The sequence below is a fragment of the Bacillus sp. B1-WWTP-T-0.5-Post-4 genome (assembly GCF_009183795.1).
Lineage (GTDB): Bacteria > Bacillota > Bacilli > Bacillales > Bacillaceae_G > Bacillus_A > Bacillus_A cereus.
Map to the genome: position 1 here is coordinate 57,672 of NZ_WEIJ01000008.1, position 57,671 is coordinate 115,342.

The following is a 57,671-nucleotide window of genomic DNA, read 5'->3' on the forward strand; positions in this document are numbered from 1 at the left end:
TTTCATATAGAACATTTGATGATTGTCCAGGTGTAATTGCTGAGATTGGAGGCGGGAATCCAGTTATTGCGATTCGTGCTGATATGGATGCACTTTGGCAAGAAGTAAATGGAGAATTTAAAGCGAACCATTCATGTGGCCATGATGCTCATATGACCATTGTAATGGGACTTATTTTACAATTGAAAAATATGAGATGGAAAAGTGGTACGGTTAGATTTATTTTTCAGCCAGCAGAAGAGAAGGGGAATGGTGCTTTGAAGATGGTGGAGAAAGGTGCTGTAGATGATGCTGATTTCTTATTTGGCGTCCATCTAAGACCAATTGAAGAACTATCTTTGAAACAAGCAGCCCCATCTATTCGTCATGGAGCAGCAGGATTTTTAGAGGGTATGATTCATGGGGAGGATGCACACGGGGCAAGACCACATCAAGGTGTGAATGCAATTGATGTCATTTCCATGATTAATATCGGTTTGAAAAATATTTGGCTGCCACCGCAAAGTTCTTATTCAGTAAAAATGACGAGATGCCAAGCTGGTGGTGATAATTTAAATATTATTCCGGGAAATGGTCATTTCAGTTTAGATGTAAGAGCAGAGAGTAATATACTATTAGAAGAATTAAAGAAAAAGATTGAGCATGTAATAGAATCAGCTGCATCGATGGGATCAAAAACTTCATACGAATGGATGGATCTTGCACCAGGAGCAGAGGTTTCCGAAGAAGCAGAGCGCTTTATGCGTAAAGGTATTCTCGAAGTGTATGGGGAAGAGAGATGCACAGGGCCTCTCTATACGACAGGAAGCGATGATTTCCATTACTATACAGTGAAAAGACCACATTTAAAAGCTGTCATGCTTGGACTAGGAGCAGACCTACAACCTGGATTACACCATCCGTATATGAGTTTTGACCATAGTTGTATTATGGATGGGGTAGAAATATTGAAACAAACTATATTGAAAGTGTTAGAAGACAGGGGCTAGAGAGCTCCTGTTTTTTTGTCGTGAATTGTCGGCAAATCGATATATTTGAAAAACCGTTGATATATTTTGAGTTATGATAGATATATTGAGAAAATCGTTGATATATTTGAAGTTACGATAGATATATTAAGAAAATCGTTAATATAATTTCACGTACCTATTAATTTGATGAAAAATGAGCCTCCAGTACATGGTGTATAATAATAAGTACCATTTTTTAATAGGAGAAAACGAATGAACGAACAATATTACGATGCAGTTTTACATATAAAAACAGTCGGTGAGCAAAAAGGGTTTAACAAGTCTATGCATTATCACCGCTACGAACCGACGCCGTATAGCGGGTTAGATGAGTTATTGAATCAATATGAAATACGAAGTAGCGACCGAATTGTAGACTTTGGGTGCGGAAAAGGGCGATTAAACTTTTATATGCATCATAAATGTGGTGCTTCAGCAGTTGGAATTGAAATGAATGAAGAATTTTATAAAGAAGCGATGGATAATCGAGATCGTTATGCCCGAAAGGCACGAAACAGTAAGGGGAAAATTCAATTCCAATGTTGTTTAGCGCAGGAATATAAGATTGATCCACATGATAATAGGTTTTATTTCTTTAATCCGTTTTCTGTGCAAGTGTTTATGAATGTAGTAAATAACATTTTGCTTTCAGTAGAAAATACGGGGAGAGAAGTGGATATTATTTTATATTATCCTTCTGAGGACTATATTTTCTTCTTAGAAAATCAGACTGCGTTTGAGCTGAAGAAAGAAGTTAGATTGCCAGGTGCTTATGAGAAGAATGGGAATGAGAGGTTTTTAGTGTATAGATTGGAGTGTTAATGTATGGGGGCTTGGGGAGTAGCAATATTATCAGACGATATTGCTGAAGATATTAAGTTACTGTATAAGGATTTGTTAGCAAATGAATATTCAAATGAGGAAGCAAGTAGGACTGTAATTGAGGAATACAAGAATGAATTAGATGATGAAGAGACTATTGTTTTTTGGTTAGTATTTGCTTCCATACAATGGAGGTTAGGGAGACTTCAAGAGAATGTTAAGCAGGAGGCATTGCAAATAATAGAAAGTGGTGCAGATTTAGCCCGCTGGGAAGAAGAACCTAAATTACAGAAGAAACGTGAAGCAGTTTTAAATAAACTAAGAGAGCAGTTACATTCTCGGCAGCCAGAAGCTAAAAAAGTGCCGAAAAGATTTATAGCTAATACTTCTTTAAAAGCAGGTGATGCTGTTAGTTATGAATTAGCATCAGGGAGTTATATTATTCTTAAAGTCATTGAGATTATTGAGGAATGGCACGGAGATCGGTATCCTCTATTTGAAATATGTGACTGGGAAGGCAAAGAAGTTCCTTCAAAGGAACAAATTAACCAATTCGGTTTAAAGAAAAGGATTTATGAAGATGGAAAGCAAGAAATGATGAAACTTGCTATTTATCCTTCAGGAAAAAGAGATAATCCAACTAAGAGAATGCAAGTAGTAGCAGAAAATGTAAAGGTAGTATTGAATGTAGGAACACCTTATACAGTAATGGGTTGGAAGGAACTTGATAACTATTTACATGAAATATAATAAAAAAGACGCGCTACCTATTGGTAGCGCGTCTTTTTTATTAGTTACGGATTAAGTAATCAAATGCACCTAAAGCTGCGTTTGCACCTGAACCCATAGAGATGATGATTTGTTTGTACGGATTATTTGTACAGTCACCTGCAGCAAACACTCCTGGTACGTTTGTAGCGCCGTGCTTGTCTGTTACGATTTCACCGCGAACGCGTTCAACTGTTTCGCCTAACCAGTCTGTGTTTGGCACAAGACCGATTTGTACGAATACACCTTGTAATTCAACGTGATGAACTTCTTCAGTTTCACGATCGATGTAAGAAATACCGTTTACTTTATCAGTACCAGTGATTTCTTTCGTTTGAACGTTTTTCAGAACAGTTACGTTTGGTAAGCTGTTAAGACGCTCTTGTAATACAGCATCAGCTTTTAATTCTGGCATGAATTCAAGAACAGTTACGTGCTTAACGATACCTGCTAAGTCGATAGCTGCTTCAATACCAGAGTTACCTCCGCCGATAACTGCTACGTCTTTTCCAGTGAATAATGGACCGTCACAGTGTGGGCAATATGCTACACCTTTATTTTTGAACTCAGCTTCACCTGGTACGCCAACATTACGCCAGCGAGCACCTGTAGAAACGATTACGCTCTTACTTTTCAGAATAGCGCCGTTTTCAAGTTCCACTTCAATAAGTTCTTTTTTCTCTAAACGTTTCGCACGTTGTAGATTCATTACATCGATGTCGTATTCTTTTACGTGCTCTTCAAGGCTTGCTACTAGCTTAGGACCTTCAGTCTTTTTCACGCTGATGAAGTTCTCAATGCCCATAGTATCCATTACTTGACCACCGAAGCGCTCAGCAACGATACCAGTGCGGATGCCTTTACGTGCTGCGTAAATTGCTGCACTTGCACCAGCAGGGCCGCCACCAACAACAAGAACATCGTATGGATCTTTATCAGAAAGCTCTGATGCATCTGGACCGTTACCCATTTTAGCTAAAATTTCTTCAAGTGTCATACGACCGCTTCCGAAAGATTCGCCGTTTAGGTAAACAGTTGGTACTGCCATGATGTCTTTGCTTTCTACTTCCTCTTTGAATGCAGCGCCATCAATCATAGTATGTGTAATACCAGGGTTAAGAACGCTCATTACGTTAAGAGCTTGTACAACATCAGGACAGTTATGACAACTTAGGCTGATATAAGATTCAAAATGATATTCGCCTTGAATGTTTTTAATTTGATCGATTAATTTTTGTTCAACTTTTGGAGCGCGTCCACTTACTTGTAGTAAAGCTAACACTAATGATGTAAATTCGTGTCCTAATGGAATACCAGCGAATACGACACCAGTGTCTTCACCAGGGCGGTTTACGCTAAAGCTTGGTGTTCTCTCTAATTCAACTTTTTCTACTGTAATCTTAGATGACATAGTAGCTAATTCGTCTACTAGAGCTAACATATCTTTAGATACGTTATCGTCTCCTGCGCTTACCTTAAGTAAAATATCGTTCTCCATTAATTGAAGGTATTGGGATAGTTGTGTTTTTATATCTGCATCTAGTATCATTTTGATCGAACTCCTTAGATTTTGCCTACAAGGTCAAGGCTTGGTTTAAGTGTTGCAGAACCCTCTTGCCATTTAGCTGGGCAAACTTCACCTGGGTTGTTACGTACGTATTGAGCAGCTTTAATTTTGTTAACAAGAATGCTTGCGTCACGGCCGATACCGTCAGCATTGATTTCCATAGATTGGATAACGCCGTCTGGATCGATGATGAATGTACCACGAGCAGCAAGACCTTCTTCTTCCATTAAAACGTTGAAGTTTGTAGTGATTGTGCGAGTTGGGTCACCAATCATGATGTACTCGATTTTGCCGATAGTTTCTGAGCTATCATGCCATGCTTTGTGAGTGAAGTGAGTGTCTGTAGATACAGAATATACTTCAACGCCTAAGTCTTTTAGAGTTGCGTATTGGTTTTGTAAGTCTTCAAGTTCAGTTGGGCAAACGAATGTGAAGTCAGCTGGGTAGAAACAAACTACACTCCATTTTCCTTTTAAACTTTCGTCAGTAACTTGGATAAATTCTCCATTATGGTAAGCATTAGCTTTAAACGGTTTTACTTCTGTGCCGATTAATAACATATTAAAATTCCTCCTAAATGTTGGTTTTGAGCATCAAAAAATAGTGTGCTCATAAAATATATTTTTTAATTAACTATAATAATTCTAATTCGATATTAATTATCATATAGAAGTGGTTATTTTGTCAAGAGAATAAACCAACTTTATACCGATTTAATTAATATTTATTCTCAATTAAGGCTAACAGAGAATGGAAAGGTAACTTTAAGTTTATAAATTTTCAATGATTGTTTGAAAGAGTAGTGTGTATGTTAGAGATATGGTGTAAGTGTAAATTCTTAGGAAGGAAATATTTCTTAGAAGTTATGTATTTGAAAAGGAACTGCTTATTTCTATTTTACAAAGAATTGTGCGATAAATAAAATAAAATGAATCGAAATCTTTTTGAACAATTTTTGTCATCTCGAATATATAATTAGGAAGTATATTACGATGATAGTTAGAAATATTGACTCAAAGTGCTAACGAGATATAATAAAACCTAGATATACCTTTCAAAAAGAAGAATACATATTTATAGGATGAAAAAATTCAACCTATTATTTTTTATAGCTTTTAGAAAACGCTTACAATTGGTGTGGAGGGGAAACCATGTCTAAGTTCACAAAGTATTTTTTAATGGAAGCTAAAGATGTGATTGCATATGTGAAAGAGAAATTATCTAAGTTTGAACATGCAAAGGGGCTAAAGTGTAAAGAAATAGGTGATGGCAATTTAAATTATGTGTTCCGCGTTTGGGATGAAAAAGAGAACATGTCTGTCATCGTAAAGCAAGCTGGGGATACAGCTCGCATTTCAGATGAGTTTAAGTTGTCGACGAATCGTATTCGCATAGAATCAGATGTTTTGCAGTTAGAGGATGAGTTAGCACCTGGACTTGTTCCTAAGGTGTATTTATTTGATAGTGTGATGAACTGTTGCGTAATGGAAGATTTATCGAATCACACAATATTACGTACAGCACTTATAAATCATCAAATATTTCCGCGGCTTGCTGACGACTTAACTACTTTTATGGTAAATACACTTTTATTAACATCGGATGTTGTAATGAATCATAAAGAGAAGAAGGAACTTGTGAAGAATTATATAAATCCTGAATTATGTGAGATTACAGAGGACCTCGTATATTCAGAACCATTTACAAATCATAATAAGCGTAATGAGTTATTTCCTTTAAATGAGGGATGGATTAGGGAGCATATTTATAGTGATAAAGAGCTTCGTATGGAAGTAGCGAAACGTAAATTTTCTTTTATGACGAATGCACAGGCGCTTATTCATGGTGATTTACATACTGGTTCTGTTTTTGTAAGAGATGATTCTACAAAGGTTATTGATCCTGAGTTTGCTTTTTATGGACCTATGGGATATGACGTCGGGAATGTAATGGCGAATTTAATGTTTGCTTGGGTGAATGCAGATGCAACGATGCTACCTGGAGCTGAGAAAGATACGTATATGGATTGGTTACAAACTACGATGGTAGAGGTAATTGATTTATTTAAGAAGAAGTTTTTAGATGCTTGGGATATTCATGTGACCGAGATTATGGCGAAGGAAGAAGGCTTTAACGAAGCCTATTTACAATCTGTATTAGAGGATACAGCTGCAGTGACAGGTCTTGAATTAATCCGCCGTATTGTTGGATTAGCGAAAGTAAAAGATATTACTTGTATTGAGAATGAGGAAGCACGTGCTAGAGCGGAGCGAATTTGTCTTAAAGTAGCGAAGAGTTTTATTTTACGAGCGAATCAATATAGAACGGGTACAAGTTTTGTAGAAACGTTAAAAGAACAGTCAATGCACTACGCGGAGTAAGGGGAGAATATGATGGAAGAGCAATTAATACCAATTCAGTGGAAAGATGATGCCTTAGTTTTGTTAGATCAAACGTTATTACCGAATGAAATTGTTTATGAATCTTTTAAAACAGCTGAAAGTGTGTGGGATGCCATTCAAGTAATGAAAGTACGAGGTGCACCAGCGATTGGTGTTTCAGCAGCTTATGGAGTGTATTTAGGGATAAAGGAATTTGCTGAAGGTACGGAAGAAGGATTTATGGATGAAGTAAGAAAGGTATGTACATACTTGGCGACATCAAGACCGACTGCCGTAAATTTATTTTGGGCACTTGAAAGAATGGAAAGTGTAGCGACAGATAATATTCATTTATCAATCTCACAGCTGAAAAATAGATTACTAGAAGAGGCAAAAGAGATTCATAGAGAAGATGAAGAAATTAACCGTCAAATTGGAGAACATGCATTAACATTATTCCATGATGGAATGGGAGTATTAACACATTGTAATGCTGGTGCGTTAGCGACGACTAAGTATGGTACTGCGACGGCTCCAATGTACTTAGCGAAAGAAAAAGGATGGGACTTAAAAATCTTTTCGGATGAAACACGTCCAAGATTACAAGGGTCAACGTTAACGGCATTAGAACTACAGCGAGCGGGAATTGATGTTACTGTCATTACGGATAATATGGCGGCTATGGTCATGTCACAAGGGAAGATTGACGCTGTAATTGTTGGATGCGACCGTGTGGCAGCGAACGGTGATATAGCAAATAAAATTGGAACATTAGGCGTATCTATTTTAGCGAAATACTACAACATTCCGTTTTATGTAGCGGCACCAACGCCGACAATTGATTTAAAGACATCGACAGGAAAAGAAATTCCGATTGAAGAAAGAGATGCTTCTGAAGTGATTAATCGTTTCGGACAATATTCAGCTCCGACAGAAAGTAAAGTATATAATCCAGCATTTGATGTTACTCCACATGAAAATGTAACAGCGATTATTACAGAAAAAGGGATTGTAAAGGCACCGTTTACGGAGAATTTAAAAAAGCTATTTCAATAAGTAGATAAATGTAAAAGTCAGTCATCATAAGCTTCATACTTAGGGGGATGTATATGTTATTACAAAAAGAAAGAGAAGAAATTGTAGCGTATGGAAAGAAAATGATTTCTAGTGGTTTAACAAAGGGAACGGGCGGTAATATTAGTATCTTTAATCGTGAACAAGGTCTTGTTGCGATTAGCCCAAGTGGTTTAGAGTATTATGAAACAAAGCCTGAAGATGTAGTTATATTAAACCTAGATGGTGAAGTAGTAGAAGGAGAGAGAAAACCATCAAGTGAATTAGATATGCACCTTATTTACTATAGGAAGCGTGAAGATATAAATGCGCTTGTGCATACACATTCTCCTTACGCGAAGACGATTGCGTCATTAGGATGGGAGCTTCCGGCTGTGTCATATTTAATTGCTTTTGCAGGCCCGAATGTCCGCTGTGCGCCGTATGAAACATTTGGTACGAAGCAATTAGCGGATGCTGCTTTTGAAGGCATGATTGATCGCCGAGCTGTGCTACTTGCAAATCACGGTTTAATTGCTGGTGCAAATAATATAAAAATGGCGTTTACTGTTGCAGAAGAGATTGAGTTTTGTGCTCAAATTTATTATCAAACGAAAAGCATTGGGGAACCAAAGCTATTGCCAGAAGATGAGATGGAGAATTTGGCGAAGAAGTTTGAAGGGTATGGGCAGCAGTAGAATGAAACAAAGACACCCTCAAGAAAAGATCTTGAGGGTGTCTTTTACGCTTTTTTAAGCAACAAATACATAAAGTAAGGAGCCCCAATTAAAGCAACGACAATACCTGCTGGAATGCCATTAGGATCAACGATATTTCGTCCGATTGTATCTGCTAATAATAATAGCCATCCGCCGATTAAAAGGGCGATAGGCATGAAAATTTGATGTCTTGGACCTACTAAAGATTTCGCAATATGAGGAGCCATTAATCCGATAAAGCTAATTCCTCCTGTTACGGAAACAGCTGCAGCTGCAAGTGCAACGGCTGCAACTAATAAGTACCTGCGTTCTTTTTCAATTTCAATTCCAACGCCAATTGCGACTGGTTCGTTTAATGCTAAAATGTTTAATCGATTTGCTTTATAGAAAATAAACGGAATGAATACGATTAACCATGGGAGCATTGCTAAAACAAATGTCCAATCATCTCCCCAAATGTTTCCGGCAATCCATTTTGAGATAAAGTCCACTTTCATACGATCAGCGGATGAAATAAGGACAATCATCGTTCCAGATAGTGCAAATGCAAAACCGATACCAGTTAATGTTAATCGCACCGGCTGAAGTCCAGTTGATTTACTATATGAAAATACGTAAATTAGAACAGCTGTCAGAAATGCCCCAATAAATCCAACGACAGGTAGTAAGTAAAGAAATGAACCTACGTCTATTGGAAAGTATAAAAAGAAAATAGCAACAGCAACACCAGCCCCAGAGTTAATACCAAGAATACCAGGTTCAGCTAAATCATTTCGGGTAATTCCTTGCAGAATAGCCCCTGATAAAGCGAGAGCCATACCAGCTAATAATGTAATGACAATTCTAGGTAGTCTTAAAGAGTATAAAACGAACTCCTCTTTAAAAGTCCCTTGCCCCATTAATGTTGGGAGTAGTCGATCATAAGATAAAGATGCTGAACCAAGTCCCATTCCAACTACAATGGTTGTGATGATTACTATAAGTAAAGCGAGTATAATGAGACGCTGTTTTCTTAAAATAGATTGCATCATGAGAATGTTTTTCCTCCTTTACGTACAATGAATAGGAAGAATGGTAACCCTACAATCGCAACAATTGCCGCAACTGGTGTTTCGTATGGAGCGTTAATAGTACGTCCGATTGTATCTGCAAGTAGCATAAAGGAAGCTCCAGCAATTGCTGACATCGGTATAACAAATCGGTAATCTGGACCGACAATTGGGCGTACCATGTGAGGTACCATCAAGCCGATAAATGCCATATTTCCAACAAGCGCTACAGATGCACCTGCAAGTAAGATAATAATGATAAATAAAATAGTTTTAATAACAATAATTTTTTGACCTAGTCCAATAGCCACTTCTTCACTGAAACTAAGAACTGTCAATTTTTTTGCTAGTAAGATAGCGATAAAGATACTAATTGAAATGACTGGAATAATAATTTTTAATTGGCTCCAAGTTGTTCCAATTACGCCCCCAGCAGTCCAAAGTGATACATCTTGTGAAATTTTAAAGTAAATGCCGATTCCTTCTGAAATTGCGAGTAGAAATGCTGAGACTGCAGCGCCTGCTAATACAATTCGAAGAGGAGAAAGGCCGCCTTTTTTCACCATACCAATTCCAAATACCATAATTGCGCCAATTGCCGCACCGATAAAGCAAGCTAATGTTAAGTAAAGATAGCTGATGGAAGGGTTGAAAGCAAGTGTCAGTGCAAGCGCAGCATTTGCTCCACCAGATAGCCCTAATAATCCAGGATCCGCAAGTGGATTTCGTGTTAATCCTTGCATAATTGCCCCAGAAACGGCTAATCCAGCTCCTACAAAAATAGCAGCAACTTCACGTGGTAAACGTATTTCTCGAATAATAGATATTTTGTCTCCTTTAGCGGAGGAAGTGAGTGCTAACCATACATCTTTTATCGAAGTATCTGCAGCACCTAATACCATTGCAACGATAAAAATAAGAAAGAATGCAATTAAGCTTAAAATTAGTTTGTATGTAAAAGCTATAGAACGTGGATTGTCATGATCTTTTGTCATTCGTTTCACATCTTTTCTGTTCATAGAATAAAGGAAGAGGAATTCTTAAATTAAGAATTCCTCATGTTTGTATTATTTACCAAGAAAGCTCTTCTTGAAGAAGTCTAGTTGGAAATCTAATGTAAGTGGATCATTGAAATAGAATTCCATCATGTTTGCTTCATATACGCGATTATTTTTTACTGCTGGGATGTTTTTATATGATTCTGTCTCTTGGAATGAGTTATCAGTATCTTTGTTTTTACTTACGATTAAGTAATCACCAGCAAATTCAGGTAATACCTCAGTAGATAATGCGTAGTAACCTTCTTTTAATGCTTTTTCTTTTACTTTTTCAGGCATTTTTAATTTCATTTCTTGGTACAGGATTTCTGTTCCACGGCCCCAGTTCTCGCCGTATACATAAAGCTGTTTGTTGAAGTTTTCTACAACAGAAACTGTTGCATCTTCACCGATTTTTGCTTTAATTTCTTTACCAGCTTCTTGTGCACGTTTCTTGAAGTCATCAACCCAAGTTTTTGCTTCTTTTTCTTTATTTAATAACTTACCGATTTCTAAATGCTGTGTTAAGTAATCAACTTTTCCGTAAGTGTATGTTACAGTAGGCGCGATTTTCTTTAACTTATCGACATTTTTAACATTTGATAAACCGATGATTAAATCTGGATTTAGTTCAGCGATTTTTTCAACATTTTCATCAGATACTTCAGCAACATCTTTAAGTTTGCTATCAAAACGTGGGTTTTGTTTAGACCATGAATCTACCCCAACAAGATTTACACCTAATGACATTACGTTACCAGCGAATGATGATAATACAACAACGCGTTTTGGATTTGCAGGAACTTCTACTTTACCATTTTCAGATTGGTATGTAATTGTTTCTGATTTACTACCTTTTGCATCGTTCTTTTTGTCTGTAGAGCCATTGCTACAAGCGCTCATAACAAGAACGAAAAGGACTGTTAGTGAAATAAATAACTTTTTCATCGTCTTTCTCCTTTAACATAGATGATATGTGTATACAATAATTTGTTTAACTGCAATCTTTTTGAAAGAGTAGTGGTAAAGCAAAATAATTTATTAAAAATCTTGAATATGAGATTTTATAATATAGTATTAACCATATTAATAAAAGAAGATGTAATCTCAAATTTGCTAATTATTAACAAAATGATAATGATTATCACTATTGATTCTTTAAATAATATAATTTTATATAGGTGTATTGTCAATAGTAATTTTGATTGTAAATTTTGCGGAAACAGGTTATATTTTATTGAGAATGATAATCAATGATTAATAGCTGAGGAGTGAGCACGAATGAATCGAGAAGAATTGTTTGATGTAACCGTGATAGGCGGAGGACCTGCAGGGCTTTATTCAGCTTTTTATAGTGGACTCAGAGAAATGAAAACAAAAATAATAGAATTTCAACCACATTTAGGTGGAAAAATACATGTGTATCCGGAAAAAATGATTTGGGATGTAGGAGGACTATTGCCAGTTACAGGTGATAAGTTAATTGAACAACTTGTACAGCAAGGGTTAACATTTAAGCCAGAAGTTGTATTAGATACAAAAGTAGAATCGATTATTCGTAATCAAGATGGTACTTTTACATTAAAAACAAGTACTGGCGAAGAACACTTTTCAAAAACAGTTATCGTCGCAACAGGAAGTGGTATATTGAAACCGCAAAAGTTATCTATTGAAGGTGCTGAGCGATTTGAAGTATCGAATTTAAATTATACAGTTAAATCTTTAAAGCGTTTCAAAGGTAAAACAGTTATTATTTCCGGTGGAGGCAATTCTGCTGTTGATTGGGCAAATGAATTGGAACCAATTGCGAAAAAAGTGTATGTAACTTATAGAAAAGAAGAATTATCTGGTCATGAAGCACAAGTAAAACAACTTATGAACAGCTCAGCGGAGTGTTTCTTTAATACATCGATTACAAAATTAATTGCTGGTGATAATCATGAAGCAATCGAATATGTAGAATTAACAAATCATGAAACAGGTGAGGTTTCTCATTTACCTATTGATGAAGTTATTATTAATCATGGATATGAACGCGACATTACATTATTAGAAAATAGTGAGTTAGACGTTGCAATTATAGATAATTATTATATTGCAGGTAATGCAAATAGTGAGTCTTCAGTAGATGGATTATATGCTGCTGGAGATATTTTAAAGCACGAAGGGAAACTACACTTAATTGCAGGTGCATTCCAAGATGCGGGAAATGCTGTGAATAAAGCAAAACAATTTATCCAACCAGATGCAAGTGAGTATGGAATGGTTTCTTCTCATAATGAAGTATTTAAGAAGAGAAATCGCGAACTGATTAAGCAGATGATGAAATAATAAGGAACAAGTATACCCCCACGTATTTCTCTATTCAAGTGAATGAGAGATGTACGTGGGGGTTTTCCTGTTTACTATATTTTCTATCATTATAATGACACCGGTTTCATCAGTTCATATGATATGAACATTTTATTGGTAAAGCATCCTAGAAAACAATTTAGCTATGTTTTGCTTACACAGAACATGGCTAAATTACGCTGTCCCTTTAGCGCGTTTATTAGGAAATGGCATATTTAGTATAGAAGCAATATACTGTTTTCCGTGTTTTCGAGCCAATGATTCTAATATTTGACGGATGCGTTTTGTAAGATGACCTTGTTTTTGGATGGCTTCACAATATGCGTCATAGAAGGCATATTTAGCCCAAAGGAAATCATCTTGTTGGAATAAGAAATGATTTTTGTACCATTCACCAATTGTATGATAACAATTGTTTTCATGTATTGCTGTGCTTTGAGAAAGAAAACGATCAGATAAAGATACATTCAAATGAGAAATTGTGTTTTCTGTTTCAACTTGTAGTGTTTTTTCTAACATTGTAATGATGTGACGAGTAGCCATATGTTAACTCTCCTTTGTGTAAATGGGTAATACCATTCTATATTTAAAAAATTCTTACTATATAATACTATACAATATATGGAATGCATCTACCTGCTTTTTGAACTGCATTTACAAAATCTTTTTTATTTGTTTACAAAAATAAAGTAAAGTAAGATACAGTATAGATGAAAAAATAATAAAGGAATGAACGCATTGTATATAACAATAGAAGAGACTGCGGAGTATTTGAATTTACCAAAATCGTATATTGAAGAGTTAATTCAGCAAAAGAAAATTCGTGCGCTATTCGATGGAGAGCAATATTTAGTAAATAAAGAACAATTCAATACGCATTTAGAACAAATGGAGAAATATAAGCAATTAGTGGAAGAAATATTGAACGAACCAATTCCAGAAGATATGGATGTTAAAGACGAAGATTAAACTATGGGAAATCCCTTATGAAGATATGCAGAAATGTATCTTCATAAGGGATTTTTTGTTTGAAGATATCAAAAACATAAGGAGTTCTTAGCCTTTCTTCAAATTTTGATAGGTAGTAGTCTACCATGTTAAAAGCATATTTTTTTCTAGCTAGGACAAACATAGAGAACGTAACCTGTACAGATACATATACTATCAGTGCAAAAGCTTATAAATTAATGGAAGGGGTTTTCTCGTGAGTTTATTTCATTGTGATTTTCTGAAAGACTTAATTGGATCTTTTGTGAGAGTAAACAGGGGTGGTCCAGAATCTCAAAAAGGGACAATAGTCGCTGTATGTTCGGATTACTTTGTATTAAAGAATGAAAAAGGAGAGCTCTATTACTATCAGATTCGTCATCTGAAAAGTATTACAAAAAATGTGAAAGATTGTAAAGCAGATGATTGCAGATGGTTGGAATGTGAATGTGAAGATGACTTTGAAAAGTTACTTCAAAGCTTCAAATATTGCTGGGTGAAAATTAATCGTGGTGGCCCAGAGAAAGTTGAAGGTATTTTACAAGATGTTTCTTGTGAATTTGTGACACTAATTGTAAAAGAAGAAGTTATATTAGTTGCAGTATCTCATATTAAGAGTGTAACAGTACCTTGTAGAGAGAGCGAAGAAAGCGAAAGTGAAAGCGAAAGTGAAAGTAATGATTCAGGTCGAGCTCGCGCACAAAGACAGTCAAGAAGAGGAAGATAATAAGAAAGGAGGATACAAATTTGGAAAGTATATTATGCTGTGAACAAATTAAAGGCTTAGTCGGTGAGACTGTAAAAGTAAATCTTCGTGGACCAGAGAGTCGAGTGGGGGTACTTGTATCGTTAGGAAGAGATTACCTTACATTACAACTTCCTCTTGGTGAATTAGTATATTACCAATTGAAACATGTGAAGAGTCTAGTTAAGAAAGTGAAAGAAAGTAAATGTGGCGATGGCTATGTTTCATGTTTCTGCTCTGATGATGATACTTTCGTCGATGTATTACGTGACTTGAAGTATAAGTGGGTAAAGATTAACCGTGGCGGCCCAGAGTGTGTAGAAGGCCTATTAAGTGAAGTGCATGAAGAATGTATTACGCTAGTAAACGGTGATGAAGTTATTTATATCATTAATTATCATATTAAGAGTGTGAGTCAAGTAGTGAAATGTAAAAAGAATGAAGATGAATAATGTTTAATAAATAAGAGGGGCATTATGAGGGAAAGAGAAGAACAATTTCTTATTTCGATAGTATGAAAAGGAATTACTTACTATTAAGACAGAACATTGCCCTGATTATTTTTTTGAAACGGAAGATAGGAAAGCTGAAATTCATAGGAAGGAGGATATAGATGAATGTGTTAAACAAAAGTATTGGGGAAAATATATATGTTAAATTAATCGGTGAAAAAAGGTTTAAAGGTATATTAATAGACGTAGGAAATGACATTATTGTTCTTTACAATGGACAAGACTATGTATATATATCTTTATATCATGTACAATACTATAAATTTTTAAGACCACATGACGAAGACATACTAAAACCAGATGTTGATTCTGTAATTAAGAGGGAATCCCCTTCAATTTCTTTGAGAAAAGTATTAAGTACTTCTAAAGGGATTTTTACAGAAGTTTATGTAGCAGGAAATGCTCCAATACATGGTTATGTTACAAGTGTGATGAACGACTATATTGTTTTTTATAGTCCGGTTTATAAAACGGTATATATATCTTTAAAGCATTTAAAATGGTTAATTCCGTATAAAGAAAACCAAGTACCGTATGCCCTCAATAAAAATGAACTCCCCGTAAATCCGTTAAATATTACATTAGCTAGAACATTTGAAGAACAGCTTATTAAAATGACTGGGAAAATTATGGTGTTTGATTTAGGTGAGGAGTCCAATAAAATTGGAAAAATGGCGAAAATTGATGAAGGTCATATTGAAATATCAAAAGCACGTGATGCAAAAATGTATGTGAATATTCAACATGTAAAATCCGTCCATTGTCCGTAGATTAGTTGGAAGGGCTGACTTTTTCTTTTATATGCAGAAGAAAAGGTCGAGCCTATTTGTTTTAGTTTAATTTGAAGATGAGGGGAAAATGAATTGAATATAAGCATAGTATAGTGTGATTTTTTAAAAGGTAACTTTGCACTAACTTATAAACATTGTGTACGAGCTATCTTATTATATATTCAATTTATTTTTTGAGGAGGAGCTGCTCAACTAATTTATTAAAGGGGTTTTGTTTGTGGAGCAGTTTCCGAATTCGTTATCAATTACATTGCTTGGTAGTGCTGGTGGAGCAGCAAAAGCAGTTTTAGCAATTTTAAATCAAGCGATAGCAAATGAAAAAGATCCAATTTATGAAGTATTAAAGAATGCTAAATTTCATTTGGTGGATATAAAACAAAAAGATAGGAATTATTACGATGAGTTGTTTTCGAATTTGAAAGATCAATTATATTTATATGAAATAAACCTTCAAAATGTAGTGGAATTTAAAAAACATTTAAAAGAAAAAAGAACGAGTGTTGTGATTGATGTTTCAGGGGCAGATACAATTAGAGTATTAAGCTGCTGTAATGAACTAGGAATTTGTTATATTAATTCAGCCTTGGAAAATGAGGCAGTAGATCAGGACGATAGCTTAATCGGTTTTCAGCTTACGGAAAGATATACAAGGTTTGAGAAGGAGAAAGAGAAATTTACAAATACAAAAGCGATTATAGGTTCAGGTATGAATCCAGGTGTTGTTCAATGGATGGTTGTTGAGCTTATGAAGGAACGACCAAATGAAAGGCCAAGAGCATGTTATATTGTAGAACATGACACATCATTTTTGAATGATACAGCACTTATAAAGCCACATACACTTTATGCTTCATGGGCAGTAGAGCGATTTTTAGATGAAGCGATCTGGAGTTATCCGATGTATATGAGTCATCATCGTCCTCTTTACTTTTATGAAGATGTATATTCTTCAGAGTATAAAGTGAAGTTAGGAGAAAAAGAATTCTATGGTTGTTTAATGCCACATGAGGAAGTATTAATTTTAGGGAAAAACTTCAATATGGAAGTTGGTTTTCTTTATCGAATTAATGAGTATACAACAAATATAATTAGACAGAACTTAGATCAAGTAGAAGATTTATGGAACTGGAATCGTAAAGTGTTTAATCCAGCGGAAGAAGAGGTTGCTGGAGAGGACTTGGTCGGTGTGTTACTCGTTTATGAAAATAGTGAGGCATATATGTATAATGTGATGAATAGTAGCCAAGTTTTTCGTAAATATAAAACGAATGCAACGTATTTTCAGGTAGGGTGCGGGATTTATGCGGGCTTGTCCAGTTTACTTTTAGATCAATTTGAACAAGGTGCTTATTACGTCGAGGAGTTGTTATTAAATACAGAAAGTAAGTACGGTGAGTATTTAAATTTATATATGAAGGATTTTGTAATGGGGCATAATAATTTTACGGATGGATTGTTACATGACAGGGTAAGATGGATGTAAGTTGTTACCAAAAGGAAGGAGAGATCTCCTTCCTTTCAGTATTATAAGGTTAAATATTGCCCTGAAAGCAATTTCATACTTATACTTTAAGGAGATAACAATGAAAGTTTTTTGTATCGATCAAGGGGAGTTTTTATATGAATAAATACAAGAGCTTGATTTATGAAGAAAGAAGAGCCTTAAAGGTATTTATATTATTATTTTATATTATATTCTTTTTATATGACGCTATATATTATTTTGTATATCCTGCTATGAATATTAGTGGAACAGCGGTAGGGTGGCCAGAAGGTGGTCTTGGGGTAGGTGTGCCTATATTTGTAATAGCATTATTTCCTATTTCTATATATCTTCAAAAAAGAGGGTATGTATATTCTGTAAAATATTTATTTTTATTTGGGTACATGTTTATCAATCTTGTGAATAATTTAATGATTTATTTGCGAACGGATAGACCTTTTGAACATGGCAGTATGGTAGAAATGTTATTAATTTTATTTGCCCCAGTTTTCGTGAATAAAAAATACTTTTATTTAGTGTCCTTTAGTGTAATTGGAAAGTACGTATTTTTCACATTGCTATTACAAGATTTAAAAGTGATAATTCCACTTGTTTTATGTGTATTTTATTTCATTATTTCACATTCTTTATTAAAACGATTTCAATCTTATGTAAGAACAGTGGTTGAAATGATGAACAATATGAAAGAGACGGAAAATTTAGCTGTGATTGGGACTATGTCTACAACAATTGCCCATGAAATTCGAAATCCGTTAACAGCGTTAAAAGGGTTTACGCAAATGCAAAAAGAAAGAAACCCAACTGATACGATGAGCTACGACATTATGCTACAAGAAATTGAAAGAGTCAATGGATTTGTTAGTGAATTGATGTTGTTAGGAAAACCAAAGCCAACAAATTATGAAAGGTGTAATATACGAGACATCCTTCTATATGTTGTGCATCTAATGGAAAGTTATGCAACGCAATATAGAGTTAAATGTCATTTACAAGTAGATGGGAATTTACCGGCTATAAACGGTGATGATAAGCAATTAAAACAAGTGTTATTAAATATCATTAAAAATGGAATAGAATCAATGCCAGAGGGTGGAGAAATTCATATCCGTGCATATCAAAAAACGCAAGGACATTTGTGTATTTCTGTTGAAGACCAAGGATTTGGTATAGAGAATGAGAAGTTAGAAAAAATCGGCAAGGCGTTTTACACAACAAAGGAGACTGGTACAGGACTTGGATTAATGATTACATATAAAATTATTAAGGAACATCAAGGGAGTATCACGATCCAAAGTAGTGTAGGAGTAGGAACGAAAGTAGAAATTTTTTTGCCTACCTTTTAATGTATTGGGAGAAAAGATTTTTCAGAAAAGCGTTCTTGTTGTGTAAATATAAACATTTTATAAAATGTTTCAAGAAGGGTTTTTTTTATAAAATACTTCGTTTATAATGGAGGAAAATATCGACATGAGATTGATTGCTCATGTAGCGGTTCAGTAGTGTTATGAAAAGATAAGAAGGGGTGCACACGCATCCTTTTTTCTATGCAGATATTATGAAAGAGGTGGTATGATGGAATTAACATTAAATTCGACTGTATGTTTACACACGATTCAATTTCGAAAAGAGCAAAAGAATTATATTGTAAAAGATACAATTACAGGAGAAAAATATGAAATGCCGCCACTTTGGATTGATGCATTGGCAATGATGCGTGACGGTTTTTTATTGGGGGAAATTGAGGAGAAATTAAAAGAAGAGTATCCATCCGAAGAAGTGAATATGTTAGCATTCACGAGGCAACTGTTAGAACTAGAACTTGTTGAAATGGTAGATGGAGAAGAGATAGCTTGCACAAAGAAGAAAGAGATAGATTGTTTAGCTTGGGTGCGTCCTCGTGTGGAACAATTCTTTCTTAATTTAAATAGAAAATATAGAAGCAAAGACCAGTAGTGGCCTTTGCTTTTTTTATAGGCTGTGTTTAAAAAATAATAGCAAATGCTCTTGCGAAAGCACCGTCACTATTTTTAATTTTTAAAGGTGCTGCTGAGAAAAAGAAACGTTTTGCTTCGATAGCATCTAGATTTGTTAAGTTTTCAATTAAGTAAATATCATTCCCTAGTAATATGTGATGAATCGGTGATGTTTCTGTTGTGACTTCATCAGGAGAAATGAAATCTAAACCGATAGATTTTACTTTTAATCGCACTAGTTCTTTAGCTAATTCTTCAGAAAGATAAAATGCTTCCTTCTCATAAGCTTCTGTATTCCATTTTGTGGATAGATTAGAATGAAAAATAACAATATCTCCTTCTTTTATATCAGCATCGTGCAGTACTTCTTTAGGTAGTTTTCGTTCTTGTACATGAGTTACATCAATAAGAACAGCTTCACCTACAAATTGATCCAGCGGTAATTGATCGATGGTCGTTGCGCCTGAAATAAAATGCGCAGGAGCATCACAATGCGTGCCAACATGAACGACAGAATGAAAATCTGTAACTTGATATCCTGATTCTTCAACACTTGTAACAGCTTCTAGTTGTATTTTAGGTGTTCCAGGAAATTGAGACATATTATTTTCAAATGTTTGTGATAAATCAATTACTTTCATTTTACATACCTCCAATATATGTTTTTCAAATAATAAAAAGCTCATCCTTCAGTATCAAGAAAGATGAGCTTTACATGCTAGTTGAGTTTTATCTTCCAAAATGCATTGCATTTTGCAGGAATTAGCACCTATTCAGTTTGTATAAACTGAGGTTGCTGGGCTTCAAAGGGCCGGTCCCTCTGCCTCTCTTGATAAAGAAGTATTCAGTTTTTAAAATCGGAATTTTCCGATAGTTAAATTGTAATTCATTTCCTTTTTGCGTGCAATACAAAATAGGTATTCACCCAAATAAAGCTGCTCGCATATTGTAGCTTATGTAAATAGAATGCTGCGAAGGAGTGAGTGCAGTGACAGGAAATGTATTAAATTATTATGCTGGTGGTAATACAGCTAGGGGATTTCACAATTTATACGAAGAGAATTTAAAAGGATTAGACAGATTATTTATCTTAAAGGGGGGCCCAGGAACGGGAAAATCTTCTTTAATAAAGGCAATAGGTCGTGAATGGATTGAAAAAGGATATGATATTGAATTTTTACATTGTTCTTCTGATAATAAATCGGTTGATGGTGTAATTATCCCACAATTAAAAGTAGGAATTGTTGATGGGACATCGCCGCATGTTATTGAGCCAAAAATGCCAGGAGTTGTTGAAGAGTATATAAATTTAGGAATTGCTTGGGACTCAGATAAACTAAGAAAGCAGAAGTTAGAAATTGAAAGATTTGTTTCAGAAGCAAGCAAAGCTTTTCAGTCTGCTTACGCACGTTTTAAAGAGGCATTGGTTATACATGATGAGTGGGAGAAGATATATATTGATAATATAGATTTTAATAAAGCAAATGAACTAACCAATCAGCTAATCCAGAAATTATTTGCAGATAAAAGCGGGAGACAATCGCTTGTAAAACATCGTTTTTTAGGAGCTGCTACACCGAAAGGAGCAGTTGATTTTGTTCCTAATTTAACAGAAGGGTTACCACATCGTTATTTTATAAAAGGGCGCCCAGGCTCTGGAAAATCAACGATGCTCAAAAAGTTAGCTAAGGCAGCTGAAGAAAAAGGGTTTGAAGTTGAAGTATATCATTGCGGATTTGACCCGAATAGTCTTGATATGGTTATCGTAAGAGAATTAGGTTTTGCAATTTTTGATAGCACCGCACCACATGAATATTTTCCAAGTCGCGAGGGTGATGAAATTATTGATATGTATGCCCTTATTGTTACGCCAGGGACGGATGAGAAATATGCGAAGGAAATTCGTGATGTTTCCATTCAATATAAAGCAAAAATGAATGAGGCGATGTCTTTCTTAGCGAAAGCAAAATCGATTCGTGATAAATTAGAACGAATTTATATTGCTGCTATGGATTTTTCAATAGTAGATGCATATAAAGAGGAGATTCAAAAAGAGTTTGAACGAATTGCTGCTACTGTAATTGAAAAGCAACAATAGACGTTTCATTAGGCTGTCAGTAATTTCTGACAGTTTTTTTAGTATGTAGTAAAATTAATAGTGTATTGTCGAATTTCCAGGGAAATAATCAAAAAATGGAGATGTTATGAAATGAGAGAGAAAATCGAGTTGGAGTTAGAAAGAATTGAAAAAGAGAATGATGTAAAAATTTTATTTGCGGTGGAATCAGGGAGTCGTGCTTGGGGGTTTCCATCGAAAGATAGCGATTATGATGTTAGGTTTGTTTATATACATCCGGTAGAATGGTATTTATCAATTCATGACAAACGAGATGTAATTGAATATCCAATTAGTGATGATTTAGATATAAGTGGTTGGGATATTAAAAAGGCGTTGCAACTATTCGCGAAGTCGAATCCTGCTTTACTTGAGTGGATTCGATCACCAATTTTTTATTCGAAAAACTCTAATTTTCCAGAACTACTTCAACAGATGAGTGAGAAGAATTTTGATCCAAAAGCAACGATATATCATTATTTACATATGGCGTCGAAAAATTATCGTGAATTTTTGCAAGGTGAGAATGTAAAGCTGAAAAAGTACTTTTATGTATTACGTCCCATTTTAGCTTGTAAGTGGCTAGAAGAGAAAACGACTTTACCTCCTGTAGAGTTTGACCGATTAATTACAGAATTATCATTAGAACGTAGCGTATTAGATGAAATTGAAAAGTTGTTAATAAAGAAAAAAGCAGGTACTGAATTAGATGTTGGATTGAAAATTAAGGTGCTAAATCAATTTTTAGAAGAACAAATTCATTACTATGGGCAATATGTAAAAGGAATTGAAAAGGGATCAGGAATCGATATTGAGAGTTTAAATACATTGTTTCGAGATATGTTGTTTGAAGCATATGAAAAAGAGCACAAGTAAGTTTGTGCTCTTTTTATTTTGTAGGAATGAAGAAAACAGATATAGCTGCGATAAGACCTGCAAAGGAGAATAAGTAAAAATTCCATGCTAAGTCATATTGCATTGTCATAATAATACCGACGAGAATTGGGCCAGCAATTGCACCAACTCGGCCAAGCCCCAGTCCCCAGCCTAAGGAGGTAGCTCGGATATGTGATGGGAAGTATTGTGTTACATATGCATTTAATATTTGAGTAATACCGACTGATCCAATACCAGCAAGGCCAATTAAAAGATAAATGATTGTAACAGATGGTTTGATTGTTAATAGTCCGATACATATGGCTGCCATAAGATAAGAGATGCTAATAACAATTTTTGCTCCTATACGATCAGCAATTGCTCCAGCGAATAATGCGCCGATAGCTGCGGTAATATTTAGCATAAGTAGAAAAGACAGACTAGATCCAAGAGGATATCCCGCCTGGCGCATCATCTGTGGTAACCAAGTGTTTAAACCATATATTAAAAACATTCCCATTATATAAGTGATCCAAAAAAGTAGTGTTGCTTTTATATATTCTTTTGAGAATAAAGTGAAAAATCCATTTTTCTTTCGTATAGTAGATGGAGCTTGATGAGTTTTATTTTTTATATGAAATTCAATTTGAAAACGATTAAGAATTTGGTTCACTTCTTCTTGGCGATTACGTGATAATAAAAATTGAATGGACTCGGGTAAATAGCGAATAATGAAAGGAATGAGGAGTAGTGGAATCATTCCGATACCAAACATAATTCTCCATCCGAAATCTTCTAACATAAGCATGGACAAAATAGCACCTAACACGATACCTAAAGGATAGCCAGTAAACATAAGAGCATAAATAAAAGATTGCCTTTTTTTGGGTGAATATTCAACAGTGAGTGCTGAAGCCGTAGGGATAACACCGCCTAATCCGATTCCTCCTATAAATCGAGATAATCCAAATAACTCAGGAGAAGGAGCGATAGCCGCTAAACCCATTGTGATAGAAAAAAGTGCTAAACAGCATATAAGCGTCCATTTACGCCCAATTAGATCTGTAATCGTTCCAACTAGAATAGCTCCAATAAACATCCCAAATAAAGCATAGCTTGCAATTGTACCAGCATGCGCTGGTGATAGCGCCCAGCTTTTGTCTTCTAGGAGCTTTGGTAGAACGGCACCGTAAATACCTAAATCATATCCATCAGCTAAAATGGCTAGCCAACAAATAAAAACAACAAGTTTTGTAATAGAGCTTGGAAAGATAGTTTCTGTAGATTCTAGATGAGGTGGAGCTGAAGGTTGCATAATATTCACCCCTTTTAATTTGTAGATGAATATATTATTTTATTTAATGTTAATATTTTCCTCCTTGTGTCGAATTTTATCTGAAAAGGGTTTATAACAAATAAAGAAGTTCAACAGTAATTTTGTTGAACTTCTTTATTTGTTTACTCATTATCAACTCGTTTTAACGGTTGATCTGCTGGGCCTTCAAGAACGTCTCCCTCAATTGAAAAACGAGAACCATGGCAAGGGCAATCCCAAGTACAATCACCATTATTCCATTCAACTTCACAGCCGAGATGTGTACAAGTTGTATCGACGATATGTAATTTTCCTTCTTTGTCCTTATAAGCACCTGCTCGTTTACCGTTAACATGTACGACAGATCCTTCACCAACTTCGAGATCTTCTGGCTTACGTAATGCGGTTTCAATCTTTCCTGCAATTAAATGTTTCGCAACATCAATGTTTTGGGAGAGGAACGTTTTTATATCTGGATTTGCATGGAAGCGTGATGGTGCATACAGTTCTTTATAGGGACTGTGAACTTTTAGGATGGAGTCCTTCAGTAGGTGAGCGGCAGCAGTTCCAGTTGTCATTCCCCATTTGCGATATCCAGTTGCAACAAATATATTTGGATTTCTTTCGTTAATATGTCCGATATAAGGAAGCTTATCTAGAGTGATTAAATCTTGTGCTGACCATCTATAAGGAACTTCGTCTATTCCAAAAGTTGCTTCAGCAAAAGAATAGAGTGCTTCATAATGAAGCATCGTATTTATTCCTTGTCCTGTTTTATGACTCTCTCCGCCAATCAAAATTAATTTTTCTCCATTGTTTGTTATATAGCGTAAGGAGCGCTTTGGATCATCAATACTTAAATACATGCCACCTGGATAATCTGTTTTTGCTTTTATTGCAAGAGCGTAGGAGCGTTCTGCGTACATTCGCGTAAAGAAAAAGCTATTCGCATCATAAAAAGGAAAATGTGAACAAGAGACGACATATTCACAAGTGATATGATGGCCCTCTTTTGTAATTATTTGTGGATAATCTTCCTTTTCCACATCCATAGCTGTTGTTTGTTCGTAGAGCTTTCCGCCCATCTCCACAAACTTTTCTAAAAGTGTTTTTAAATAAAGAAGGGGATGGAATTGTGCTTGATTTTTCATTACAAGTGCAGATTGTACTGGAATAGGAATCGATAGAGATTGAACATAGTCACAAGGTATATTTAATTTTTGATAAGCTTCATATTCTTTCGTTAAATTTCTTAATCCGTTATCGGTAGTTGTATATAAATATGAATCTTCATTTGAGAAATTACAGTCGATTTTATATGTTTGAACAGTTTCATTTATGAATTGTAGAGCCTGATTATTTGATTCATAGTAAAGCCCGGCCTTTTCTACACCGAAATGATTTATTAATTCATCATAAATAAGATCATGTTGTGCTGTTACTTTCGCTGTTGTATGCCCAGTTGTTCCATTTAAAATACGACCAGAATCAATTAAAACAACATCGATGCCTTCTTTTGCAAGTAAATAGGCGGTAGTAATACCTGTAATACCAGCACCGATAATAGCAACTTTCGTCTTTATATTTTCGGATAAACGAGGGAAAGTAGGAAACTGAGTAGATTCAATCCAATAAGATAGCGGCAGTTGTGGAAATGTATCACTTGTCATTGCGGAAACCTCCTGATTTTAGAACAATTTTCCTTTTAATATTTCCATATTATATGAAATTCATGTGTGTTGTTTTAGAAGTAGTCTATTTTTATTAAAAGAGGTTATAAATTATTTTAATATAATTAATTAGATGGGGCATTATGAAGTGGTAGGATTTATATAAAACTAAATTCAAGGGATTCTGTTTGTTGATTACATAGGGAGTTATTGAATGAGATAGAGTCTATGGCGTTTAAGAAAATGTCTATATATAGTGGGTAAATCCTTATGGAATCTATACATTTTCTTTAGTGAAATAAAGTATGATTATAAAAATATAACCACCTTTTATTACTAGGTCATAAAAGGTGTTGACAATATAGAAATTCTATTGTTATGATTCATCATGTGGAAAGGTTGATAGAGAGTAAAAAGAGAAATGTTTTTCATTGATAATAAAAGCGAAAAATAAGTGACGATAGAGTGAGTATATTTTCCTTATAATAGATGCTTTTTGGATCATCTAGTAAAATCAATCTGGAAGCAAGAATTGATATATGTAAGTTGCGCAAGGCGCGGCATAAGAAAGGAGCAAAAGGATGAAGGAGCTTCATACGTTTGGGTGGTATGCAGCACGTGTATCACCACATTTGCCGAAAAAAGCATTTAAACCAGTGCCTACTCGTTTATTTGGTGGACTGGCTTATTTGCTTGTGGCATTGGCGGGGTTAATATCGATTGGTGTATTTGAATTGAATGTGTGGGCGAATCTAGGAATTGCGATTGTTCTTGGATTATGTTTTGCTTCACTAGGATTTTTAGGGCATGAAATTTTACATGGAACTGTTGTAAGAAAGGCATGGCTTCGTGACTTCTTAGGCGCGATTGCATTTATGCCATTATCAACAGGGCCAAAGCTTTGGAGAAAGTGGCATAATGCAACGCATCATGTTCATACACAGCATGAAGAGAATGATCCAGATGCATGGCCGACACTTGAGAAACTTAAGAAGAGTAAGTTTTTGAGTTGGGTATATCGTATGCCTTTACATGTACGTTCATTCTTTAGTTTTCTGTCACTAACAATTCAATTTACATTGCATTCGACTCGAATGTTCTTTCATTTTATAAAAGAGTTCAAGTCATCCAATCAAAAATCTGTATGGCTTCAACTTCTTTTGCCTTGGACAGTTTGGATTAGTTTATTGTTTATTATGGGACCTGGAAAATGGTTATTTGCATATGTCATTCCGTTGTTAATTGCTAACTTTATTGTAATGGCATATATCGCAACAAATCACCGCTTAAATCCAATTGTTCCAGTAAATGATCCGTTAGCAAACTGTTTGTCAGTAACAGTGCCGCGCTGGGTAGACGTTTTACATTTCAATTTCTCATATCATACAGAACATCATCTGTTTCCTGCTATGAGTTCTAAATACTATCCGTTAGTAAAAGAGAAGATTAAAGAAATGTGGCCGGAACGCTATCATGAGATGCCGATGACAAAAGCTTTGGCAGCGCTATGGAATACACCACGTGTGTATTATCAAGGAAGTGAATTAGTGGATCCGCATAGAGAGCATTTCTATGGTTCTTTAGGAAATGGACTAGATCCTCATAATATTTCATATCGTGAGGAACATATAGAAGAAGAAAAGAGTATTAAAAAAGTAAATCAGTAAAAATTAATATATTTTTGCAATGAAAAAGCAAGCCATCTCAGGCTTGCTTTTTCTTATAAAGAAACTTCCTTTTTGTTCCTTTTATGGACTTGGACGGAGTTAGTTTCTTTTCGTTGTAGTCGTTTTTCTAAAAGATTAACAAAATAAGTAAATAGAAGAACAAGTATGAGATAGTATGCACCAACGATTATGTAAGTATCTAATTGTTGGAAATTACCTGCTGCAATTGATAAACCTGAACCCCATAATTCGGACATTCCTACATAAGCAACAAGTGAAGAATCTTTTAATCCGATAATAAATTGGTTTCCTAGAGGAGGAAGAGACAGACGAAATGCTTGTGGTAATATAATTCGTCGCATAGCTAAAGGATAAGGCATGCCTAAAGAGCGAGCTGCTTCTAATTGTCCCCGGTCAACGGATTGAATAGATCCACGGAAAATTTCCGTAATATATGCTCCGTTATGAATTGCTAAAGCGATTGCACCTGCCCAAAAAGGGGTGAAAACAACAACGGATGTAATTCCAAAATATAGAATGGCAATTTGAACAATTAAAGGTGTACCACGAATAATAGCAATGTAGACATGAGCGATACTATTTAAAACTTTATTGTTAGAGATTCGAAAGAAAGCGAATAATAATCCAATTAATGAACCGAGTACTAGGGAAGTTAATGTTAATTGTAATGTGACAATAGTAGCCTTTAAGAGTGTGGGATAGGAAGAGATAAAAATTTCAAACATGCGTTTCACCTCATATTGTATAGATTTTAGTAGAGAATGAAATGCCCCACATAAAATGAACATTTAATCAGTGGGGCATTGTTTATGAATCTTTTGAATGGCTAACTTACTTCGTTTTTTCCTCTTCACCGAGAATATTACGCCCGAACCATTTTTTACTGATCTTTTCATACGTACCATCTTTAATGATTTCATCTAACGCTTTATTTACTTTCTCAACCATTTCTTTATCATCTTTGCGAATAGCAATTCCCATTTCATCAAGATTTAATGGTTTTCCGGCTTCTTTTATCTTCGATTTTCCTTCTTTTATCATACGTAGACCAACCATTTGATCCGTAATTACTGCGTCAACACGCCCAGGCTCTAAATCCATAAGAGCAGTAATATCGCTGTCATATTCTGTGATTTGATCTGTATATTTTGCAACAAGATTTTTAAAGGTACTAGCTTTTACAACACCAATTTTCTTACCTTTTAAATCTTCTGGAGAAGAGATAGCGTTATTCTTTTTAGCTACAAAAATTTGGGCGCCAGAGCGATAGTACGGATTTGAGAAACTAACAGCTTTTAAGCGCTCCTCTGTAATTGCCATACTACCCAGTATTACATCATATTTCTTCGCTTGAAGACCTTGAATCAGCGTTTCCCATGGGTTTGTAACTGGCGTAGCCTTCATGTTCATCTTTTTAGCAAGAGCTTCACCGATTTCTACATCAAAACCGACAAGTTTGCCGTCATTTTCTTTATAGTTAAAAGGTTTGTATAATCCACTCATCGCATAGCGAAATTCTTTTTCACCATTTGATGAAGTAGTAGAGCTTTCTTTGCTACAAGCTCCTAGTATGAAGGATGTACATAGTGTAATGCCCGCAACAATGGTTAATAGTTTTCTTTTCATAAAACCCCTCCTATATATTGATCATACGGATGGTTTTTCAGTATGTTATTGAAATATTTTATTTGGATGATTAGTTGTGCACCGTATGAATGTATTCCTTTTCGTTTGAAACAAAAGTTACATTATAAAACGTTGCGTAAAAATTGTTTTGCCCGTTCATGTGATGGAGCTGAAAAGAATTGTGCTGGCGGAGCATCTTCTACAATCTTTCCATCATCCATAAAGATGACGCGATCAGCTACATCTCTTGCGAAATTCATTTCATGAGTAACAATAACCATTGTCATCCCTTCTTCAGCAAGTTCTTTCATAACTTGCAATACTTCTCCAACAAGTTCAGGGTCTAAAGCTGAGGTAGGCTCATCAAACAGCATAATCTTAGGGCTCATTGCAAGAGCTCGTGCAATGGCAATGCGCTGTTTTTGACCACCTGAAAGAAGATGAGGAGTTACATCCGCTTTATCTTGAAGGCCGACTTTTTGGAGAAGTTGATTTCCAATATCCTGTGCATTTGCTTTCTCTAATTTTTTTACGTGAATAGGTGCTTCTATGATGTTTTCTAGTGAGGTCATATGAGGAAAGAGGTTAAAGTGCTGAAAAACCATACCGACATTTTCACGGACTTTATTTAAATTTGAATGCTTTGGATCAATTCGCTCACCTTGTAAGTGAATTTCGCCTTCATCGTACATTTCTAAAAAGTTAAGACAGCGAAGTAATGTACTTTTACCAGAACCACTGGCACCAATTAAAACAACAACTTCTTTTTCTTTTACTTCTAAATCAATTCCTTTTAACACATCAAGTGAACCGAATGATTTTACTAGATTTCGAACTTGAATCATACAAAACCCCCAGTTAAAAATATATTTTACAAATGTTGCCCCGTATTTCTGTTATTAGTCATAAATTGTCAGAATCCTTTATTTTTTTCGTGCAATTTGATATTCAAAGAAATAATGATTTTTAAAATCTCTATATCCTTCTATGATGAAAATATGGATAATAATATATAGGTAGTATTTATATTGCTTATAAAAAGGGGGAAAGGGAAGATGGAAAAAGAAAGAAAAACATTTTCTTTTGGATTACGTACACAACTTATGCTATTCACTACAGTTTTAGCTTTCATTACATATTCAACAAGTATATTTTTTATTTACGTGATATACGATTATTTTCAAAGTTATGTAAGTCAAACAGTATATAATATTATCGTTATGTTATTAGGGGTAGTATGGTCTGGAATTTTAGCATATGGAGCAGCCGTATTTTTAATTAAACCGCTTCGCAAGTTAGAGGAAGCGGCAAGAAAAGCAGCTGAGGGTGATATTCGTGAAGATGTTCCATTACCGAAGACAGATGATGAAATTAAATCTTTAAGTGTTGCATTTAATATGATGTTAGGAAACTTAAGAGGCATGGTAAAAAATATTGATACAACATTTTCGTATACAAATAATCAAGTACAGCAGATTAGAAAACAAACAGGCGAAGCAACGAGACAAGCGCAAGGTGTATCTGAGACACTTGCAGAGATTTCTTCAGGCGCCGAGCAATCGGCGGCATCAATTCAAGCAATTGTTTCTGCTGTTGATACAACGACGTCTATTGCAAGTGAAGTAGAAGAAAAAGCGAAGCAGTCTGATATGTTGTCTTCAGAAATGGTTCAAGCTTTAGGGCATAGTACTCGTGTCTTTACGTCTTTAATTCAAGGTATTCAAACATTGGCAAAAGAAAATGAAGATTCAATGCAAAATGTACAGAAGTTAGAAGAACGAATGAAACAAGTAGAACATATTGTGTCTGTTGTGAGTGCGATTGCTAGCCAAACGAATTTATTAGCACTAAATGCTTCTATTGAGGCAGCTCGTGCAGGAGAGCATGGAAGAGGCTTTGCGGTTGTTGCGGAAGAAGTACGTAAACTTGCTGATGAAAGTGATCATTCTGCAAGAAACATATCGCAGTTATTACAGAATATGCAAGATGAAGTACAACAAGTTGCAATGAAAATGACAGAACAAGTGAAAATAGCTAAAGAAGAGGCGAAACGTGGGGAAGCTACGGAATTAATTTTAAAAGAAATGTCATCAAGTGTTATGGAAGTAGCCGATGCAACTCAGCAAATTAGTAGTTATATGAATGAACAAGTGAGCCACATTCATCAAACAGGAGCACAAACAAAAGCTGTAGCAGCAATTGCTGAAGAAACGTCAGCTGGTTCGCAAGAAGTGGCACGTGTGACGCTACAACAGTCTAAAAATATGATAGTAATCGATCAATTATTAAAGGATTTAGAGAAGCAAGCAACTGATTTGAAACAAACAATTGAACGATTTTCAATGTAAAAGGAAGAACAGAATATTGTTCTTCTCTTTTTTATTTAGCTTGATTTAATATTTACAGTTAAACTATGAACGTTTCCGCAACATTCTTTTCTGTCCCTTTCGGATGAAAATTATAGCGAGCTATAATATTAAAAGGGGTGTCTTTTATGAAAAAAGAAAAAAGACAACGGTTAATTAAACAATTTGTAAAGGAGTATGAAATAGATAAGCAAGAAAGATTAGTAGAATTGTTAGCAAAAAAAGATGTATTAGTAACACAAGCTACGGTTTCTCGCGATATTCGTGAGTTAAACTTAACGAAGGTACCTTCTCAAGAAGGATTAATGATATATAAAGTTTTCTCAGAAGAGCATTTACAAACTGATATAAAGTTAAAGAAAAAATTACGAGAAGTGGTTGTGAAAATTGATTGTGTAGATCAATTAATGGTTATTAAAACATTACCTGGTAATGCACATGTTATTGGTGTTTTATTTGATGAGTTAGATTGGAAAGAAAAAATAGGATGTATATGTGGAAATGATACATGCCTTATAATTTCACAGTCGAAATCAGATAGGGAGATTATAGAAGAAAGATTAAATTTAATTATTTAGATGCAAAAATCCTGTTTTTAATAAAATTAAAAACAGGATTTTTGTTTAAATACGGAAGTTAAATATTCAACATATATGCGTAATATATGTATTTTTTATTGAGAAAGCAAGATAGTTTGTTATAAAAATACATATTCGTATGATTTTAAAAAAATAACTTGTTTAATATTTCACAATGATAATGTGGATGCTTTCACAAAGATGAAAGTACAGAGCATTTATTATGTACTTGTAAGACATCAAACATATTTAAAAGGAGGTACAACAAATGAAACATCCGATACATGTTACTTCAGAAATTGGGGAATTACAAACGGTTTTATTAAAACGACCAGGTAAAGAAGTGGAAAACTTGACGCCAGATTATTTGCAGCAATTATTATTTGACGATATTCCATACTTACCAATTATTCAAAAAGAGCATGATTATTTTGCACAAACGTTACGCAATCGGGGTGTTGAAGTTCTTTATTTAGAAAAACTAGCCGCTGAGGCGTTAGTAGATAAAAAACTTCGAGAAGAATTTGTTGATCGTATTTTAAAAGAAGGACAGGCCGACGTAAATGTTGCACATCAAACTTTAAAAGAATATTTACTTTCCTTTTCAAATGAAGAATTAATTCAAAAAATTATGGGCGGTGTACGGAAAAACGAAATTGAAACAAGTAAGAAGACACATTTATATGAATTAATGGAAGATCACTATCCGTTTTACTTAGATCCAATGCCTAATTTATATTTTACTCGTGATCCAGCAGCTAGCGTGGGCGATGGCTTAACGATAAATAAGATGAGAGAACCAGCGCGTAGACGTGAATCATTATTCATGGAGTACATCATTAAATATCATCCAAGATTTGCAAAACATAATGTACCAATCTGGTTAGATCGTGATTATAAATTTCCAATTGAAGGTGGCGACGAGCTAATTTTAAATGAAGAAACAATTGCGATTGGAGTATCTGCTCGTACTTCAGCTAAAGCAATTGAACGTTTAGCTAAAAATCTCTTTAGCCGACAAAATAAAATTAAGAAAGTGTTAGCAATAGAAATTCCAAAATGTCGAGCATTTATGCATTTAGATACAGTATTTACAATGGTTGATTATGACAAGTTTACAATTCACCCAGCCATTCAAGGGCCAAAAGGGAATATGAATATTTATATTTTAGAAAAAGGATCAGATGAGGAAACTCTTAAAATTACACATCGTACTTCTTTAATGGAAGCATTAAAAGAGGTATTAGGCTTAAGTGAATTAGTTCTTATTCCATGTGGAGGAGGAGATGTAATTGCTTCTGCTCGTGAACAATGGAATGATGGCTCGAACACATTAGCAATTGCGCCAGGTGTAGTTGTTACATATGATCGCAACTATGTATCTAATACGTTATTACGTGAACACGGTATAGAAGTGATTGAGGTGCTAAGTTCGGAATTATCTCGTGGTCGTGGGGGTCCACGTTGCATGAGTATGCCAATTGTTCGTAAAGATATTTAGTATAAATAACGGAGAAAGTAGGGATGAATTATGTTAATGACTAGACCAAATTTAAAAGGAAGAAGCTTTCTAGCAGAAAAAGATTTTACACAAGAAGAATTGTTATATTTTCTAGATTTGGCAGCAGAATTAAAAGAGAAAAAGAAAAATGGTATCCCGCATCATTATTTAGAAGGTAAAAATGTAGCGCTCTTATTTGAAAAAACTTCTACTCGTACGCGTTGTGCATTTACAGTAGCATGTACAGATTTAGGGGCAAATCCTGAATATTTAGGGAAAGGTGATATTCAACTTGGGAAAAAAGAATCTGTAGAGGATACAGCAAAAGTGTTAGGGCGTATGTTTGACGGAATTGAGTTTCGTGGATTTAATCATGAAACTGTAGAATCTTTAGCACAAAATTCTGGTGTGCCAGTTTGGAATGGATTAACAGATATGTGGCATCCAACACAAACACTAGCAGATTTATTAACAATTAGAGAACATATAGGGAAATTGAAAAATGTGAAGCTCGTTTACGTTGGCGATGGGCGAAATAATGTTGCTAATAGCTTACTAGTTGGTGGAGCAATCGTTGGAATGGATGTACGTATTTGTACACCGGAATCTTTATGGCCTGCACAAGAAGTAATTGATTTAGCAAAAAAATATAATGAACAAGTAATGATAACAAGTAATGTGGAAGAAGCTGTTGCAAGTGCAGATGTAATTTATACAGATGTATGGGTGTCTATGGGGGAAGAAGAAAAATTTGCTGAACGTGTCGAGTTATTGAAACCTTATCAAGTAAATATGAAAATGATTAAAGCAACAGGGAATGAAAACGTAATTTTCTTACATTGTTTACCTGCATTTCATGATGTTGAAACGATGTATGGCGAAGAAGTTTATGAGAAATATGGGTTGAAAGAAATGGAGGTAACTGACGAAGTATTCCGCAGTAAACATTCAAAAGTATTTGATCAAGCTGAAAATAGAATGCATACAATTAAAGCGGTTATGGCAGCTACTTTAGGAAACATGGAGTAAAGAAGAAAGGGAGTCTTCCTTTCTTCTTTCTCCTCCTTTAGACACGATCATTCACTATTGCTTTTGTATTGTTATTGCAATTAAAGAGAGGTGAGTGGAATGGGTGAAGATAAGAAATTAGGGTTGTTTACACTAACGGCTCTTGTAGTTGGGTCTATGATTGGCGGTGGAGCCTTTAATTTAGCGAGTGATATGGCAAAAGGTGCTGGTGCTGGAGCCATTATTATTGGCTGGGTTATAACAGGAATTGGGATGATTGCACTCGGATTATCTTTTCAAAATCTAACTGTAAAACGGCCAGATTTAGATGGTGGTATTTTTAGCTATGCAAAAGCAGGGTTTGGTAATTTTATGGGGTTTAATAGTGCGTGGGGATACTGGCTATCTGCTTGGCTTGGGAATGTAGCTTACGGTACATTATTGTTTTCTTCATTAGGATATTTCTTCCCGATCTTTGAAGGCGGTCAAAATGTAGAATCCATTATTGGTGCAAGCGTATTATTATGGTGTGTTCACATGTTAATTTTACGTGGAGTTCAATCAGCAGCCCTTGTGAATTTAGTAACTACAATCGCGAAATTAGTACCTGTATTTGTATTTATTGTCATAGGAATCTTTGCGTTTCATATTGATACGTTCTTAGATGGATTTTGGGGGCAAACTGGTTCTTTTTCATGGGGAGCAGTTGGCAGCCAAGTTAAAAGTACAATGCTTGTAACTTTATGGGTATTTATTGGGGTAGAAGGGGCTGTTGTTTTATCCAGTCGAGCAAAAAATAGAAGTGATGTAGGGAAAGCAACCGTTATTGGCTTAATTGGTACACTCATCATTTACATTTTAATCACATTATTGTCTCTTGGACTTATGCAGCAAGCAGACATTGCAGGTTTGAAAAATCCGGCTATGGCTTATTTGTTTGAAAGTGTTGTTGGAAAATGGGGTGCTATCTTTATTAATTTAGGTTTAGTCATCTCTGTATTAGGTGCTTGGTTAGGTTGGACTTTGCTCGCTTCTGAAATTCCATATTTAGCGGCTAAAGATGGAGTATTTCCAAAATGGTTCGCAAAAGAAAATAAAAATAAGGCTCCAGTAAATTCATTATGGATAACAAATGGTTTAATACAAATATTCTTGTTAACATTCGTCGTTTCTGATCAGGCGTATAACTTTGCATTCTCTTTAGCATCTTCAGCTATTTTAATCCCATATGCTTTTTCAGCATTTTATCAACTGAAGCATAGCTTAAAGTCTGAAGAAGCAGATCGAAATAAAAATATAATAATTGGCTTGATCGCAAGTATTTATGGCGTGTGGTTAGTTTATGCAGCCGGTTTAGAGTATTTATTATTAACAATGACTTTATATGCGCCAGGTATTTTTATTTTTTACAATGTTCAAAAGCAAAAGAGTTCGAAGCAAATATTTACTCGAGTGGAATTAGCATCATCCGTAGCAATTGCTGCTTTAGCATTCTTTGCGATTTATGGATTAATTACAGGCAGTATTACTTTATAAAGCGCTGTGAAAGCGAAATCAACTGGAGGGCTGGAATATGGCACGAAGAAAAATTGTAGTTGCACTAGGGGGAAATGCGATACAGTCTGGAGAAGCTACTGCGGGAGCGCAGCAAGAAGCGTTGGAAAAAACGGCAGAACAACTTGTGAAAATAATGGAAAATGATGTGGATATAGTAATTGCGCATGGAAATGGCCCACAAGTGGGGAATATTTTATTACAGCAAAAAGCTGCAGAAACGGAAAAGACACCTGCAATGCCATTAGATACTTGTGGGGCAATGAGCCAAGGGATGATTGGATATTGGATGGAAAATGCAATTGGAAAGGCATTGAAAAAATGGAATATAAACAAAGATGTAGCAACGGTTATAACACGTGTTGTTGTGGATAAAAAAGATGAGGCATTTAAAAATCCAACTAAACCAATTGGTCCTTTTTATACAGAAGAAGAGGCCAGAAAATTAATGGATGAAACAAAAGCAGTGTTTAAAGAAGATGCTGGTAGAGGATGGAGACGTGTTGTTCCATCACCGAAGCCTGTAAGTATTCATGAACATAAAGTGATTAATTCTTTGGTCGAAGATGGAAACATAGTGATAGCTGTGGGCGGAGGTGGAATTCCAGTAATTGATTCTGAAGAAGGGTTAAAAGGAACTGAAGCGGTTATCGATAAAGATTTCGCTGCGCAGAAATTAGCAGAATTAGTAGATGCCGATACGCTCGTTATTTTAACTGCAGTTGATTATGTGTATGTAAATTATAATCAACCGAATCAAAAAAAATTAGAGCATGTCACAGTGAATCAATTAGAAGAATATATTGAAGAACAACAATTTGCTGCGGGAAGCATGCTTCCAAAAATCGAAGCTGCTATTAATTTTGTTAATACAAATCCAAAAAGAAAAACAATTATTACGTCTTTAGAAAAAGTATATGAAGCACTAGAAGAAAAAGCCGGTACTATTATTTCAAAACAGAATGTATGCATGTGTGTTTAAAATTATTGTGTACGCTACTTAGTAGTAAAAAAGAATGGAGTTAGTAACTTCATTCTTTTTATTTATTAATATTTTTTGTATTCATTGTTCATAAAGTTTTCATGATGAAATCTGAATATACAAGTTAATTATGATAAAATTCAAATTGAATACGCTTTCTTGATTTTTCGCTCCAACATACAGCAAGAGAGAGGGAATTTTATGAATAGACGGAACGTAGTGAAAGACTTAAAGCAGTTCGAATTATTTGTTCATTTAACAGAAAAAAAATTGAAAGGCTTAACAGAGTTTGTTTATTGGCGAACTTATAAAAAAGGTCAATTTTTATTTTTAGAAGGGGATTCAAGGGAAAGAATTTACTTCATGTTAGATGGTTTTGTAAAGTTAGAGCGGGTTAATCAAAATGGGAACTTATTATACGATGACTATGTAAAGCGGTATTCTATTTTTCCTTATGGTGGTATGTTTACAGACAGAGGATATAACTATACAGCAGAAGCAATGACGGATGTGGAGGTATATTATATTCCAACGGTAATCTTTGAAGATATGGTAAAGTCCAGCAGAACGCAATTGATGTACGTTGTTCAGCAATTATCATCTATATTAAAATTGAACGAAAATCGAGTGCAAAATATTACAATTCCTAATGCACAAGATCGTGTTATCCAAACGTTAAATTATTTAATGCAGGATTTAGGAGAACAGAGTGGAGAAAAGATTGTAATTTCATGCCCACTTACAACAATTGAAATATCCAAAATATCTGGAACATCTCGAGAGACAGTTAGCAGCGTATTAAAACAATTAAAAAATGATAGCATTGTTACAATTTTAGATAAAAAAATTACAATACATGATCCAACATATTTTGAAGAAATCTCTATGTGAAAATTGTATATTGATTTTTTAATTCATAGTGTATATTAATAAGGTTCTTTATATATTTATAAGGAACTTTTTTACGTTATCCTCTATAAAAAGATTGTATAGTATGGTAATAATAGCTAAAATCGATAATAAAATACAAAGTGAAGGGGAGAAAGAATGATTCGTATTGAGTATGATCGATTAGTAGCTATTTGTTACAGTATAGGGGTTTTGTTATTATTAAAAATTCCAAATGATAATGAATTAATTGGGGAAAAACTATTCAATGTCTATAAGATTCCGATACATACGTATGTTTATATGGATTATAAAGTCTCAAATATATTGATTGTTTCTTTCATACTACATGTAATTGCATTTATATTATTTTTAAAATGGCTAGGAAAAAAGGAGTCTAGTACATTTAGAAAAATGAATAAGATAAAAGTAGTAGGTACTAGTATTTTGATTGTAATGATGCCTTTTATTTTAAATACAATCCTCCAGACATTGAATAAAACATGGTATTATGCAGGAAAAACAGGGGTAGAAGCAATAGAATATAAAAAAGAAGATAGCCAGTGTAGAATGGAGAAAAATGGAGGGAATATTCAACCGAAGTGCATTGTTACTTTAAAAAATTATCGTAATCATGCACAAGCATTAAAAGTTGTTTTATATGATAATGCAAACGAGAATTCAAAAAGCTATCCAGTACCGAAACCAGTCTATTTACAAAAACATGAGACAAAGCAATTTGAATTTCAAGTTCCTGTTTCTTATAATAGAGGTATTGAAAAAGATAAAGTACCAAATATTAAATTACATTCATTGCATGAAAATGATACGAAATACAATTAATCTGTAAGTAAAAGTTTATGAGTAGGAGCAAGAATTTGAAACGATATAGAAAATCAACTTGAATCATCCAACATACTGCGAGGTAACGGTATATTGGATGATTTTTTTATGTTATCCCCTTTTTTCACGTATGAAAAGGAGGAATACTTTGTTGGAAATGAAAAACATCACAAGGATCATACATGGTTTTTACTTTACGTAATCTGTGAAAGTTAGAGCCATAATAACTAGTTTGCCAATTTTTAATGTCGATATCGGGCCAGTTCACATAGTCACCTAGTGTATAAGGATCTAAGCTTTCTCGTAAACCTTTAACCCAGCGTATATTTCGATTTTCTTCATCATCGCATTTCCAAGAGGTAATGTATTCTTGAGCAATAATTGCTTTACGATGAAAATAAGCCGTTTCATTCGGCGAAATATTTTCAACAGCACCTATGAGCGATTGATGCCAAATACTAGCATCTTTATTTGGTGCATGAGAAAGAAAGGATTGCATGATTTGAATGCCTTTAAGGGGAATAGGTTTATAGACATAGGAACCAGAGCGCTTGAAATTTTCAGGGATGTTACCTCCATTAAAAAATTCAACAGCCTTTATATAAGGAACTTCTTCTATAAAGAGAGAGGGGCTACCAGTTTCAAGAAGAGGGGATAATAGGGAATGGAGTTCAGAGGGAGAACCGATAAACTCGCCTTGTGCTTCGATTTTATTTCGTTGCTTGGCGAATAATTCGATCGATGAAGTGAGACGTTCATCTATATAAGGTGCCCAGTTTTGCCACGCTTGAAATGCAGCAATAAATTCTTCCCATTTCCATGTAATTGAGAAAATTGATACATTTTTAATCGGGTGGACTCGAAAAGTTAATGAAGTGACAATTCCGAAGTTTCCACCACCGCCACCACGGCATGCCCAAAAAAGGTTAGAGTTCTCTTGTTCATTTGCACGAATGAGTTTTGCACCAAATTTTCCACATGCTTGTACCATTTCCACTTCCATTAATTGATCACATGTTAATCCATATAAGCGCGAAAGCATACCAATACCACCACCAAGTGCTAATCCAACAATTCCAACGCTTGCACTTGTACCAGCAGGAATTGTAACACCGTAATTCCAAAGTTCTTTATAAACAGTGCCAAGATTTGCACCAGCCTCAATTGTTGCTGTTAATTTCTCTGTATTAACAGTAATGCGATGCATTTCACTCACATCAATAATAAGTCCTCTATTTAAAAGAGAAAAATTTTCATAGCTATGACGTCCACTTCTTAACCGAAATGGTATATGACGTTCACGTGCCCATTTTAAGGCGTTACAGACATCCTTGTTATTTTGACAAAAAATAATAATACAAGGGAGTTTTGGAATACTTAAATTTAAATTCATTCGGGCTACGTCGTAGTCAGGATCTGTGGGAACAACGATACGACCTGTTAATTTTGTTTGCTTCAATTTATTACTCCTTTCTAAAATAATCAGAGTTTTTTATTAATATATGAAAAATGTCTGTAATACGCGTGGACAAGGAGAGGTGAAGAATGAGATTTACCTTTGTGAGAAATAAATAAAGCATAAGAATAAAGAATCTACATAGAGTTCAATGAAAACAGTTGCAAACTGTTCATATTTTGTTATGATAGTGTTACGAAAACGTTTGCATAAAATTTCCGATGGGATGCAAAAGGAGAGAATGACTATGAATAAGACATGGTGGAAAGAAGCGGTTGCTTATCAAATTTATCCACGAAGCTTTATGGATTCAAATGGCGATGGTATTGGAGATTTACAAGGTATTATTGCAAAACTGGATTATTTAAAAGATTTAGGTATAGATGTAATTTGGATTTGTCCAATGTATAAGTCGCCTAATGATGATAATGGTTATGATATTAGTGATTATCAAGATATTATGGATGAGTTTGGTACAATGGCAGACTTTGATGCTTTACTAGATGAAGTTCATAAGCGTGATATGAAGCTTATTATTGATTTAGTTATTAATCATACGAGTGATGAACATCCATGGTTTATTGAATCACGTTCATCTAAAGATAATCCGAAGCGTGATTGGTATATTTGGCATGATGGTAAAGATGGTGCGGAGCCAAACAACTGGGAAAGTATTTTTAATGGTTCGGCATGGGAATATGATGAAGAAACAGAACAATATTATTTACATTTATTCTCACGTAAACAACCAGATTTAAACTGGGAGAATAAAGAAGTTCGCGAAGTACTATACGATACGGTTAATTGGTGGCTTGATAAAGGTATTGATGGTTTCCGCGTTGATGCGATCAGTCATATTAAAAAAGAAGAAGGCCTCAAGGATATGCCAAATCCAAAAGGGTTAAAATATGTGCCATCTTTTGATAAACATATGAATGTGAAAGGTATTCAACCTTTATTAGAAGAGCTAAAAGAAAATACATTCTCTAAGTACGATATTATGACTGTTGGTGAAGCAAATGGTGTTAAGATTGAAGATGCTGAGCTTTGGGTTGGAGAAGAGCAAGGTAAGTTCAATATGGTATTCCAATTTGAACATTTAAGTTTATGGGATGCAGAGAAGAAGAAAGACCTTGATGTTGTAGGATTGAAAAAAGTATTAACGAAATGGCAAAAAGGATTAGAAAATAAAGGATGGAACGCTTTATATATTGAGAATCACGATAAACCACGTATCGTTTCAACATGGGGAGATGATAAACAATATTGGCGTGAAAGTGCAACAGCTCTAGGGGCGATGTATTTCTTTATGCACGGTACACCTTTTATTTATCAAGGCCAAGAAATTGGTATGACAAATGTTCAGTTACCAAATATTGAAGATTACGATGATGTAGCAATTAAAAATTTATATCGCGAGAAAATTGCAGAGGGCGTACCACATCAAGATATGATGGAGATTATATGGGCTTCTTGCCGCGATAATTCACGTACACCTATGCAGTGGAATGATGAGATGAATGCTGGTTTCACAACAAGTACACCTTGGTTTAGCATGAATCCAAATTACAAAGAAATTAATGTTGAGAAGCAAAAAAATGAAGAAAAGTCTATTTTCAATTTCTATAAGAAAATGATTGCCCTGAAAAAAGAGCACGATGTACTGAACTATGGCACGTACGATTTACTTTTAGAAGACGATCCACAAATTTATGCATATACACGTACGTTACAGGATGAAAAAGTCATTGTAATTAGTAATATCTCAAAAGAGGAAGCTGTGTATAATGAGGGTTCATTTGCACTAGAACGCAAACGTTTGCTTTTAAATAACTATGAAGTTGCGGAACATGAAGAAGTAACAACAATTGCTTTAAAGCCTTATGAAACAAGGGTTTATCGCATTTCATAATAAAAAAGGATGCTCTTTGAGCATCTTTTTTTATGAAAAAAAATAAATTTCTATTGCAAAGTGAAAACGCTTTTATTAAAATAGATTTATGAAAACGGTTGCGTAAAGATAAAAATAAAGTAACATAAGGAATCGTTTTCATAAAGGGAACAGAAATTATAATTTAAATCACTATGTTTTTATAAATAAAGGGGAGGAAGAACAGATGAAAATTACGTCTTTTGATTTTTGGCAAAAGTTCGGGAAAGCGTTATTAGTTGTTGTAGCCGTAATGCCAGCAGCTGGTTTAATGATTTCCATCGGTAAGTTAATTGGTATGTCTGCTGGGGATGTTAACGCAGTTCATACAATCGCTCGCGTAATGGAAGACATCGGTTGGGCAATCATTACAAATCTACACATCTTATTCGCAGTAGCAATTGGGGGATCTTGGGCGAAAGATCGCGCGGGTGGTGCATTTGCAGCGCTATTAGCATTCGTCTTAACAAACCGAATTACAGGAGCTATATTTGGGGTAAACGCTGAAATGTTAGCGGATTCAAAAGCGAAAGTTTCTTCAGTAATAGCGGGAGATTTAATTGTAAAAGATTACTTTACTTCTGTACTTGGTGCACCTGCATTAAACATGGGAGTGTTCGTAGGGATTATCACAGGTTTCTTAGGAGCTACTTTATATAACAAATATTATAACTATAATAAACTGCCACAGGCATTAGCATTCTTTAATGGAAAACGATTTGTACCATTCGTTGTAATTCTTTGGTCTACAGTTACTGCGATTGTATTATCACTTCTATGGCCATTCATCCAAAGTGGGTTAAATGAATTTGGTCGCTGGATTGCAGCTTCAAAAGATAGTGCACCAGTTGTTGCACCGTTTGTATATGGAACGTTAGAGCGTTTATTATTACCATTTGGTTTACACCATATGTTAACGATTCCGATGAACTATACAGAGCTAGGCGGAACATATACGATGCTAACTGGTTCAAAAGTTGGACAAGTTGTAGCAGGGCAAGATCCATTATGGCTTGCATGGATTACAGATTTAAATAATTTATTAGCAAATGGAGATACGAAGGCATATAACGATTTATTAAATAACGTTGTACCAGCTCGTTTCAAAGCTGGACAAGTTATCGGCTCAACAGCAGCGTTAATGGGGATTGCATTTGCGATGTTCCGTAACGTTGATAAAGAAAAGCGTGCAAAATATAAACCAATGTTTTTATCAGCAGCATTAGCAGTATTCTTAACAGGTGTAACAGAACCAATTGAATTCATGTTCATGTTTATTGCTCCAGTATTATATGTTGTATATGCTATTACAACAGGACTTGCATTCGCGCTAGCTGATTTAATTAACTTACGTGTTCATGCATTTGGATTTATTGAGTTAATTACTCGTACGCCAATGATGGTTAACGCAGGTTTAACAAGAGACTTAATCAACTTTGTTATTGTTTCATTAGTGTTCTTCGGTCTTAACTTTACACTATTTAATTTCTTAATTAAAAAATTCAATTTACCAACACCAGGGCGTGCAGGTAACTATATTGATAATGAAGATGAGGCATCAGAAGGAACAGGAAATGTACAAGACGGTTCATTAGCAACAAAAGTTATCGATTTATTAGGTGGAAAAGAAAATATTGCTGACGTAGATGCTTGTATGACACGCTTACGTGTAACAGTAAAAGATTTAGATGTTGTTGCACCAGAAGCACAGTGGAAACAAAATGGTGCTTTAGGGCTTATTGTAAAAGATAAAGGTGTACAAGCGGTATATGGTCCGAAAGCTGACGTATTAAAGTCAGACATTCAAGATATGTTAGGTGCGTAATAATATGAAATTGCTAACTTTAAACTGTCATTCTTGGCAAAAAGAGAATCAAATAGAAAAGATACAATACCTTGCTAAAGTAATTCAAGAAGAAGAGTACGATGTCATCGCATTGCAAGAAGTAAGTCAGTCCATACAAGCTGAAAATGTATGCGGTAACAAGAAAGAAGATAATTTTGGACTTTTACTATTAGAAGAGTTAAAAGCGCTACATGTAAAAGATTACAATATTACTTGGGATTTCTCTCATATTGGTTATGACGTGTATGAAGAAGGATTAGCGATTATAACGAAGCATAATATTATAAAAGAAGATACGTTCTTCATTTCAGAAAACGAGGATACAACGTATTGGAAAACGCGTAAAATTGTAAGTGCAACAATTGCTTATAATGGTAAGGATATAACGTTTTACTCTTGTCATCTCGGTTGGTGGAATGATGAAGAAGAGTCATTCAAAGGTCAAGTCGATCGTTTGATGGAGCGTGTAGATAGCAATAAGCTCGCCTTCTTAATGGGGGATTTTAATAACAATGCTCGATTGAAAGGCGAAGGTTATGAGTATATGATGCAAAAAGGGTTGTATGACACATATGAATTAGCAATAGAGAAGGATGAAGGAACGACTGTCCAAGGCGAGATTGCTGGTTGGGATGAAAATAAACATAATTTGCGAATCGATCTAATATTGTGTAACCAAAGTAAAAAAGTTCATTCTTCAAAAGTTATTTTTAATGGTACAAACAGAAATGTAATTTCAGATCATTTCGGTGTAGAGGTTCAATTAGATATATAATAGAAGAAATCCTCACAGAGAATAAAAGCTGTGAGGATTTTTTTTAGGAATACAAGTATTTCCAAGAGAAAATACTTGTATTTTTTATGACATTTCATATATATTTGTTATTATTGAATGTAAAACCGATTTGGTCATTTTGTATTCATACTTTGACTCACTTCGTTATATAATGAAGTAAGTGAAAGTTAATGGGAAAAAATAGTACGTTTTTGGTTAATACACGATGTAGAAAGTGATATAATTGCAAAATGTATGTATCATTTTCTAAAGAAGGAAAAATATATAATTAGGTGATAACTTCTATGAAACAGATTTGGCGTATTTATAAGACAGATTTACGGAATGTAGCCAAACATTGGGCTGCAATTGTTATTGTTTTAGGATTAATGATTTTACCATCGTTATATGCATGGTTTAACATTAAAGCTTCTTGGGATCCGTATGGAAATACAAAAGAGGTTCCCATTGCAGTTTCTAACCAAGATGCAGGTTCTAATTTAAGAGGGAAAGATATTAATATCGGGAAAGAGATTGTAGACTCCCTTAAGAAAAACAAAAATCTTGGCTGGAAATTTGTAGATGAAAAACAAGCAATTTACGGAGTTGAGCGTGGAGATTATTATGCAAGTATTACGATTCCAAAAGATTTCTCTGAAAAAATTGCAACTGTTCTGGATGAAAATCCTAAAAAACCAGAACTGGATTACTATGTGAATGAAAAAGTAAACGCGATTGCACCGAAGATTACAGCAAAAGGTGCATCAGGTATTACAGAAGAAATTAGTAAAAACTTTGTAAAAACAGCAAACGGTGAGATTTTTAAAATTTTCAATGATCTTGGAATCGATTTAGAAACAAACTTACCAAGTATCGAAAAAGTAAAAGATCTTGTATTTAAGTTAGAAGCGCAGTTCCCAGAAATGAATACACTTATGGATAAGGCGTTAGATGATGCGACTCGAGCAGAAGATGTTGTAAAAGTAGCGCAAAAAGAGTTGCCTGTTGTAGAGAGCGTTATGAATGATGGGCAAGAAGCGTTAGGGAATTTAGATAAATTCTTTGCTAGAAATGATGAAACATTGAATCGCGCTCCGGGAACTATTAAAAATAATTTAACAGTAATGCAGCAGGGATTGGATGCTGCAGCGAAAATTACGGATTACTTAAAAAATCCGGCATTTGACTTTAATCTGACATTGCCAGATCCAGCTAAATTACCAGTCTTACCTAATATAACTATTCCACAAATACCAGAGATTCCAGCATTACCACAAGTGAATGGTGAAGGGTATAAAAATATTGCTAAAAATATTGATCAAACTGTAAACACTGTTTTCAATTCTACTCGTGTTGGAACGGCATATGTAAAGAGTGTTATGGATGGCCTTCAAAATAAAGGCGTGGATCCAGCTGTAGCACAGAAAAATGTGCAGGATGCTTCAAAGCTCCTCCAAGAGCGTATCGATAGTGTTTCATATTTGATTGATTTCTTTACAGCTTTCAAGGAATCAGCTTCCACGGAATTCGGTAAACAGTTCTTTGGAAACAGAGTGGAAAGTTTAACGGTGCTTAAAAATTCTATGGTGGATGCTAACAATAGGGTTAAGCATGTAGGAGATTTAATTAGTTCCGGACAAGAGGTTAAACAAGATGTGAGAGATGCTGTAAATCAAAAATTAGATGCAGTAAATAATTTAGTAAATCAAGCTGAAAAGGATTATAATGCAACGTTTGTAGCTGATTTTGAAAAAGCAGTAAGTACAGCTGAGCAACTGAAAAGTAAGGCTGAAAATGCGCAAGAAAATGCACAGCAGCTTAGAGGCAATTTAAATCAAGATATAAATAAGGCTAATGAGATATTAAACAATGGTAGAGAGAAATATGATAAAGCTGTAAATGATTACAGTAGATTAAAAACGGAGCTTGAAAAAGCAAGAGAAGACTTAAGTAACAAAGGTGTTAATGGATTAGATTCTACAAAAGTAGCCTTAAATGATGTGAATGGACAGTTCAAAGCAGGATGGAATTTAGTTAATGACATGATTCCAGTTCTGGAAAGTACAAATAAAGTGTTAGCTGATGTGAATAGTGATAAAAATCTTAATGGCACAATCGCTAAGTTAAATAAAGTAAAAGATGGTTTCCAAAAAGGAATCGATTTAACTGATAAAGGAATTGACGCTATTAATAAAGGTCAAAAACCAGCAGCAGATGTTATTGAAAGTATTAATCAAGTGTCTAAAAGTGTTTCGGGCCAAATTGGTGACATTTTAGCTAAATATGACTCAGAAATCACTCCAAATTTCAATGCAGCAATTGCTCGCACAAAAGAGATGTCTAAAAACACATCTCAAATTTTAAAAGAGGCAGACAAAAAGCTTCCAGATGTTAAAAAATTACTAGAAGATTCATCAAAAGGTTTAGTAGATGGTAAAAAGAAATTAGCAGACATTAAAGCTGAAATGCCAGCTACTGAGAAAAAGATTAAAGAATTAGCAGATAAAATTCGTGATTTTGAATCTGAAGAGGATTTAAAAGACATTATACGCTTATTGAAAAATGATGTTGAAAAGCAAAGTGATTACTTTGCGAATCCAGTAAATTTAAAAGAAAATAAATTATTTGCGATGCCGAACTACGGTTCAGCGATGTCACCATTCTATACAGTGCTTGCATTATGGGTAGGCGCATTATTAATGGTTTCATTATTAACGGTAGAAGTACACGAAGAGGGCGCGAATTATAAGAGCCATGAAATTTACTTCGGACGTTTATTAACATTCTTAACGATAGGTCTTTCACAAGCGTTTATCGTATCGATGGGAGATATATTCTTACTCGGTACGTACGTAGTCGATAAGTTCTGGTTTGTGTTATTTAGTTTATTTATTGGTGGAGTCTTCGTTTGTATCGTATACTCACTCGTTTCTATTTTCGGAAACGTTGGGAAATCGATGGCGATCATTTTACTTGTACTACAAGTAGCAGGATCGGGCGGAACATTCCCAATCCAAATGACACCAGCGTTCTTCCAAGCGATTTATCCGTTCTTACCATTCACATACGCAATTAGCGCAATTCGTGAAACAGTTGGCGGAATGCTTTGGGATATCGTAACGCGAGATTTACTTGTGTTAAGTGCTTTCGTAGTAGTTATGATTGTTGCTGCGTTATTACTGAAAACACCAATTAACAAATCAAGTGAAAAATTTGTTGAGAATGCAAAAGGAAGTAAAATCATTCACTAAAATAAAAGGTTCCTACCGATAGAGGTAGGAACCTTTTTGTTTAATCAAATTTTAATTTTTTTAATGCTTCTGCGAACGGGTTGTTTAATGGTTCTTCTTCTTTGTTCTGTTGTTTCATATATTTTTGAACGTCGCGCTTATCAGCTTTGTTTCCAGATTCTTTTTTACGTCTTTCTTGGAATGTTGATAATTTCTCGCGATAGCCACATTTACATGCAAAGATTTGTCCTGCACCCTCACCACGTAATTCTAGTTTCTTCTTACATTGCGGACAGCGAGCGTTTGTTGTACGAGATACATTTTTACGATGACCACATTCACGATCTTGGCATACGAGCATTTTTCCCTTTTTGCCGTTTACTTCTAGCATTGGTTTACCGCAATCTGGACAAGACTTCGTTGAAATGTTGTCATGTTTATATTTTTTATCGCTTGATTTAATTTCAGAAACGATTTCTTTCGTATAGTTCTTCATTTCAGAAATGAATACTTCTTTTTTCAATTTACCTTTTGCGATAGCCTCAAGTTTTTGTTCCCATTCACCAGTTAGTGTAGGAGATTTTAATTCTTCTGGTACTAAATCAAGTAACTGGCGACCTTTTGAAGTAATGTGAATATCTTTACCGCGTTTTTCAATTAAGAATGAATTGAATAGCTTGTCGATAATGTCTGCACGTGTCGCTACAGTACCTAATCCACCAGTCGATTTTAACGTATCAGCAAGTTGTTTATTTTGCGTATCCATATATTTTGTAGGATTCTCCATTGCTGAAAGTAAAGTCGCTTCGTTAAATCGTGCAGGTGCTTTTGTTTGACCTGATGTTTGCATAATTAACTTTACAGCTAATGTATCGCCTTTCTCAATGTGAGGTAGAAGTTGCTCTTTTACGTCATCAGTTACATCATCATCTTCAAAGCGATTTTCATATACTTCTTTCCAACCGGCATGTAGAATTGTTTTTCCGCGCGCAATGAACGTTTCATTGCCAACCTTTGTGCGTAACGTTAGTTGCTCATATTCGAATGCCGGGAATAACACAGCTAAGAAACGTTTTACAACTAAATCATAAATTTTGCGTTCTTTATCTGTGAATGCTGAGAAGTTAACGTATCCTTCTGTTGGAATAATCGCATGATGATCGCTTACTTTACTATCATCAACAAATGATTTGTTAGGTTTGATAGGCTTTTGTAATACTTTATGTGCGAAGGGACGGTATTCTCCAACACCACATGCTTTTAGACGTTCTGGAAGTGTTCCAACGATATCAGATGAAATGTAGCGTGAATCTGTACGAGGGTACGTTAGTACTTTATGCTGTTCATACAATTTTTGCATAATATTTAATGTTTCTTTAGCAGAGTAACCGAACTTTTTATTCGCATCACGTTGCAATTCAGTTAAATCGTAAAGACCAGGAGAGAATGACTTCTTCTGTTTCTTATCAATTTCCACAACAGTAGCATTTTGTTTATCTAAACGTTTTACAATACCATCGATTTTTTCTTTATTAAAACTACGGCTATTGCCATTTGCATCTTGCCAAGTAAGTTTGAGCTTCTCCATTGTTTGAGCTTCGATGCCGTAGTAAGTTTGTGCTTTGAAGTTCTTTATTTCATCCTCACGACTAGCAATCATAGCAACAGTAGGGGTTTGTACACGGCCGCAATTTAACTGGGCATTAAAGCGAGTCGTTAAAGCACGAGTTGCATTAAGACCGATATACCAGTCAGCTTCTGAACGTGCAACTGCTGAAGCGTATAAATTGTCATAGGCTTTACCTGGTTTTAAATTTGCAAAACCATCTTTAATTGCTTTATCGGTTACAGATGAAATCCATAGACGTTTGATCGGTTTATTAATGCGAACCTTATTAATAATCCAGCGAGCGACCAATTCTCCTTCACGTCCAGCATCTGTCGCTACAATAATTTCATTTACATCCTTTCTAAGTAGCTGGCTTTTCACAGCATTGAATTGTTTCCCAGTTTGTTTAATAACCGTTAATTTCAAACGCTCCGGTAGCATCGGTAAATCTTCTAAATTCCACTTTTTATATTTCACATCATAGCTTTCTGGGTCTGCTAATGTAACGAGATGGCCTAAAGCCCAAGTTACAATATATTTACTACCCTCAAGATAGCCGTTTCCTTTTTTATCACACTTCAGTACACGAGCAATATCTCGTGCAACGGAAGGTTTTTCAGCGATTACAACGCTTTTTGACATATTAAAAACATCCTTTCAAATTTCCATAAGTTAAATATAGCATACATCTTCTTGAGATTCAGTTTCGCTCCATATTTCAGCTGTTTTTAATGGAGTTAACAAAATCCCAACTGATTAAAGTTTCACTTTATCAGTTGCCTCTATATCAAATAGAAAAGTAAAGAACTTGTTATTTTACTAGAATAAGAGTAGACTTTGAAGTAGATGAATAAGAAACACATGGGAGTTTGTGGATACAAACTGAGAGTATGGCTACTAGTCCGTCATTGACCATTTGAACCTGTTGGATAATGCCAGCGTAGGGAGAGTGTAAAAGCACATATTCAGGCACTTTGCGTACGCGCAAAGTGTCTTTTTGTGTATCTCCCATCATTATAGTTAGGAGATGAAAAGGATGAATATGAAAGAAATTAGTAAAGTAGTGGATTTGGTGAGAGAATCTAATCCGCTTGTTCATAATATTACAAATGTTGTTGTAACAAATTTTACTGCTAACGGTTTGTTGGCACTTGGGGCATCGCCTGTAATGGCGTATGCGAAAGAAGAAGTAGCAGAAATGGCTAGCATTGCTGGAGCGTTAGTATTAAATATGGGGACACTTCGTCCTGAAGAAGTAGAAGCGATGTTACTCGCGGGTAAATCAGCAAATGCGAACAATGTGCCAGTACTATTTGATCCAGTTGGTGCAGGAGCAACTTCGTATCGAACAGAAGTTGCGAGACATATTCCGGCTGAAATTGAGTTAGCAATTATCCGCGGAAATGCAGCTGAAATAGCAAATGTTATTAATGAGAAATGGGAAATTAAAGGGGTAGACGCTGGTACTGGAAATGGAAATGTTGTAAGTATTGCAAGGCAGGCAGCAGATGAACTAAATACAGTTGCGGTCATTACTGGAAAAGAAGATGTTGTTACAGATGGAGAGAGAACTATTGTTATTCGAAATGGTCACCCTATTTTAACGAAAGTTACGGGAACAGGTTGTTTACTAACTTCTGTAATAGGAGCATTTGTAGCAGTGGAAAAAGATTATGTAAAAGCAGCAGTAGCAGCATTAACGTTTTATGGTGTAGCTTCGGAACTGGCAGCTGCTAAGACCGTGGAAAAGGGACCTGGTAGTTTCCAAATTGAATTTTTAAATCAGTTAGCGAATACTACTTCTGGTGATATTGAGAAGTATGGAAAGATTGAGGAGTTAGAGTAAGAGGGAGTGAAAGAAATGGCACGCATTGAAATAGATAAAATGTCTAAGCTATTGCAAGTGTATTTTATTATGGGAAGTAATAACTGCACGAGGGATCCTTTAGCTGTATTGAAAGAAGCGTTAGATGGTGGAGTGACAATTTTTCAGTTTCGCGAGAAGGGGGAAGGTTCTTTAATCGGAGAAGATAGAGTGCGCTTTGCAAAAGAATTGCAGACGCTTTGTAAGGAATATAGTGTTCCTTTCATTGTAAATGATGATGTAGAATTAGCCATTGAATTAGATGCAGATGGTGTTCATGTAGGACAAGATGATGAAGGAATTACATCTGTTCGTGAAAAAATGGGAGATAAAATTATCGGCGTATCTGCTCATACAATTGAAGAAGCACGCTTTGCAATCGAAAATGGAGCAGATTATTTAGGCGTTGGACCTATTTTCCCAACGAGTACGAAAAAAGATACGAAAGCGGTTCAAGGAACGAAAGGATTAGCCTATTTTAGAGAACAAGGAATTACAGTGCCAATCGTTGGTATTGGTGGGATTACAATTGAAAATACAGCGGCAGTTATAGAAGCGGGTGCGGACGGTGTTTCAGTTATTTCAGCAATTAGTTTAGCTGAATCTGCGTATGAAAGTACGAGAAAATTAGCTGAAGAAGTAAAGAGAAGTTTGTAGGGAAGGACGTGTAGTATTTTAAGTGCTACATGGAGAAATAGACTGCCCCAAAATTTAAACAAACATTTGATTAAAAAAGCACAAACCTTTTTAAATAAAGGTTTGTGCTTTTTCTTTAAAACATAATTGAAATTAAGAGCATTCCAATTCCGATAGAAGTAAATGTTGCAATTAGGCCAGGAATCATAAAACTATGATTTAATACGTATTTACCGATACCTGTTGTACCAGTACGGTCAAAGTTAATAGCAGCAACGATTGTTCCATAGTTTGGAATGAAGAAATATCCATTTACTGCAGGGAACATAGCAATCAGTAGCGCTGGTGGAATGCCAAGAGATAGTCCAAGTGGCATTAAGGCACGAACAGTTGCTGCTTGGCTGTACAGTAAAATAGATAGAATGAATAGTGCGATGGCAAATAGCCAAGGTGCACTTGTTACTAAATGCTGAATGGATCCTTGAATCATATTTAAGTTTCCATTAAAGAAAGTATCTCCCATCCAAGCGATACCGAAAATAGCAACAACTGCTGTTGCCCCCGCTTTAAAGACGTTACCAGACACAATGCTTTCTACATTTGGTTTACAGAAAATAATAATAAGAGCCGCGATAGTTAACATAACCATCTCAATTGTATTCGGCATGGAAAGACGAGCTAACTTCCCATCAACTATCCATCCTGGACGAAGTGCTTCAAATGAACCAAGAAGTACAACAAGGAAGGTTCCTACAAGGAAAAGGATAACTGATAATTTTGCGCCCTTTACACCTACAAATTCTTTTTTCTCTTCAAGCTTAGGAATCATTCCTTCTTTTAATCGTTTTAAGTATTCAGGGTCTTCATTTAATTCTTTTCCCATCTTACTAGCAACAAATGCTGCTAACATACAAGCAATGAAAGTAGAAGGAATACTCACTTTTAAAATATCTAATAAAGTGATTTTATAGTCAGCTAACATTGCTAAAAGAGCAACTGTGGCAGCTGAAATTGGACTAGCTGTAATTGCTTGCTGAGAAGCGATTACGGCAATCGACATTGGGCGTTCCGGTCTAATCCCTGATTCACGAGAGACTTCTGCAATAACAGGAAGTACAGAATAGGCAACGTGACCAGTACCTGCACATAGTGTGAATAAATAAGTAACAATTGGAGCAAAAAAAGTAATACGCTTTGGATTTTTTCGCAATGCTTTTTCAGCTAGATGAACAAGATAGTCCATTCCTCCAGCAGCTTGCAAAGCACCAGCAGCTGTAATTACTGCCAAAATCATAAGCATTACATCGATAGGAGGCGCGGTTGGTTGTAGGTGGAAGACAAAAACGAGTATTGCCATACCAACTCCACCCATTACTCCTAAACCAACTCCGCCTAGGCGTGCACCAATAAAAATACAGAGTAACAAGGTAAGAAATTGTAGCCAAAACATGATAAACTACCTCCGAAATTCATTAGTTAAGATATATTCGAATAGTTTAATTTGAATGAAAATCAAATAAATACCCGAAGAAATCCTTGTTATTTATACATTTTTTATTATATAACACAAAAAAAGTAACATTCACGTACTTTTTGAAATTATTTTGAAAAAGCAATGCATTAAAAATTTGTATTTATATCTCTAAATAAGTAGACATTTTGATTTATATGTTGTAATCTTTGAAAGAGAATAAATTAATTCTCATAGAACTCCCATATCGTTCAACTCGTTCAGCGAGAAAGGCAAACTGATGGAAACATGAGGACGCAAAACTACAGGAGCTAAGGTCGAAAGGCTACGCTAGCCAGTTACCGGACGGATAGGGTTGGTCTTGGCCAATGCTTTTACATTGGCTTTTTTTTATTCTCGAACATATTGAGAAACATTTTCAAACAAAATATCCATATATTTTGTTTTTTTGTTTGTGTTGATTAAGGAAGGTGGATATTAATGAAAAAATATTGGCATAAGTTATCGTTCCTTCAAAAGAACGTCTTATTAACCGTATTAGTTATTTTGACACTTGTTGGAAGTATGGGTGCATTAAGTTTCAATATGTTTCAAAATAGTATGATGTCTTTATTTGAAGGGCAGTCTATTGAAACAGGAGAAATAGTATTGAAAAAACTGGATGTAGAATTAGTTAGAGACATGGCGAAAGATCCTACAGCCGAAAAAGTGAAAAAAGAAAAGTTAACAGAGAAATTAGATGAAGTGTCAAAAGAATTGAAAAGCGTTGGACAAACGTATGTTACAGGAGCAAAGCCGAATGAAAAGCGAGAATTACAACTCGTTGGTTTGACTACAGAGTTAACAAATGCGTTTCCTATAAAGCCGGGAGATTATTATGAACAACCCGCTCATTGGATGAAGGCATACGATAAAGTGATTGATACGAAAAAGGCTCAAATGACAGAAGTATATGAAGATGAAATAGGTTCGTGGGTGACAATATTAGAACCAATTACAGATGGAGAAAACAATATTGTTGCAATTATTGCGGCTGACTTAGATGCTTCCATTGTTCCTATTACAAAAGAGAAGTTTATGATACAGGGCTTACTCTTTATCATTATTTCATTAGCAATTGCGACTATTACTCAATTCTTTATCGTGCGTCACTCGTTAGCTCCATTAAAAGATTTACGAGAAGGGTTACGTAAAATTGGTGAAGGTGACTTAAGTATTAAATTAAAAGAAAGACCAGATGATATTGGAATTATTAATGTTTATTTCAATAACACGATTGAAAAATTTAAAGGGATTATAGATAAAGTAAGGCAAACTGCTGAGCAAGTTTCTTCTTCTTCACAAGAATTGTCGGCGAGTACAGAGGAAAATAGCATGGCAGTTCAAGAGATTGCAAGTTCTATTGAAGGTTTAAGAGTAGGGGCACAGTCTCAAAAAACTTCAGTACAACAATGTTTAGGAATTGTACATGGAATGGAAGATAAGGTAGAAGAAATAACTGGGGCTGCAAAACAAGTTGCGGTTGCTTCTGAAGGTATGGAACAACATTCAATTGAAGGTAATGAAGTGATTGGACAAATTATTAATCAAATGAGTTTAATCCAAAATGCAGTACAAGATTTATCTTCCATCATTTATTCGTTAGAAACAAGGTCAAAAGAAATTAGTGATATCGTAACTGTAATTACAGGTATTTCAAATCAAACAAATTTATTAGCTTTAAATGCTTCTATTGAGGCTTCACGTGCTGGAGCAGCTGGAAGAGGGTTTGCAGTTGTTGCTGATGAAGTACGAAAATTAGCAGAACAAACGGAAGCGTCTGCTAAAGATATAGCGAAATTAATTGGTGAAACACAAGCTGAGACAGAAGATGCTGTAGTTTCCATGCAAAAAGGTTCAAGAGAAGTAGAAACTGGAATTTCGCTTGTTCAAAGTAGCGGTGATTTCTTTGAAAAAATCTCAAAATCAGCGCAATCTGTTACAGATCAAGTAAAAGCTGTTTCTGGTAATTCGAGTGATATTTTACAAAATAGCCAGAATATCGTTCAAGTCGTAAATGAATTATCACATATTGCAAATACTTATGCCAACAGCAGTAGTAATGTTGAAGAAAGCATGAAAGAGCAAGAAATATCAGTACAAGATATTGCAGAATTAGCGACTTCTTTAAGTTGGCTTTCTCAGGAATTACAAGAGCTTATTGGTGAGTTTAAAAGCGAATAAGGAGAAAGTTCAATTCTAATCAAGGGGGTATCTCCGCTACTGATTATGAATTGAACGAATCTGCCCTTTAATAAGGGATGAAAAAGGTGTGAATTTTCACACCTTTATTATATTTAAGAGAGGAATTTACATAAATATGAAATTAGCAATTTCTTATAATGAGATGGTAAAAGAATTTTTAGGAAAAGTAGAAGGAAGTATTAAAATACCTAAAGATGTGCAAGGAACAGAACTTAGGATAAAAAGGAAAACGGAACTGTTTTCAAATTTGACTCACATTGTAGATTTAATAGGAGCGACTGCAACGTGGTTATATCATATTTCTAAAGAAAAACATATTGTCGTGCTTTATCATGTAAGAGGAAGTTTATTTCCGATTACTATTGAAGTTTCTAATTTTCTCTCCTATGAAAGTTTAAATTTACAAATTGAAGAGCAACTGGAGCAAATTAAAGAAATGAATGAGGAAGAAATAGAAGAGTTTCAAAACGGTAATACGTTATATGAAATGTCACCTATTATTATTGGTGAAACATATTATGAGCTACAAGACACGAATACATTACAATTTGTATTTAGTAAAAATATGCAAAGTGTAGAAATAATATTTAATAGTGTTAATTGGAAAGAGACAACGATTACTCGTTATGCACAACAAATACAAGGTGTTTTAATTAATAAATCACAAAATAAGAATAATCATATAAATGATTTTAATATTATTACAGAGGCCGAGATGGCACTTTATAGTCAAGTGAATGATACGACAGCAGTATATCCTGAGAAAAGTATCGTCGATATGTTCTATAATACTGTTACTCAATTTCCAAATCGTATAGCTTTATCTTCAAGGGAAGGTACTTTAACTTATGAGGAGCTAAATAAAAAAAGTAATCAAATAGCTCGTATGTTAATTAAAAACGGCGTCCAGTTAGGAGACTATGTTGGAATATTTATGAAACGTAGCATAGACACAGTAGTAAGTATGGTAGCTATATTAAAAGCTGGTGCAGCGTATGTTCCGATTGATCCAGATTATCCGGAAAGTAGAATACAGTACATTATTCAAGATAGCCAAGCGAAAGTTATATTGATGAAAGAGACGCCTATAACATGTGATGGGGTTCAAACAGTTTCAATGTATGATAGTGAAACTTATGAAGATACAGATGTAAAGTTGTCTATTCATTGTGATGATGTAGCTTATATGATTTATACATCTGGTTCAACAGGGAATCCAAAGGGAACAATGTTAGCACATAGAGGCGTTGTCAATCTGTATACTTGGATGAAAAAGCAATATGAATTGACAGAAGAGGATGTATTTGCCCAATTTCCTTCCTTTAGTTTCGATGCTTCTGTATGGGAGTCATTTGCTTCTTTATTCTGTGGAGGAAACTTATATGTACTATTAGAGGAAGAGCGATTGTCTGTAGAAGCATTTGCAAATGCAATCTATAAAGTGAAAGCAACTTCAATCTTGGCATTAGCAACAATTTTTGTTCGACAAGTAGCAACTTATTTAGCAGAAGAAGATATATATAAGCTAGCTTCCCTAAAAAGAATTGCGATTGGCGGTGAAATGTTGCCTGTAGAGGTTATTAAATTGTGGAGAGAAAGAATAGGTACAAATGTTGAAATTCATAATGTATACGGACCGACAGAATGTACTGTAGTGACGACAACCTATAAAATACCTAGTCAGTTAAATGAGGATGTTGCGAGTATTCCCATTGGTAAACCATGTGCTAATTATCAAGTTATGATTTTGGATGAGAATATGAATCTTTGTCCAATTGGTGTACCTGGTGAATTATATATAGATTCAGTGGGATTAGCAAAAGGGTATTTTAATAAGCCTAATAAAACAATTGAAGCTTTTATTCCGAACCCTTTTAATCCTATAGTTAATATATACAAAACAGGTGATATCGTTAAGCTGCTAGAGGATGGAAATATAGAGTTTTTACATCGGAAAGATGATCAAGTAAAAATTAGAGGACATCGTATTGAACTAGGCGAAATCCAAAGTAAAATTTCTCAAAATCATAATATAAAAGAAAATGCTGTTTTTGCTAAGAAGAGTAAGGAAGGTAGCCAATATTTAATCGCGTTCTATACAACTTTAAATAAAAAAGAAATACCAGAATTAGTTTATCAGTTACAAGAGCAATTACCAGATTATATGGTGCCATCTAAACTAATTTATATTAATGAATTACCACTTACACCTAATAAAAAGATTGATGTTAAGAAGTTAGCTCAGTTAGAAGAAAAGTATGAACCGGGTCGGCTACAAGAATATGTTGCACCTTCTAATAAAGCAGAAAAACAAATAGCGAACGCCTGG

The 57,671-nt window shown here is 34.9% G+C and carries 47 protein-coding genes, 2 pseudogenes and 3 riboswitches (2 of these 52 cut by a window edge); of the genes and pseudogenes, 34 read left to right on the plus strand and 15 right to left on the minus strand.

Annotated features, from left to right (window positions below):
* The 3 genes from GBN91_RS22110 to GBN91_RS22120 all read left to right on the plus strand — a co-directional run.
* A protein-coding gene (locus GBN91_RS22110; protein ID WP_152122342.1) for a M20 peptidase aminoacylase family protein crosses the window boundary here: on the plus strand, positions 1-989 show its 3' portion. It extends 127 nt beyond the left edge of the window; 989 of the gene's 1,116 nt are visible here — the last part of the coding sequence; its start codon lies off the left edge, out of view; the stop codon is at positions 987-989.
* 234 nt (positions 990-1,223) lie between these two features.
* Positions 1,224-1,832 carry an SAM-dependent methyltransferase gene (locus GBN91_RS22115; protein ID WP_098955587.1) on the plus strand — a complete coding sequence of 203 codons (609 nt, stop codon included), beginning with the start codon at positions 1,224-1,226 and terminating at the stop codon, positions 1,830-1,832.
* A 3-nt stretch (positions 1,833-1,835) separates the two neighbouring features.
* On the plus strand, positions 1,836-2,582 hold the full coding sequence (locus tag GBN91_RS22120) for a hypothetical protein (protein WP_152122344.1): 747 nt from the start codon (positions 1,836-1,838) through the stop codon (positions 2,580-2,582).
* 40 nt (positions 2,583-2,622) lie between these two features.
* On the opposite strand, the gene ahpF is transcribed toward GBN91_RS22120, so the two are convergent.
* The gene (ahpF, locus tag GBN91_RS22125; RefSeq protein WP_000599501.1) at positions 2,623-4,149 is read right to left on the minus strand and encodes an alkyl hydroperoxide reductase subunit F; all 1,527 of its coding nucleotides are present in this window, start codon (positions 4,147-4,149) and stop codon (positions 2,623-2,625) included.
* A 14-nt stretch (positions 4,150-4,163) separates the two neighbouring features.
* Positions 4,164-4,727 carry an alkyl hydroperoxide reductase subunit C gene (gene ahpC / locus GBN91_RS22130; RefSeq protein ID WP_000924420.1) on the minus strand — a complete coding sequence of 188 codons (564 nt, stop codon included), beginning with the start codon at positions 4,725-4,727 and terminating at the stop codon, positions 4,164-4,166.
* A gap of 591 nt (positions 4,728-5,318) precedes the next feature.
* On the opposite strand from ahpC, the gene mtnK reads away from it, so the two are divergent.
* The 3 genes from mtnK to GBN91_RS22145 are packed head-to-tail and all read left to right on the plus strand — an operon-like array spanning position 5,319 to position 8,299.
* Positions 5,319-6,548, plus strand: coding sequence for an S-methyl-5-thioribose kinase (gene mtnK, locus GBN91_RS22135; RefSeq protein WP_000033223.1), 1,230 nt, complete (start codon positions 5,319-5,321; stop codon positions 6,546-6,548).
* 9 nt (positions 6,549-6,557) lie between these two features.
* Positions 6,558-7,604: an S-methyl-5-thioribose-1-phosphate isomerase gene (gene mtnA / locus GBN91_RS22140; protein WP_003269303.1), complete on the plus strand. Its 1,047-nt coding sequence runs from the start codon at positions 6,558-6,560 to the stop codon at positions 7,602-7,604.
* 53 nt (positions 7,605-7,657) lie between these two features.
* Positions 7,658-8,299 carry an L-fuculose-phosphate aldolase gene (locus tag GBN91_RS22145; RefSeq protein ID WP_000926554.1) on the plus strand — a complete coding sequence of 214 codons (642 nt, stop codon included), beginning with the start codon at positions 7,658-7,660 and terminating at the stop codon, positions 8,297-8,299.
* 44 nt (positions 8,300-8,343) lie between these two features.
* Here GBN91_RS22145 and GBN91_RS22150 read toward each other — a convergent pair whose 3' ends face one another.
* From GBN91_RS22150 to GBN91_RS22160, 3 genes are read right to left on the minus strand one after another with little or no spacing between them, the layout of a single operon-like run.
* Positions 8,344-9,351, minus strand: coding sequence for a FecCD family ABC transporter permease (locus GBN91_RS22150; protein ID WP_152122346.1), 1,008 nt, complete (start codon positions 9,349-9,351; stop codon positions 8,344-8,346).
* Positions 9,348-10,388, minus strand: coding sequence for a FecCD family ABC transporter permease (locus tag GBN91_RS22155; protein ID WP_141557703.1), 1,041 nt, complete (start codon positions 10,386-10,388; stop codon positions 9,348-9,350). The genes GBN91_RS22150 and GBN91_RS22155 overlap by 4 nt, the downstream gene beginning before the upstream one ends.
* A 48-nt stretch (positions 10,389-10,436) precedes the next feature.
* Complete coding sequence (locus tag GBN91_RS22160; RefSeq protein ID WP_000732579.1) at positions 10,437-11,354, minus strand: iron-hydroxamate ABC transporter substrate-binding protein; 918 nt, start codon at positions 11,352-11,354, stop codon at positions 10,437-10,439.
* 333 nt (positions 11,355-11,687) lie between these two features.
* Here GBN91_RS22160 and GBN91_RS22170 point away from each other — a divergent pair, with 333 nt between their 5' ends.
* Complete coding sequence (locus GBN91_RS22170; protein ID WP_001078268.1) at positions 11,688-12,737, plus strand: NAD(P)/FAD-dependent oxidoreductase; 1,050 nt, start codon at positions 11,688-11,690, stop codon at positions 12,735-12,737.
* Positions 12,738-12,932: 195 nt separating this feature from the next.
* Here the strand turns inward: GBN91_RS22170 and GBN91_RS22180 are convergent, their stop codons facing one another.
* Positions 12,933-13,301: a hypothetical protein gene (locus GBN91_RS22180; RefSeq protein WP_152122348.1), complete on the minus strand. Its 369-nt coding sequence runs from the start codon at positions 13,299-13,301 to the stop codon at positions 12,933-12,935.
* A 186-nt stretch (positions 13,302-13,487) separates the two neighbouring features.
* Here GBN91_RS22180 and GBN91_RS22185 point away from each other — a divergent pair, with 186 nt between their 5' ends.
* From GBN91_RS22185 to GBN91_RS22215, 7 genes are all read left to right on the plus strand, one after another.
* On the plus strand, positions 13,488-13,727 hold the full coding sequence (locus GBN91_RS22185; protein ID WP_002025240.1) for a helix-turn-helix domain-containing protein: 240 nt from the start codon (positions 13,488-13,490) through the stop codon (positions 13,725-13,727).
* A gap of 235 nt (positions 13,728-13,962) precedes the next feature.
* A complete protein-coding gene (locus tag GBN91_RS22190; RefSeq protein ID WP_000051536.1) occupies positions 13,963-14,472 on the plus strand; it encodes a hypothetical protein in 510 nt (169 codons plus the stop codon).
* 20 nt (positions 14,473-14,492) lie between these two features.
* Positions 14,493-14,942, plus strand: a complete 450-nt coding sequence (locus GBN91_RS22195) for a hypothetical protein (protein ID WP_000443836.1) — start codon at positions 14,493-14,495, stop codon at positions 14,940-14,942.
* 161 nt (positions 14,943-15,103) lie between these two features.
* Positions 15,104-15,772, plus strand: coding sequence for an LSm family protein (locus GBN91_RS22200; RefSeq protein ID WP_152122350.1), 669 nt, complete (start codon positions 15,104-15,106; stop codon positions 15,770-15,772).
* Between the two features lie 238 nt (positions 15,773-16,010).
* Positions 16,011-17,276, plus strand: a complete 1,266-nt coding sequence (locus GBN91_RS22205) for a hypothetical protein (RefSeq protein WP_000434715.1) — start codon at positions 16,011-16,013, stop codon at positions 17,274-17,276.
* Positions 17,277-17,413: 137 nt separating this feature from the next.
* Positions 17,414-18,640 (plus strand): ATP-binding protein, encoded by a 1,227-nt coding sequence (locus tag GBN91_RS22210; protein WP_001046095.1) that lies wholly within the window; start codon positions 17,414-17,416, stop codon positions 18,638-18,640.
* Positions 18,641-18,869: 229 nt separating this feature from the next.
* Complete coding sequence (locus GBN91_RS22215) at positions 18,870-19,250, plus strand: hypothetical protein (RefSeq protein ID WP_000424116.1); 381 nt, start codon at positions 18,870-18,872, stop codon at positions 19,248-19,250.
* 28 nt (positions 19,251-19,278) lie between these two features.
* Here the strand turns inward: GBN91_RS22215 and GBN91_RS22220 are convergent, their stop codons facing one another.
* Positions 19,279-19,911, minus strand: a complete 633-nt coding sequence (locus tag GBN91_RS22220) for a cyclase family protein (RefSeq protein ID WP_152122352.1) — start codon at positions 19,909-19,911, stop codon at positions 19,279-19,281.
* An 85-nt stretch (positions 19,912-19,996) separates the two neighbouring features.
* A riboswitch (SAM riboswitch) is annotated at positions 19,997-20,109 on the minus strand.
* A 149-nt stretch (positions 20,110-20,258) separates the two neighbouring features.
* Between GBN91_RS22220 and GBN91_RS22225 the strand changes: the two genes are divergently transcribed.
* On the plus strand, positions 20,259-21,368 hold the full coding sequence (locus tag GBN91_RS22225; RefSeq protein WP_006926177.1) for a PRK06851 family protein: 1,110 nt from the start codon (positions 20,259-20,261) through the stop codon (positions 21,366-21,368).
* A 111-nt stretch (positions 21,369-21,479) separates the two neighbouring features.
* Entirely contained in the window at positions 21,480-22,262 is a 783-nt protein-coding gene (locus GBN91_RS22230; protein ID WP_065224784.1) for a nucleotidyltransferase domain-containing protein, read from the plus strand.
* A gap of 13 nt (positions 22,263-22,275) precedes the next feature.
* Here the strand turns inward: GBN91_RS22230 and GBN91_RS22235 are convergent, their stop codons facing one another.
* Together GBN91_RS22235 and GBN91_RS22240 are read right to left on the minus strand one after the other, a co-directional pair.
* Positions 22,276-23,577: an MFS transporter gene (locus tag GBN91_RS22235; protein ID WP_025710042.1), complete on the minus strand. Its 1,302-nt coding sequence runs from the start codon at positions 23,575-23,577 to the stop codon at positions 22,276-22,278.
* Between the two features lie 143 nt (positions 23,578-23,720).
* Entirely contained in the window at positions 23,721-25,247 is a 1,527-nt protein-coding gene (locus GBN91_RS22240; protein ID WP_152122354.1) for an FAD-dependent oxidoreductase, read from the minus strand.
* Between the two features lie 581 nt (positions 25,248-25,828).
* Between GBN91_RS22240 and desB the strand changes: the two genes are divergently transcribed.
* Complete coding sequence (desB, locus tag GBN91_RS22245; protein WP_000661226.1) at positions 25,829-26,914, plus strand: Delta(10) desaturase DesB; 1,086 nt, start codon at positions 25,829-25,831, stop codon at positions 26,912-26,914.
* 53 nt (positions 26,915-26,967) lie between these two features.
* On the opposite strand, the gene GBN91_RS22250 is transcribed toward desB, so the two are convergent.
* The 3 genes from GBN91_RS22250 to GBN91_RS22260 form a co-directional block, all read right to left on the minus strand.
* On the minus strand, positions 26,968-27,723 hold the full coding sequence (locus GBN91_RS22250; protein WP_002025246.1) for an amino acid ABC transporter permease: 756 nt from the start codon (positions 27,721-27,723) through the stop codon (positions 26,968-26,970).
* A 43-nt stretch (positions 27,724-27,766) separates the two neighbouring features.
* Positions 27,767-28,561 (minus strand): ABC transporter substrate-binding protein, encoded by a 795-nt coding sequence (locus tag GBN91_RS22255; protein WP_152122356.1) that lies wholly within the window; start codon positions 28,559-28,561, stop codon positions 27,767-27,769.
* A gap of 122 nt (positions 28,562-28,683) precedes the next feature.
* Positions 28,684-29,406, minus strand: a complete 723-nt coding sequence (locus tag GBN91_RS22260; RefSeq protein ID WP_144597005.1) for an amino acid ABC transporter ATP-binding protein — start codon at positions 29,404-29,406, stop codon at positions 28,684-28,686.
* A gap of 375 nt (positions 29,407-29,781) precedes the next feature.
* Here GBN91_RS22260 and GBN91_RS29735 point away from each other — a divergent pair.
* The 9 genes and pseudogenes from GBN91_RS29735 to GBN91_RS22300 all read left to right on the plus strand — a co-directional run.
* Positions 29,782-29,967, plus strand: a pseudogene (locus tag GBN91_RS29735) (HAMP domain-containing protein); the annotation flags it as partial.
* A 369-nt stretch (positions 29,968-30,336) separates the two neighbouring features.
* Positions 30,337-30,909: pseudogene (locus tag GBN91_RS29740) on the plus strand (methyl-accepting chemotaxis protein); the annotation flags it as partial.
* A gap of 146 nt (positions 30,910-31,055) precedes the next feature.
* Positions 31,056-31,505, plus strand: coding sequence for an arginine repressor (argR, locus tag GBN91_RS22270; protein WP_000711826.1), 450 nt, complete (start codon positions 31,056-31,058; stop codon positions 31,503-31,505).
* A gap of 268 nt (positions 31,506-31,773) precedes the next feature.
* Positions 31,774-33,006 carry an arginine deiminase gene (arcA, locus tag GBN91_RS22275; RefSeq protein WP_000682331.1) on the plus strand — a complete coding sequence of 411 codons (1,233 nt, stop codon included), beginning with the start codon at positions 31,774-31,776 and terminating at the stop codon, positions 33,004-33,006.
* Between the two features lie 30 nt (positions 33,007-33,036).
* Positions 33,037-34,035, plus strand: coding sequence for an ornithine carbamoyltransferase (argF, locus tag GBN91_RS22280; RefSeq protein WP_000930291.1), 999 nt, complete (start codon positions 33,037-33,039; stop codon positions 34,033-34,035).
* Positions 34,036-34,134: 99 nt separating this feature from the next.
* Positions 34,135-35,550 carry an arginine-ornithine antiporter gene (arcD, locus tag GBN91_RS22285; protein WP_152122360.1) on the plus strand — a complete coding sequence of 472 codons (1,416 nt, stop codon included), beginning with the start codon at positions 34,135-34,137 and terminating at the stop codon, positions 35,548-35,550.
* A gap of 37 nt (positions 35,551-35,587) precedes the next feature.
* Positions 35,588-36,550: a carbamate kinase gene (gene arcC, locus GBN91_RS22290; protein WP_152122361.1), complete on the plus strand. Its 963-nt coding sequence runs from the start codon at positions 35,588-35,590 to the stop codon at positions 36,548-36,550.
* Positions 36,551-36,751: 201 nt separating this feature from the next.
* Positions 36,752-37,441, plus strand: a complete 690-nt coding sequence (locus GBN91_RS22295; protein WP_152122363.1) for a Crp/Fnr family transcriptional regulator — start codon at positions 36,752-36,754, stop codon at positions 37,439-37,441.
* 156 nt (positions 37,442-37,597) lie between these two features.
* Positions 37,598-38,281 carry a hypothetical protein gene (locus tag GBN91_RS22300; protein WP_025710037.1) on the plus strand — a complete coding sequence of 228 codons (684 nt, stop codon included), beginning with the start codon at positions 37,598-37,600 and terminating at the stop codon, positions 38,279-38,281.
* Between the two features lie 124 nt (positions 38,282-38,405).
* Here the strand turns inward: GBN91_RS22300 and GBN91_RS22305 are convergent, their stop codons facing one another.
* Positions 38,406-39,740: an FAD-binding oxidoreductase gene (locus GBN91_RS22305; protein WP_152122365.1), complete on the minus strand. Its 1,335-nt coding sequence runs from the start codon at positions 39,738-39,740 to the stop codon at positions 38,406-38,408.
* A gap of 244 nt (positions 39,741-39,984) precedes the next feature.
* On the opposite strand from GBN91_RS22305, the gene GBN91_RS22310 reads away from it, so the two are divergent.
* The 4 genes from GBN91_RS22310 (at position 39,985) to GBN91_RS22325 (ending at position 47,539) form a co-directional block, all read left to right on the plus strand.
* Positions 39,985-41,649 (plus strand): glycoside hydrolase family 13 protein, encoded by a 1,665-nt coding sequence (locus GBN91_RS22310; protein WP_001044710.1) that lies wholly within the window; start codon positions 39,985-39,987, stop codon positions 41,647-41,649.
* Positions 41,650-41,854: 205 nt separating this feature from the next.
* Positions 41,855-43,492: a PTS transporter subunit IIBC gene (locus GBN91_RS22315; RefSeq protein ID WP_000705560.1), complete on the plus strand. Its 1,638-nt coding sequence runs from the start codon at positions 41,855-41,857 to the stop codon at positions 43,490-43,492.
* Positions 43,493-43,496: 4 nt separating this feature from the next.
* Positions 43,497-44,288 carry an endonuclease/exonuclease/phosphatase family protein gene (locus tag GBN91_RS22320; RefSeq protein WP_152122367.1) on the plus strand — a complete coding sequence of 264 codons (792 nt, stop codon included), beginning with the start codon at positions 43,497-43,499 and terminating at the stop codon, positions 44,286-44,288.
* Between the two features lie 305 nt (positions 44,289-44,593).
* A complete protein-coding gene (locus tag GBN91_RS22325; RefSeq protein ID WP_016121528.1) occupies positions 44,594-47,539 on the plus strand; it encodes a YhgE/Pip domain-containing protein in 2,946 nt (981 codons plus the stop codon).
* A gap of 40 nt (positions 47,540-47,579) precedes the next feature.
* Here GBN91_RS22325 and topB read toward each other — a convergent pair whose 3' ends face one another.
* Complete coding sequence (gene topB / locus GBN91_RS22330) at positions 47,580-49,769, minus strand: DNA topoisomerase III (RefSeq protein ID WP_152122369.1); 2,190 nt, start codon at positions 49,767-49,769, stop codon at positions 47,580-47,582.
* A gap of 209 nt (positions 49,770-49,978) precedes the next feature.
* Positions 49,979-50,091, plus strand: a riboswitch (TPP riboswitch).
* Positions 50,092-50,163: 72 nt separating this feature from the next.
* Between topB and thiM the strand changes: the two genes are divergently transcribed.
* Both thiM and thiE read left to right on the plus strand, forming a co-directional pair.
* Positions 50,164-50,973 carry a hydroxyethylthiazole kinase gene (gene thiM / locus GBN91_RS22335; protein WP_016121778.1) on the plus strand — a complete coding sequence of 270 codons (810 nt, stop codon included), beginning with the start codon at positions 50,164-50,166 and terminating at the stop codon, positions 50,971-50,973.
* A gap of 15 nt (positions 50,974-50,988) precedes the next feature.
* Positions 50,989-51,648: a thiamine phosphate synthase gene (gene thiE, locus GBN91_RS22340; protein ID WP_000090960.1), complete on the plus strand. Its 660-nt coding sequence runs from the start codon at positions 50,989-50,991 to the stop codon at positions 51,646-51,648.
* Positions 51,649-51,763: 115 nt separating this feature from the next.
* On the opposite strand, the gene GBN91_RS22345 is transcribed toward thiE, so the two are convergent.
* Complete coding sequence (locus GBN91_RS22345; protein ID WP_000498704.1) at positions 51,764-53,077, minus strand: anaerobic C4-dicarboxylate transporter family protein; 1,314 nt, start codon at positions 53,075-53,077, stop codon at positions 51,764-51,766.
* Positions 53,078-53,359: 282 nt separating this feature from the next.
* A riboswitch (cyclic di-GMP riboswitch) is annotated at positions 53,360-53,444 on the plus strand.
* Positions 53,445-53,578: 134 nt separating this feature from the next.
* On the opposite strand from GBN91_RS22345, the gene GBN91_RS22350 reads away from it, so the two are divergent.
* On the plus strand, positions 53,579-55,321 hold the full coding sequence (locus tag GBN91_RS22350) for a methyl-accepting chemotaxis protein (protein ID WP_152122371.1): 1,743 nt from the start codon (positions 53,579-53,581) through the stop codon (positions 55,319-55,321).
* A 136-nt stretch (positions 55,322-55,457) separates the two neighbouring features.
* On the plus strand, positions 55,458-57,671 hold the 5' portion of the coding sequence (locus GBN91_RS22355; RefSeq protein WP_152122373.1) for a non-ribosomal peptide synthetase family protein. Its footprint extends 1,368 nt past the window's final position; only the first 2,214 of its 3,582 coding nucleotides appear in the window; the start codon lies at positions 55,458-55,460; its stop codon lies off the right edge, out of view.

What these genes read in the sequence shown, in the direction of transcription:
- GBN91_RS22115 (WP_098955587.1), top strand. Translation starts at nt 1,224, where the DNA reads ATGAACGAACAATATTACGATGCAGTTTTACATATAAAAACAGTCGGT.
- GBN91_RS22120 (WP_152122344.1), top strand. Translation starts at nt 1,836, where the DNA reads ATGGGGGCTTGGGGAGTAGCAATATTATCAGACGATATTGCTGAAGAT.
- ahpF (WP_000599501.1), bottom strand. Translation starts at nt 4,149, where the DNA reads ATGATACTAGATGCAGATATAAAAACACAACTATCCCAATACCTTCAA.
- ahpC (WP_000924420.1), bottom strand. Translation starts at nt 4,727, where the DNA reads ATGTTATTAATCGGCACAGAAGTAAAACCGTTTAAAGCTAATGCTTAC.
- mtnK (WP_000033223.1), top strand. Translation starts at nt 5,319, where the DNA reads ATGTCTAAGTTCACAAAGTATTTTTTAATGGAAGCTAAAGATGTGATT.
- mtnA (WP_003269303.1), top strand. Translation starts at nt 6,558, where the DNA reads ATGATGGAAGAGCAATTAATACCAATTCAGTGGAAAGATGATGCCTTA.
- GBN91_RS22145 (WP_000926554.1), top strand. Translation starts at nt 7,658, where the DNA reads ATGTTATTACAAAAAGAAAGAGAAGAAATTGTAGCGTATGGAAAGAAA.
- GBN91_RS22150 (WP_152122346.1), bottom strand. Translation starts at nt 9,351, where the DNA reads ATGATGCAATCTATTTTAAGAAAACAGCGTCTCATTATACTCGCTTTA.
- GBN91_RS22155 (WP_141557703.1), bottom strand. Translation starts at nt 10,388, where the DNA reads ATGAACAGAAAAGATGTGAAACGAATGACAAAAGATCATGACAATCCA.
- GBN91_RS22160 (WP_000732579.1), bottom strand. Translation starts at nt 11,354, where the DNA reads ATGAAAAAGTTATTTATTTCACTAACAGTCCTTTTCGTTCTTGTTATG.
- GBN91_RS22170 (WP_001078268.1), top strand. Translation starts at nt 11,688, where the DNA reads ATGAATCGAGAAGAATTGTTTGATGTAACCGTGATAGGCGGAGGACCT.
- GBN91_RS22180 (WP_152122348.1), bottom strand. Translation starts at nt 13,301, where the DNA reads ATGGCTACTCGTCACATCATTACAATGTTAGAAAAAACACTACAAGTT.
- GBN91_RS22185 (WP_002025240.1), top strand. Translation starts at nt 13,488, where the DNA reads ATGAACGCATTGTATATAACAATAGAAGAGACTGCGGAGTATTTGAAT.
- GBN91_RS22200 (WP_152122350.1), top strand. Translation starts at nt 15,104, where the DNA reads ATGAATGTGTTAAACAAAAGTATTGGGGAAAATATATATGTTAAATTA.
- GBN91_RS22210 (WP_001046095.1), top strand. Translation starts at nt 17,414, where the DNA reads ATGAATAAATACAAGAGCTTGATTTATGAAGAAAGAAGAGCCTTAAAG.
- GBN91_RS22215 (WP_000424116.1), top strand. Translation starts at nt 18,870, where the DNA reads ATGGAATTAACATTAAATTCGACTGTATGTTTACACACGATTCAATTT.
- GBN91_RS22220 (WP_152122352.1), bottom strand. Translation starts at nt 19,911, where the DNA reads ATGAAAGTAATTGATTTATCACAAACATTTGAAAATAATATGTCTCAA.
- GBN91_RS22230 (WP_065224784.1), top strand. Translation starts at nt 21,480, where the DNA reads ATGAGAGAGAAAATCGAGTTGGAGTTAGAAAGAATTGAAAAAGAGAAT.
- GBN91_RS22235 (WP_025710042.1), bottom strand. Translation starts at nt 23,577, where the DNA reads ATGCAACCTTCAGCTCCACCTCATCTAGAATCTACAGAAACTATCTTT.
- GBN91_RS22240 (WP_152122354.1), bottom strand. Translation starts at nt 25,247, where the DNA reads ATGACAAGTGATACATTTCCACAACTGCCGCTATCTTATTGGATTGAA.
- desB (WP_000661226.1), top strand. Translation starts at nt 25,829, where the DNA reads ATGAAGGAGCTTCATACGTTTGGGTGGTATGCAGCACGTGTATCACCA.
- GBN91_RS22250 (WP_002025246.1), bottom strand. Translation starts at nt 27,723, where the DNA reads ATGTTCATTTTATGTGGGGCATTTCATTCTCTACTAAAATCTATACAA.
- GBN91_RS22255 (WP_152122356.1), bottom strand. Translation starts at nt 28,561, where the DNA reads ATGAAAAGAAAACTATTAACCATTGTTGCGGGCATTACACTATGTACA.
- GBN91_RS22260 (WP_144597005.1), bottom strand. Translation starts at nt 29,406, where the DNA reads ATGATTCAAGTTCGAAATCTAGTAAAATCATTCGGTTCACTTGATGTG.
- argR (WP_000711826.1), top strand. Translation starts at nt 31,056, where the DNA reads ATGAAAAAAGAAAAAAGACAACGGTTAATTAAACAATTTGTAAAGGAG.
- arcA (WP_000682331.1), top strand. Translation starts at nt 31,774, where the DNA reads ATGAAACATCCGATACATGTTACTTCAGAAATTGGGGAATTACAAACG.
- argF (WP_000930291.1), top strand. Translation starts at nt 33,037, where the DNA reads ATGTTAATGACTAGACCAAATTTAAAAGGAAGAAGCTTTCTAGCAGAA.
- arcD (WP_152122360.1), top strand. Translation starts at nt 34,135, where the DNA reads ATGGGTGAAGATAAGAAATTAGGGTTGTTTACACTAACGGCTCTTGTA.
- arcC (WP_152122361.1), top strand. Translation starts at nt 35,588, where the DNA reads ATGGCACGAAGAAAAATTGTAGTTGCACTAGGGGGAAATGCGATACAG.
- GBN91_RS22295 (WP_152122363.1), top strand. Translation starts at nt 36,752, where the DNA reads ATGAATAGACGGAACGTAGTGAAAGACTTAAAGCAGTTCGAATTATTT.
- GBN91_RS22300 (WP_025710037.1), top strand. Translation starts at nt 37,598, where the DNA reads ATGATTCGTATTGAGTATGATCGATTAGTAGCTATTTGTTACAGTATA.
- GBN91_RS22310 (WP_001044710.1), top strand. Translation starts at nt 39,985, where the DNA reads ATGAATAAGACATGGTGGAAAGAAGCGGTTGCTTATCAAATTTATCCA.
- GBN91_RS22315 (WP_000705560.1), top strand. Translation starts at nt 41,855, where the DNA reads ATGAAAATTACGTCTTTTGATTTTTGGCAAAAGTTCGGGAAAGCGTTA.
- GBN91_RS22320 (WP_152122367.1), top strand. Translation starts at nt 43,497, where the DNA reads ATGAAATTGCTAACTTTAAACTGTCATTCTTGGCAAAAAGAGAATCAA.
- GBN91_RS22325 (WP_016121528.1), top strand. Translation starts at nt 44,594, where the DNA reads ATGAAACAGATTTGGCGTATTTATAAGACAGATTTACGGAATGTAGCC.
- topB (WP_152122369.1), bottom strand. Translation starts at nt 49,769, where the DNA reads ATGTCAAAAAGCGTTGTAATCGCTGAAAAACCTTCCGTTGCACGAGAT.
- thiM (WP_016121778.1), top strand. Translation starts at nt 50,164, where the DNA reads ATGAATATGAAAGAAATTAGTAAAGTAGTGGATTTGGTGAGAGAATCT.
- thiE (WP_000090960.1), top strand. Translation starts at nt 50,989, where the DNA reads ATGGCACGCATTGAAATAGATAAAATGTCTAAGCTATTGCAAGTGTAT.
- GBN91_RS22345 (WP_000498704.1), bottom strand. Translation starts at nt 53,077, where the DNA reads ATGTTTTGGCTACAATTTCTTACCTTGTTACTCTGTATTTTTATTGGT.
- GBN91_RS22350 (WP_152122371.1), top strand. Translation starts at nt 53,579, where the DNA reads ATGAAAAAATATTGGCATAAGTTATCGTTCCTTCAAAAGAACGTCTTA.